The 57,671-nt window shown below is 65.6% G+C and carries 49 protein-coding genes and 4 tRNA genes (1 of these 53 running past the window's edge); 17 read left to right on the top strand and 36 right to left on the bottom strand.

What is annotated here, in order from left to right; translation table 11 throughout:
- The 5 genes from mutM to coaD all read right to left on the bottom strand — a co-directional run.
- A protein-coding gene (gene mutM / locus FNL14_RS04310) for a bifunctional DNA-formamidopyrimidine glycosylase/DNA-(apurinic or apyrimidinic site) lyase (protein ID WP_142057944.1) crosses the window boundary here: on the bottom strand, positions 1-41 show its 5' portion. The gene continues 931 nt to the left of window position 1, outside the view; only the first 41 of its 972 coding nucleotides appear in the window; it begins with the start codon at positions 39-41; its stop codon lies beyond the left edge, outside the window.
- 4 nt (positions 42-45) lie between these two features.
- Positions 46-789 carry a ribonuclease III gene (gene rnc, locus FNL14_RS04305; RefSeq protein WP_091415895.1) on the bottom strand — a complete coding sequence of 248 codons (744 nt, stop codon included), beginning with the start codon at positions 787-789 and terminating at the stop codon, positions 46-48.
- Between the two features lie 21 nt (positions 790-810).
- Entirely contained in the window at positions 811-1,014 is a 204-nt protein-coding gene (rpmF, locus tag FNL14_RS04300; RefSeq protein WP_009356569.1) for a 50S ribosomal protein L32, read from the bottom strand.
- Between the two features lie 36 nt (positions 1,015-1,050).
- Positions 1,051-1,575 carry a DUF177 domain-containing protein gene (locus FNL14_RS04295; protein WP_142057989.1) on the bottom strand — a complete coding sequence of 175 codons (525 nt, stop codon included), beginning with the start codon at positions 1,573-1,575 and terminating at the stop codon, positions 1,051-1,053.
- Positions 1,576-1,698: 123 nt separating this feature from the next.
- Complete coding sequence (gene coaD, locus FNL14_RS04290; RefSeq protein ID WP_091415891.1) at positions 1,699-2,199, bottom strand: pantetheine-phosphate adenylyltransferase; 501 nt, start codon at positions 2,197-2,199, stop codon at positions 1,699-1,701.
- Positions 2,200-2,242: 43 nt separating this feature from the next.
- Between coaD and FNL14_RS04285 the strand changes: the two genes are divergently transcribed.
- Both FNL14_RS04285 and FNL14_RS04280 read left to right on the top strand, forming a co-directional pair.
- Complete coding sequence (locus tag FNL14_RS04285; protein ID WP_255470693.1) at positions 2,243-3,472, top strand: aminotransferase class I/II-fold pyridoxal phosphate-dependent enzyme; 1,230 nt, start codon at positions 2,243-2,245, stop codon at positions 3,470-3,472.
- The gene (locus FNL14_RS04280; RefSeq protein ID WP_181762540.1) at positions 3,472-4,260 is read left to right on the top strand and encodes a spermidine synthase; all 789 of its coding nucleotides are present in this window, start codon (positions 3,472-3,474) and stop codon (positions 4,258-4,260) included. Before FNL14_RS04285 ends, FNL14_RS04280 begins: the two co-directional genes overlap by 1 nt.
- A gap of 22 nt (positions 4,261-4,282) precedes the next feature.
- Here the strand turns inward: FNL14_RS04280 and rsmD are convergent, their stop codons facing one another.
- The 4 genes from rsmD to thiL are packed head-to-tail and all read right to left on the bottom strand — an operon-like array spanning position 4,283 to position 9,204.
- Positions 4,283-4,945 (bottom strand): 16S rRNA (guanine(966)-N(2))-methyltransferase RsmD, encoded by a 663-nt coding sequence (gene rsmD / locus FNL14_RS04275; RefSeq protein ID WP_142057940.1) that lies wholly within the window; start codon positions 4,943-4,945, stop codon positions 4,283-4,285.
- A gap of 45 nt (positions 4,946-4,990) precedes the next feature.
- On the bottom strand, positions 4,991-7,255 hold the full coding sequence (locus tag FNL14_RS04270; protein ID WP_142057938.1) for an ATP-dependent DNA helicase RecG: 2,265 nt from the start codon (positions 7,253-7,255) through the stop codon (positions 4,991-4,993).
- Complete coding sequence (locus tag FNL14_RS04265) at positions 7,245-8,231, bottom strand: DAK2 domain-containing protein (RefSeq protein ID WP_142057936.1); 987 nt, start codon at positions 8,229-8,231, stop codon at positions 7,245-7,247. Before FNL14_RS04265 ends, FNL14_RS04270 begins: the two co-directional genes overlap by 11 nt.
- Before the next feature lie 22 nt (positions 8,232-8,253).
- Positions 8,254-9,204 (bottom strand): thiamine-phosphate kinase, encoded by a 951-nt coding sequence (gene thiL, locus FNL14_RS04260; RefSeq protein ID WP_142057985.1) that lies wholly within the window; start codon positions 9,202-9,204, stop codon positions 8,254-8,256.
- Positions 9,205-9,387: 183 nt separating this feature from the next.
- Between thiL and FNL14_RS04255 the strand changes: the two genes are divergently transcribed.
- The gene (locus FNL14_RS04255) at positions 9,388-9,891 is read left to right on the top strand and encodes a DUF3515 domain-containing protein (protein WP_142057934.1); all 504 of its coding nucleotides are present in this window, start codon (positions 9,388-9,390) and stop codon (positions 9,889-9,891) included.
- A gap of 52 nt (positions 9,892-9,943) precedes the next feature.
- Here FNL14_RS04255 and FNL14_RS04250 read toward each other — a convergent pair whose 3' ends face one another.
- From FNL14_RS04250 to leuC, 6 genes are all read right to left on the bottom strand, one after another.
- Positions 9,944-11,092: a D-alanine--D-alanine ligase family protein gene (locus FNL14_RS04250; protein ID WP_142057932.1), complete on the bottom strand. Its 1,149-nt coding sequence runs from the start codon at positions 11,090-11,092 to the stop codon at positions 9,944-9,946.
- Positions 11,093-11,094: 2 nt separating this feature from the next.
- Positions 11,095-12,147 (bottom strand): NAD(P)H-dependent glycerol-3-phosphate dehydrogenase, encoded by a 1,053-nt coding sequence (locus FNL14_RS04245; RefSeq protein WP_142057930.1) that lies wholly within the window; start codon positions 12,145-12,147, stop codon positions 11,095-11,097.
- Positions 12,137-12,913, bottom strand: coding sequence for a 1-acyl-sn-glycerol-3-phosphate acyltransferase (locus tag FNL14_RS04240; protein WP_142057928.1), 777 nt, complete (start codon positions 12,911-12,913; stop codon positions 12,137-12,139). Before FNL14_RS04240 ends, FNL14_RS04245 begins: the two co-directional genes overlap by 11 nt.
- Positions 12,914-12,923: 10 nt before the next feature.
- Positions 12,924-14,249 (bottom strand): UDP-N-acetylglucosamine 1-carboxyvinyltransferase, encoded by a 1,326-nt coding sequence (gene murA, locus FNL14_RS04235; RefSeq protein ID WP_050054700.1) that lies wholly within the window; start codon positions 14,247-14,249, stop codon positions 12,924-12,926.
- Positions 14,250-14,398: 149 nt separating this feature from the next.
- A complete protein-coding gene (gene leuD, locus FNL14_RS04230; protein WP_142057926.1) occupies positions 14,399-15,001 on the bottom strand; it encodes a 3-isopropylmalate dehydratase small subunit in 603 nt (200 codons plus the stop codon).
- An 8-nt stretch (positions 15,002-15,009) separates the two neighbouring features.
- The gene (gene leuC / locus FNL14_RS04225; RefSeq protein ID WP_142057924.1) at positions 15,010-16,476 is read right to left on the bottom strand and encodes a 3-isopropylmalate dehydratase large subunit; all 1,467 of its coding nucleotides are present in this window, start codon (positions 16,474-16,476) and stop codon (positions 15,010-15,012) included.
- Between the two features lie 111 nt (positions 16,477-16,587).
- Here leuC and FNL14_RS04220 point away from each other — a divergent pair, with 111 nt between their 5' ends.
- Positions 16,588-17,307, top strand: coding sequence for an IclR family transcriptional regulator (locus FNL14_RS04220; protein WP_009356552.1), 720 nt, complete (start codon positions 16,588-16,590; stop codon positions 17,305-17,307).
- Between the two features lie 61 nt (positions 17,308-17,368).
- On the top strand, positions 17,369-17,917 hold the full coding sequence (locus FNL14_RS04215) for a DUF1697 domain-containing protein (protein ID WP_142057922.1): 549 nt from the start codon (positions 17,369-17,371) through the stop codon (positions 17,915-17,917).
- 25 nt (positions 17,918-17,942) lie between these two features.
- On the opposite strand, the gene FNL14_RS04210 is transcribed toward FNL14_RS04215, so the two are convergent.
- The 8 genes from FNL14_RS04210 to FNL14_RS04175 all read right to left on the bottom strand — a co-directional run bounded on the left by FNL14_RS04210 (position 17,943) and on the right by FNL14_RS04175 (position 26,251).
- Positions 17,943-19,556, bottom strand: coding sequence for a GTPase (locus FNL14_RS04210; protein ID WP_142057920.1), 1,614 nt, complete (start codon positions 19,554-19,556; stop codon positions 17,943-17,945).
- Positions 19,553-21,334, bottom strand: coding sequence for a dynamin family protein (locus FNL14_RS04205; RefSeq protein WP_142057918.1), 1,782 nt, complete (start codon positions 21,332-21,334; stop codon positions 19,553-19,555). The genes FNL14_RS04210 and FNL14_RS04205 overlap by 4 nt, the downstream gene beginning before the upstream one ends.
- A 546-nt stretch (positions 21,335-21,880) precedes the next feature.
- Positions 21,881-21,956 (bottom strand) — tRNA-Glu (locus FNL14_RS04200).
- A 138-nt stretch (positions 21,957-22,094) separates the two neighbouring features.
- Positions 22,095-22,166 (bottom strand) — tRNA-Gln (locus tag FNL14_RS04195).
- A 161-nt stretch (positions 22,167-22,327) separates the two neighbouring features.
- Positions 22,328-23,065 carry an HAD family hydrolase gene (locus FNL14_RS04190; RefSeq protein WP_142057916.1) on the bottom strand — a complete coding sequence of 246 codons (738 nt, stop codon included), beginning with the start codon at positions 23,063-23,065 and terminating at the stop codon, positions 22,328-22,330.
- A complete protein-coding gene (gene gltX, locus FNL14_RS04185; protein WP_142057914.1) occupies positions 23,065-24,579 on the bottom strand; it encodes a glutamate--tRNA ligase in 1,515 nt (504 codons plus the stop codon). Before gltX ends, FNL14_RS04190 begins: the two co-directional genes overlap by 1 nt.
- A gap of 48 nt (positions 24,580-24,627) precedes the next feature.
- Positions 24,628-25,404, bottom strand: a complete 777-nt coding sequence (locus FNL14_RS04180; protein WP_142057912.1) for a fumarylacetoacetate hydrolase family protein — start codon at positions 25,402-25,404, stop codon at positions 24,628-24,630.
- 43 nt (positions 25,405-25,447) lie between these two features.
- Positions 25,448-26,251: an MBL fold metallo-hydrolase gene (locus FNL14_RS04175; RefSeq protein WP_142057910.1), complete on the bottom strand. Its 804-nt coding sequence runs from the start codon at positions 26,249-26,251 to the stop codon at positions 25,448-25,450.
- Positions 26,252-26,339: 88 nt separating this feature from the next.
- Between FNL14_RS04175 and FNL14_RS04170 the strand changes: the two genes are divergently transcribed.
- Positions 26,340-26,948, top strand: a complete 609-nt coding sequence (locus FNL14_RS04170) for a hypothetical protein (protein ID WP_142057908.1) — start codon at positions 26,340-26,342, stop codon at positions 26,946-26,948.
- Positions 26,949-27,051: 103 nt separating this feature from the next.
- Here the strand turns inward: FNL14_RS04170 and FNL14_RS04165 are convergent, their stop codons facing one another.
- The 10 genes from FNL14_RS04165 to ilvD all read right to left on the bottom strand — a co-directional run bounded on the left by FNL14_RS04165 (position 27,052) and on the right by ilvD (position 42,080).
- Positions 27,052-28,164: a branched-chain amino acid aminotransferase gene (locus FNL14_RS04165; protein ID WP_142057906.1), complete on the bottom strand. Its 1,113-nt coding sequence runs from the start codon at positions 28,162-28,164 to the stop codon at positions 27,052-27,054.
- Between the two features lie 103 nt (positions 28,165-28,267).
- Positions 28,268-29,320, bottom strand: coding sequence for a 3-isopropylmalate dehydrogenase (locus FNL14_RS04160; protein WP_142057905.1), 1,053 nt, complete (start codon positions 29,318-29,320; stop codon positions 28,268-28,270).
- A gap of 70 nt (positions 29,321-29,390) precedes the next feature.
- Positions 29,391-30,950 carry a methionine--tRNA ligase gene (metG, locus tag FNL14_RS04155; protein WP_142057903.1) on the bottom strand — a complete coding sequence of 520 codons (1,560 nt, stop codon included), beginning with the start codon at positions 30,948-30,950 and terminating at the stop codon, positions 29,391-29,393.
- Between the two features lie 33 nt (positions 30,951-30,983).
- The gene (locus FNL14_RS04150) at positions 30,984-31,739 is read right to left on the bottom strand and encodes an ABC transporter ATP-binding protein (RefSeq protein WP_091415831.1); all 756 of its coding nucleotides are present in this window, start codon (positions 31,737-31,739) and stop codon (positions 30,984-30,986) included.
- Positions 31,736-34,534 carry an ABC transporter permease gene (locus FNL14_RS04145; RefSeq protein ID WP_142057901.1) on the bottom strand — a complete coding sequence of 933 codons (2,799 nt, stop codon included), beginning with the start codon at positions 34,532-34,534 and terminating at the stop codon, positions 31,736-31,738. The genes FNL14_RS04150 and FNL14_RS04145 overlap by 4 nt, the downstream gene beginning before the upstream one ends.
- Positions 34,535-34,745: 211 nt before the next feature.
- On the bottom strand, positions 34,746-36,335 hold the full coding sequence (gene serA / locus FNL14_RS04140) for a phosphoglycerate dehydrogenase (RefSeq protein WP_142057899.1): 1,590 nt from the start codon (positions 36,333-36,335) through the stop codon (positions 34,746-34,748).
- A gap of 128 nt (positions 36,336-36,463) precedes the next feature.
- Positions 36,464-37,489: a ketol-acid reductoisomerase gene (ilvC, locus tag FNL14_RS04135; RefSeq protein WP_091415822.1), complete on the bottom strand. Its 1,026-nt coding sequence runs from the start codon at positions 37,487-37,489 to the stop codon at positions 36,464-36,466.
- Between the two features lie 87 nt (positions 37,490-37,576).
- Positions 37,577-38,089 (bottom strand): acetolactate synthase small subunit, encoded by a 513-nt coding sequence (gene ilvN, locus FNL14_RS04130; RefSeq protein WP_050054685.1) that lies wholly within the window; start codon positions 38,087-38,089, stop codon positions 37,577-37,579.
- A gap of 2 nt (positions 38,090-38,091) precedes the next feature.
- Positions 38,092-39,999 (bottom strand): acetolactate synthase large subunit, encoded by a 1,908-nt coding sequence (locus FNL14_RS04125; protein WP_142057897.1) that lies wholly within the window; start codon positions 39,997-39,999, stop codon positions 38,092-38,094.
- Positions 40,000-40,358: 359 nt separating this feature from the next.
- Entirely contained in the window at positions 40,359-42,080 is a 1,722-nt protein-coding gene (gene ilvD / locus FNL14_RS04120; RefSeq protein ID WP_091415818.1) for a dihydroxy-acid dehydratase, read from the bottom strand.
- A gap of 327 nt (positions 42,081-42,407) precedes the next feature.
- On the opposite strand from ilvD, the gene FNL14_RS04115 reads away from it, so the two are divergent.
- From FNL14_RS04115 to FNL14_RS04105, 3 genes are all read left to right on the top strand, one after another.
- Positions 42,408-43,538, top strand: a complete 1,131-nt coding sequence (locus FNL14_RS04115; protein WP_142057895.1) for a hypothetical protein — start codon at positions 42,408-42,410, stop codon at positions 43,536-43,538.
- Positions 43,539-43,581: 43 nt separating this feature from the next.
- Positions 43,582-44,646 (top strand): PQQ-dependent sugar dehydrogenase, encoded by a 1,065-nt coding sequence (locus tag FNL14_RS04110; protein ID WP_142057893.1) that lies wholly within the window; start codon positions 43,582-43,584, stop codon positions 44,644-44,646.
- 114 nt (positions 44,647-44,760) lie between these two features.
- A tRNA-Lys gene (locus FNL14_RS04105) sits at positions 44,761-44,836 on the top strand.
- Positions 44,837-45,270: 434 nt separating this feature from the next.
- On the opposite strand, the gene FNL14_RS04100 is transcribed toward FNL14_RS04105, so the two are convergent.
- Positions 45,271-45,729, bottom strand: a complete 459-nt coding sequence (locus FNL14_RS04100) for a MarR family winged helix-turn-helix transcriptional regulator (RefSeq protein WP_091416069.1) — start codon at positions 45,727-45,729, stop codon at positions 45,271-45,273.
- 96 nt (positions 45,730-45,825) lie between these two features.
- Here FNL14_RS04100 and bcp point away from each other — a divergent pair, with 96 nt between their 5' ends.
- The 8 genes from bcp (at position 45,826) to FNL14_RS04060 (ending at position 55,917) form a co-directional block, all read left to right on the top strand.
- Positions 45,826-46,299 carry a thioredoxin-dependent thiol peroxidase gene (bcp, locus tag FNL14_RS04095; RefSeq protein ID WP_142057891.1) on the top strand — a complete coding sequence of 158 codons (474 nt, stop codon included), beginning with the start codon at positions 45,826-45,828 and terminating at the stop codon, positions 46,297-46,299.
- 116 nt (positions 46,300-46,415) lie between these two features.
- Positions 46,416-46,497: transfer RNA gene (locus FNL14_RS04090), tRNA-Leu, on the top strand.
- 275 nt (positions 46,498-46,772) lie between these two features.
- Complete coding sequence (locus FNL14_RS04085) at positions 46,773-47,465, top strand: fasciclin domain-containing protein (RefSeq protein ID WP_091415807.1); 693 nt, start codon at positions 46,773-46,775, stop codon at positions 47,463-47,465.
- 177 nt (positions 47,466-47,642) lie between these two features.
- Entirely contained in the window at positions 47,643-49,313 is a 1,671-nt protein-coding gene (locus tag FNL14_RS04080; RefSeq protein WP_181762539.1) for an ABC transporter substrate-binding protein, read from the top strand.
- Positions 49,314-49,392: 79 nt separating this feature from the next.
- A complete protein-coding gene (locus FNL14_RS04075) occupies positions 49,393-50,895 on the top strand; it encodes a malate:quinone oxidoreductase (RefSeq protein ID WP_142057889.1) in 1,503 nt (500 codons plus the stop codon).
- Positions 50,896-50,966: 71 nt separating this feature from the next.
- The gene (locus tag FNL14_RS04070; protein WP_142057887.1) at positions 50,967-54,179 is read left to right on the top strand and encodes an efflux RND transporter permease subunit; all 3,213 of its coding nucleotides are present in this window, start codon (positions 50,967-50,969) and stop codon (positions 54,177-54,179) included.
- A 116-nt stretch (positions 54,180-54,295) separates the two neighbouring features.
- Positions 54,296-55,456 carry an LLM class flavin-dependent oxidoreductase gene (locus tag FNL14_RS04065; protein WP_142057885.1) on the top strand — a complete coding sequence of 387 codons (1,161 nt, stop codon included), beginning with the start codon at positions 54,296-54,298 and terminating at the stop codon, positions 55,454-55,456.
- Positions 55,456-55,917 (top strand): MarR family winged helix-turn-helix transcriptional regulator, encoded by a 462-nt coding sequence (locus FNL14_RS04060; RefSeq protein ID WP_142057981.1) that lies wholly within the window; start codon positions 55,456-55,458, stop codon positions 55,915-55,917. The genes FNL14_RS04065 and FNL14_RS04060 overlap by 1 nt, the downstream gene beginning before the upstream one ends.
- 10 nt (positions 55,918-55,927) lie before the next feature.
- On the opposite strand, the gene FNL14_RS04055 is transcribed toward FNL14_RS04060, so the two are convergent.
- A complete protein-coding gene (locus FNL14_RS04055) occupies positions 55,928-56,734 on the bottom strand; it encodes a transglutaminase family protein (protein ID WP_142057883.1) in 807 nt (268 codons plus the stop codon).
- 74 nt (positions 56,735-56,808) lie between these two features.
- A complete protein-coding gene (locus FNL14_RS04050; protein WP_142057881.1) occupies positions 56,809-57,624 on the bottom strand; it encodes a hypothetical protein in 816 nt (271 codons plus the stop codon).
- Positions 57,625-57,671 lie beyond the last annotated feature (47 nt).

Here is a 57,671-nt window from a genome sequence, read left to right as displayed (position 1 = left end):
AGGCCGCGGCGGACCACCTCAACTTCGGGAAGTTCGGGCACAGCGCTACTTGGCGGCTATGGAGCCGGCGGACTTGCCCCCGGTGGCGGAAGCCGCAGCGCTTGAAGCCGCAGTGCCGGAAAGGGCGCGCCAGGCGTCAGCAGCAGCTTCCTGCTCCGCTTCCTTTTTGGAGTGGCCCGTTCCCCGGCCGTACGCCGTGCCGCCGATGTGAAGGACTGCGGTAAAAACGCGCGCATGGTCCGGGCCCGAGCCCTCCACCGCATAGTGGATGGTTCCAAGCTGCCGGCTCGCCGCAAGTTCCTGGATGCTCGTTTTCCAGTCGGTCCCGGCACCAAGGGCAGCAGCGTCTTTGAGCAGGGGCCCGATCAGGCGCATCACCAGCTGGCGGGCCGTCTCGATGTCGTTGGACACGTAGGTGGCACCGATCAGCGCCTCCATAGTGTCCGCAAGGATCGACGCCTTGTTTTTGCCCTCGGTGAGCTTTTCGCCCTGCCCGAGGTAGATGTAGTCGCCAATCCCCAGGCTGCGCCCGATGCCGGCAAGGGCACGGGTGCTGACTACGGCCGAACGGCGCTTCGCCAGATCACCTTCGGGCAGGTCCGGATTGTCCCGGTACAAGGCGTCCGTCACGGAGAACCCGAGGATGGAGTCACCCAGGAATTCGAGCCGCTCGTTGGTGGGGATGCCGCCGTTTTCGTAGGCGTAGGAACGGTGTGTGAGCGCAAGACGAAGCGTCCCGGCGTCAATTGAGACACCGAGACGCTTCAAAAGCTCTTCAGTTGAAGACATCATGTCAGCCTGAGGGGCCGATTAGACGTCCGCGACCTTGCGGCCCTTGTACTCAAGGAACAGCGCGGTGCCGGCCGAATCGGTGACGACCTTCGCCTGGTGCGGCAGGCTGTAGGTAACCTGGCCGTTCTCCACGGTCTTCACCAGGTGGGGGGCGGTCGCCTTCCACTGCGAGCGGCGGGCGCGGGTATTCGAGCGAGACATTTTCCGCTTGGGAACAGCCACGGCTAACTCATTTCTCTCTAGACAAACACGTACAAATCAATTTTGCCGGTCAGGCTTAGCCATATCAGCTAGGGCAGCCCAGCGAGGATCCAAGACCTCGTGGTGGTGCCCCGGCTCGTCTTCCAGGCGAACTCCACATTCGGAGCAAAGGCCCTGGCAGTCTTCCCGGCACACCGGCTGGAACGGCAGATTGGTGACAACCGCGTCCCGCAACACCGGTTCAAGATCGATTACATCGTGCTCGACTCGACGTTGCTCTTCATCATCTTCTTCGTCCGAAAGCTGTATGCCCTCATAGAAGAAAAGTTCTTGCACATTGACCTCAAGGTCATACGCAAGGGGATCCAGGCATCGGCCGCATTCACCGGTTACTTCGGCGAGTGCGGTTCCGGATACCAGAATTCCTTCGTGTACGGCCTCAAGCCTCAGATCCAGCTCGATATCCGAGCCTTCCTGAACACCAATGAGCGCCACACCAAGATCACCCGGTGCGGGTACATGTTCCTTCAGTGTCCGCATGCTTCCCGGACTGCGTCCGAGGTCCTTGACGTCGAACGCCAGGGGCGAACCAGCATCTCTTTTAATGAGAACTCCTGTTGAACATATGACCGACGTACCATCTTAGCCTGAAGAGCCGCGGGGACTCAAACCAGCCAGCGGGGACCGCCGAAGTACCTGACAAGCCTACCCTCTTGGCTGCTGATCGTCCGCCGACCCGCCCGCAAGCATCCTCCGGTGCACTGATCTGGGAACGTAATCGGAGACGCTGCCGCCCAGGCCCGCGACTTCCTTGATCAAGGTGGAGGACAGGTGGATGTAGTGCGCCTCGGCGGGCAGGAAGACCGTTTCCACTCCGCTCAGCTGCCGGTTCATTGTGGCCATGGGCAGCTCGTAGTCAAAGTCGGAGGACGATCTCAGGCCCTTGACGATGGCAGACACACCCCGCTGCCGGCAATATTCTGCGAGCAGCCCTTCGCCTACGGGTTCCACCACGATGCCCTTGAGCGACGCCAGGGTTTCGCGGGCCATCTCCAGCCGTTCCGCCAGCGTGAACCTGTACTTCTTGGCCGGGTTGGTGGAGACCGCCACGATGACTTCATCAAACAGGCTGGCCGCCCGGGCAATAACCTCGAGATGGCCGTTGTGGATGGGGTCGAAGGATCCGGGGCAGACAGCGCGTCTCATGCTCCGAACCTACCCCATGGAAAGGCCGGGATACCATGACTGGATGCATCCACCACGGGAAGTTTCCACCCCCATGGCCCCTGCCCCCTGGCAGCGGACCGCGCTCGGAGCCAACCTCCTCGGAGCCGATGGCGGGCTAGGCGTGACCATCTTCGAAGAGATGACCACCCTCGCGGCGCAGACCGGTGCAATCAACCTGGGCCAGGGCTTCCCGGATGAGGACGGGCCGATGGAGATCAGGGAAGCTGCCCGCGCCGCCATCGCCGCCGGGGTGAACCAGTACGCGCCCGGCAAGGGCATCCTGGAACTGCGCGAAGCGGTGGCTGTGCACCAGGAAAGGTTCTATGGCCTCACCCCTGACCCGCAGACCGAAGTGATCATCACCACCGGCGCCACGGAAGGCATCGCTGCCGCCCTGCTGGCTTTTACCGGCCCCGGGGACGAGGTCCTGACCTTCGAGCCGTTCTACGATTCCTACGGAGCGGTGATCGGGCTCTCCGGCGCCACCCACGTCACGGCTCCGCTGCTGGCCCCGGACTTCATGCCGGACCTGGCCGCCCTGGAAGCGGCCTTCAGCGGGCGGACCAGGGCGGTGCTGCTGAACAACCCGCACAACCCCACGGGTGCGGTATTTCCCCGGAGCATCCTGCAGCGCGTCGTTGACCTGGCCCGGAAGCATGACTGCCTGATCATCACCGATGAAGTGTACGAACACCTCACGTTTGGCGCCCGCCACGTGCCGGTGGCTTCCCTGCCCGGAGCCGGTGACCGTACCATCACCATCTCCTCGGCGGGCAAGACGTTTTCGCTGACGGGCTGGAAGATCGGCTGGGTAACAGGCCCCGAGGAACTCGTCTCCGCTGTCCGGACGGTCAAGCAGTTCCTCACCTACAGTTCCGGCACCCCGTTCCAGGCGGCCATTGCCACCGGGCTGGGCCTGCCGGACGCCTTCTACGATGACGTTGCCGCCACGCTGCAGCGCAAGCGGGACATCCTGAGCGAAGGGCTGAGGGCGGCAGGCTTCGATGTCTACTCCCCGCAGGGTACGTACTTCGTCAACGTCGACACGGCGCCGCTGGGAATCCACGACTCCGTGGACCTGGCCCGCAGGCTGCCCGGACTGGTGGGCGTTGCAGCCATCCCCGTCCCCGTTTTCTGCCACCCGGAAGGGGCAGACCGGACACGCAGCCTGCTTCGCTTCGCGTTCTGCAAAAAGACGGAGGTCCTTGAGGAGGCCGCGGCCAGGCTGGCAACCCTTGGCGGGCTGGTCTGATGCAGGCGGGCAGCGGGCGGAGTGCGGCCCGGTTCCTTCGCACCAGCGGACAGCACGCATCAATCGAGCCGGACGCTTTCACAGTGGGCGGCTACGTGCTCAGTATCGGCGGCGCGGAACAGTCCCACGTGGACCTGGCACGGCCCGACCACATCTTCTACGAATACCTCAGGCGGATCGGGCATCTGGTGGACCTGGCGGCCCCCGCAGGAACGCCGGTCACGGCGCTGCACCTGGGGGCAGGCGCCCTGACCCTGGCCCGCTACATCCAGGCGACCCGGCCAGGATCCATTCAGTACACGGTGGAGCTGGAACGGGAACTTCTCGATTTCGTCCTCCGGCAACTGCCACTCCCTGAGGGGACAGACCTGCACGCCATCATCGGAGACGCCAGGGACGCACTCGCGGAGCTTGATCCCGGACTCCGCTTCGACGTCGTTATCCTTGACATCTTTTCCGGCCCGGAGGCCCCCGCCCACCTTGCCTGCACGGAGTTTTACAGCGAGCTGAGGGAGCGGCTGGCGCCGGAGGGCCTCCTGATCGTTAACGTGGGGGACGAACCCGGCCTCACCCTGGTCCGCAGCCAGGCGGCGGCGATGCGGCGTGCAATGGGTGACGTCGCCGCTGTTGCTGAAGCGGGCATGTTCGAGGGCCGCTACCCGGGGAACATCATCCTGGCCGGCACCCAAACATCCTGGCCCGCGGGCTGGTCCGAGGAACTGACCGCCCGGGGGCCGCATCCGGCCAAGGTCCTGGCCGGTGTGGACCTGGACGCCCTCGCGGTCTGATCAGGCCTGCCGGAACGGTTTCCTACCGGCCGCTGCCGTCCGCCTCAACGGAACCGGAGCCGGTCCCGTCCGCATCCACGCCTTCGTCGTCGAGCACGTCGGCATCGACGGCGTCAGGGACAAAGGGCTCAGCGAACCACAGCCTGGTTTCGCCGTACTTCTTCTCCGCGAACCGCGCCAGCCCGCCGGGCCACCCCGGCTCGGGCGAGCGGGACGACCTCTCCACCACCACCACGGCCGCCGGCGCCAGGTGGCCGGCCAGTTTTTCGAGGACTGCGGACAAAGCCACCTCCTCCAGCGGATAGGGCGGGTCCAGGAACACCAGGTCCCAGGCCGCCGATGCCGCGGCACGCTCCAGGAAGGGCTCCACCTTTGACCGGTGGACCGTCACGGCTTTTCGGCCCAGGACCCCGTTAATGAGATCGGCGTTGCGCTGGCATACAGCACTCGCCTTCGCGTCGGACTCCACCAGGTCCACGGTTTGGGCTCCCCTGCTGCCGCTCTCCACGCCCAGGGATCCCGAGCCGGCGTAGAGGTCCAGCACCCTGGCGCCACTGATGACGTCAAAGGCCTCGAGCCGCGAGAAGAGTGCTTCTTTGACCCGGTCCGTGGTGGGCCTGGTCAGGGAGCCAGGGACAGCCTGCAGCGGTGTGCCGCCGGCTGCCCCGGAAATGATCCGGCTCACTGGGCGCCTCGGCTTCCGCCGGCGCGCATTTCGGATCCCACCGTGCTAACCGCGTTCAAGGAACGCCTCCTTTTCGGGGTTGAGGTACTTGTCGATTGCTTCAGCCAGTTCGTGGTGTCCAGCCAGCATCGGGTCCTGTGACACGATCTGCTGGGCATCGTCCCTCGCCCGGCTGATGACAGCTTCATGCTCAAGGACACGCAGCAGCCTAAGGGTGGAGCGGCCGCCGGACTGGGAGGCACCGAGGATGTCGCCCTCGCGGCGCAGCTTGAGGTCCTCCTGGGAAAGGGCGAACCCGTCCGTGGTGGCGGCCACCGCCTCCAGCCTCTTCCGGCTGGGGTGGCCGGGCTCCAGCGCCGTGACCAGCAGGCACGTTCCGGGCAGCCCGCCCCTCCCTACCCGGCCACGCAGCTGGTGGAGCTGGGAGATGCCGAACCGGTCGGCGTCGAGGATGACCATCAGGGTGGCGTTGGGAACGTCAACGCCCACCTCAATGACGGTGGTGGAGACAAGCAGTTTGACCTGGTTGTCCACGAAGCCGGCCATGGCGGCGGCTTTCACGTCGGGCAGCTGGCGCCCGTGCAGTGGAGCAAGGGGAACACCGGTGAGTGCCGGCTCGGCCTGGAGATGTTCGACGACGGCAGTCACCGATGCGAGTTCCCGCCCGTTTTCCCCCTCGGGGCCATCAGCCAGGTCCGCTTCCTCCGGACTGAAGTCGCCGTCGTCGTCCGCGCCGATCTTGGGACAGACCACATACACCTGGTGCCCGTTGTCGATTTCCTCCCGGGAACGGGCCCAAATGCGGCCGGCCCACGCAGGGTTTTCGGCCAGGCCCACCAGATGGGTGCTGATCGGGGCCCGGCCTGCGGGCAGTTCGTCCAGCACCGACGTTTCAAGGTCACCGAACACGGTCATGGCAACGGTTCGCGGGATGGGCGTGGCGGTCATGACCAGCAGGTGCGGCGGCTTCCGTGCCTTGGCCCGGAGGGCATCCCGTTGCTCCACACCAAAGCGGTGCTGCTCATCCACCACGATCAGGCCAAGATCGAAGAACGTCACGTTGCCGCTAAGCAGGGCGTGGGTGCCGATGATGATTCCCGCTGTCCCGGAGGCGGCATCAAGCAGGGCCTGCTTGCGGGCTGCCGTGGGCATGGAACCCGTGAGCAGCGTGACCTGGACCGAGGTATCGCCGAGGCCGCCCAGCAGGCCGTCCCTGGACAGCGGCCCCAGGGAACGGCGGATCGAATCATAGTGCTGGGCGGCGAGTACTTCAGTGGGTGCCAGCAGCGCGGCCTGTCCCCCGGCGTCCACCACCTGCAGCATGGCCCGCAGCGCCACGATGGTTTTGCCGGAGCCCACTTCACCCTGCAGCAGCCGGTTCATCGGTGAGTCGCGGGCAAGTTCCGAGGCCAAGGTTTCACCGACGGCGGCCTGCCCCGCGGTGAGGGTGAACGGCAGGTCAGCATCGAAGGCTGCCAGCAGCCCGCCGGGAACCTGGCGCCGTGCTGTGGCTTCCTCCGCGGCCAGCTGCGCCCGGCGGCGGGCCAGAGCGGACTGCAGCACCAGTGCTTCGTGGTAGCGGAGCCGGTCCCGCGCCCGGCGCCAGTCCTCAGCGGTTTCGGGCGCGTGGATGAGGCGGTAGGCCTCGGCCACCGGCAGGAATTTTTCACGCCGGGCGACGGCGGGCGGAACGGGATCGGGCAACGCGTCCAGATCCAGCGTTTCCAGCAGGGTGTGGATGGCCTTCTGGATCTTCCAGCTGGGCAGTTTGGCAGTGGCCGGGTAGACCGGGATGGGCATGGCGGCGAGTTTTTCCGGGTCCTGGCTGCCCTCGCTGAAGGGATCGTCATCCAGCAGCTGGAAGTCCGGGTTGGTCAGGCCCAGTTGTCCCTTGAATTTGGTGACCTTTCCGGAGAACAGGGCCCGGCGCCCCTGCAGTAGATCTGTTTTTGCTTTGAAACCGTTGAAGAAGGTGATTTTGAGGGTGCCGGGGACTTTCCCCCGGTAGTCCGTTCCGCCGACCAGCCGCAGCCCTTGCCGCCCGTCGTCGTCGGACACTATGACGTCGGTGATGGTCCCGCGGCGGGCCTGCATGTTCCGGGTGCTGCTGGAGAGCACCCGGGCGATGAGGGTGACCTCCTCGTCGAGGGGGAGTTCGCTGATGGGCGTGAGCTCACCGCGGTTCATGTAGCGGCGCGGGAAGTAGTTCAGCAGCCCGTCAACCGTGGTGATGCCCAGGTGCTTTTCGATGACCGATGCGGACCGCTTGCCGATCCGCCGTTCCAGCACAAGGTCGAGTTCAGCGGTCATGCCCACTGGAGTTCACTGCGTCTGTGTGGGGTTCCCGCGGCAGGGCGAGTTCGCTGATGCTGATGTGGGACGGTTCTCCCAGGGCACGGATGATACTGACAGCAGGCTCGGGATCCGGAACGTGCACATGGACCCGCCAGCGGTAGTTCCCATCGGCGTCTTCGTTGCCCCCCACCTGGCTCATGATCACGGATTCACCGATTTCGTCGAGCTGCTGGCGGAGCGTGGCCGCATGAAGCGGTGAAAGATTGATGGTGCACATGACTTCGACGCCGTCATCGTCCGGCAGGGCCGCATGGATATGGGGATCGGAGACGTCATAGCCGTGGAGCCCGTCCAGCAGTTCGCTCTGGAGCTCCTCACCCAGGACGGCGGAACGGAGGCAGTCCAGGATCAGGAGCATGCCCACTCCACCCGCGTCCACCACCCGGGCCGAGGTCAGCGCGTCCAGCTGGTCCTCCGTGCGGATCACTGCGGCCAAGGCACCTTCAACGGCGGCGTCCAGTGCCAGGCCCAGGGCGTGGTTGCTGTCGTCCCCGTTCTGCCCGGCGTCCACCGCGGCCGCTGCCCGTGCCGCAGCCTCCATCACGGAAAGCATGGTTCCGGGAACCGGGTCGCTGAGGGCGGACCATGCCCTGATCTGGGCCCGGTTCAGTGCGGCGGCCAGCAGGGTGGACGTCAGCCGGGTGTGGCCCGCGAGCGGTTCCGCCGCGGCGCACAGGAACACCGACAAAAGGGTCCCTGAGTTTCCGCGGGCTTCCTCCATCGCAGCCTGGCCGGCAGCAGCCAGTACGACGCCGACGTCCAGCTGCGCAGGCTGGTCCTCCGCGGCGGCCGCGGACCGGGCAGCCGCGCGCACGGTCAAGTACAGGTTGGTGCCCGTGTCGCCGTCCGCTACCGGGAAGATATTGATGGCGTTGAGGCGGTCGCTATGGTTGCCAATGACGGTTTCAGCCTTGCCCAACCACCTCTTCATCGCTTGCGCGTTGGCGGCAACCTTAGTGTGCAAAGTGATCCCATCCCCCGGCGTCCGCGGGCCGGCCCGCAATTTTGACGCTCGGGCTTTCATTGCTTCCCAATGCTTGTACTGAGCCTATCGCAGTGAATCCGGGTGGCAGCTGAACATCAGCAGGGAATGTGGCGAGCAGGCCGTGGTCCTCCCCGCCGTTGAGCACCCAGGCTGCCGGTTCCGTGCCCAGCAGCTCCGAGGCAGGCCGCAGCACCTCCCCCAGCACGTGCAGTTGCGCCGGATCCAGGTCGATTGCGGCGCTGCTGGCCGTAGCCAGCCGCAGTCCGTCCCGCAGCAGTCCGTCCGAAACATCCAGCATCGCCGTGGCACCGGCCGTCCGCGCTGCAGGGCCTGCTTCCAGCGGCGGCCGCGGCCTGCACTGCAGGTCGAGGAAGGCACGCTCACGTTCCCCGAGGGCATCAACGTTCTCGGCCGACTCCAGGAGGGCCAGGCCCGCAGCAGCATGCCCGGCCGTACCGGCAAGCGCGAGGACATCCCCCGGCTGCGCCCCGGACCGGAGCACTGCTGGACCGCCGTCGAGGGTACCGAGGACGGCGACGGTGACCGAAATTTCCCGGCCCCGGCCGAGGTCGCCGCCCGCCACCGAGCATCTGGTGGCTCCGAGGTCCTTGATGCCGGCAGTAAGCCCATCCGCAAGGTCCTCCACCCAGCTCACCGGCGTCTCGGGCGGGAGTGTGAGGCTCACGACGAGCGACGTGGCGGTGGCCCCCATGGCATTGATGTCGCTGAGGTTCTGCGCCGCGGCCTTCCAGCCGACGTCGAACCCGGTGGTCCGGTAACCATTTGGCCATTCCAGGCGGAAATCCTGGTCCTGGACCTGCGTGTCGATGCTGATAAGCGTCCTGCCGTCCGGTGCCGCCACCACGGCAGCGTCATCCCCCGGACCCAGCAGCGTGGCCTCTGAGTAGGACCCGGACATGGAAAGACGGGGGAAGATCCGGGCCAGCAATTCGGCTTCGGAGAGGGCAGCAACGGCTGGGGGCTGCGGGTGGACGGTCAAACGGTTTTCTGGCACGCCACTACGCTACAGCGGGCCACGGACATTGGCTGGCCGCACCTCCTGGTGTCCTGGCCGGCCCGGCTGCGGCGATAGGCTTGGAGCATGCACCACCCCCTCGCCTCCCTGACCGCCCGCCGTGCCAGGATGGCGCTGATCGGGGCTTTAGCCGCCCTTCCGCTGGCTGCGTGTTCCCCAGTGGTGGACGTGCCGGCCGCCAAGGATGCGGCGAACCCGGCCTGCGCCCCCATGATGGTGGCTCTCCCCGAGGCCATCGGGGACTCAGCCCTCCGTAAGACAAACAGCCAGGCAACTGCCGCCTGGGGCGATCCCTCACTGGTGGTCCTGCGTTGCGGCGTCAATGTGCCGGGACCCACCACCGACCGGTGCGTTACCGTCAACGGGATCGACTGGGTCATCAAGGAAGGCGACCCGGTATGGACGCTCACCACTTACGGCCGGGAGCCCGCCACGGAGATCCTGATGGACCCGGACAAGATCAGTTCCGCCACGGTGCTTGCAGACCTGGCGGTTGCCGCCGCAGAAGTGCCGGCGAGCCGCAACTGCGTGGGCCAGGAGGAACTGCAGGACCTCCCGCAAAGCCAGTAGGTTTCGACAAGCTCAACCACCGGGAGCGGTCAGCTCAACCACCGGAACGGGGTCAGCGGAGTCCGGTTTTGCGGTTCAGTGCCAGGTGGATGAGTTCGTCGATCAGGTCGGCGTAGCCCAGGCCGGAGGCGGCCCACATCTGCGGGTACATGCTCTTGGGGGTGAAGCCCGGCATGGTGTTGATCTCGTTGATGATCAGCTGGCCGTCCGGTGTGTAGAAGAAGTCCACCCGGCTCAATCCCTCTGCACCCACGGCATCAAAGGCAGCCGCCGAGAGTTCACGCACCCTGGTAATGGCTTCCTCGGGCAGGTCCGCGGGGCAGCTGAGCGCTGCGGCGTCGTCTTCGACGTACTTCGCGTTGAAGTCGTAGAACTCGTGCGTGCCGCCTGCCACGGAGATCTCGCCGGGCATGGAGGTGCGGGGGGCATCGGTCCCCCTGCCTTCGAGCACTGCGCATTCAATCTCGCGGCCCACAATTCCCGCCTCAATGACGAGTTTAAGGTCGTGCCGCCGTGCTTCCTCAATGGCAGCGTCCAGCTCATCCAGCGAGTCCACCTTGGAAATACCCATCGAGGATCCGGCCCTGGCGGGCTTGACGAAGACGGGGAACCCGAGCCGGTCCACCTGCTTCCGCACGGACTCCGCGTCCTTGCGCCACTGCCTGTCGGTCACGGCAATGTAGGGGCCCACCTGAAGGCCGGCCGCTTCAAAGACCACCTTCATGTAGTGCTTGTCCATCCCCACAGCGGAAGCCAGGACGCCGGCTCCGACGTACCTCGTGTCCGAGAGTTCCAGGAGCCCCTGGATGGTACCGTCCTCGCCGAACGGGCCGTGCAGCAGCGGGAATACCACATCCACGGTGCCGAGCTCCTGCGGAACCTCGTTCGGGGAAGCCACGATCAGCTGGTGTTCGCCGCCGATCTCGGCCAGCGTCACCGTCTTCTGCGACGGGACCACCTCAGGCAGCGAGGACGCGGAGAGGGACCACTGGGCGGTGTCCTCGGCGGCAAGGACCCACTGCCCCGTCTTGGCGATTCCGATCGGGATCACCTCGTACTTGTCCCTGTTAATGGCACCAAGGACACCGGCGGCGGTAACGCAGCTCACGGCATGCTCGCTGGACCGTCCGCCGAACAATACCGCCACCCGGGGCTTTGCCCCGCGGGCCGGTTCTGATGCGGTGAGATTGTGGTGGGACATGGTCAGTAATCGCCTTCAGGTTTCAGTTCCCGGGCCAGCAGGACAGGCCCCAGTTGGTCAACGGACAGCTTGCCTGCCAGCACAGCGACGACGGCGGCCGTGATGGGCATCTCGACGCCGAGCTTTGCCGCGAGTTCGTGGACGGCCTGGCCGGATTTAATGCCTTCGGCGGTCTGGGTCATCTTCTGGCCTACTTCCTCCAGCGTAAGGCCCTGGCCCAGCAGCCGCCCGGCGGTATGGTTCCTCGACAGCGGAGAAGAGCATGTGGCCACCAGGTCACCCAGGCCAGCCAGGCCCGCCATGGTTTTCGCGTCCCCGCCCAGCGCCAACGCCAGGCGGGATGTTTCGGCGAGGCCGCGGGTAATAACAGAAGCCTTGGTGTTGTCCCCCATTTGCCGGCCCTCGCAAATACCTACTGCCAGCGCGATGACGTTCTTAACGATGCCGCCGATTTCCACACCCACGATGTCCGCGGTGGTGTACGGCCGGAAGTATGGTGCCGTGCAGCTGCGGGCTATCCAGCCGGCGGCAGCGGAATCAGTGCAGGCCACCACGGATGCGGTAGGTTCCTCGCGGGCGATCTCCATGGCCAGGTTGGGACCGGAAACGACGGCGATGCGTTCCGTTGGAACGCCGAGTTCCTCACTGATGACCTCGCTCATCCGGGCATCGGTGCCCAGTTCCAGCCCCTTCATCAGTGAAACCACCATGGCACCGGGGGCGATCATGTCCTTCCATCCGCGCAATTGCGGCCGGAGGGACTGGGCCGGCACAGCCAGTATCACCAGATCGGCGCCGGCCAGCACCTCAGGGACGTCAGTGGAAGCGGTAATGCTCTCCGGGAGGGCAATGTCCTTCAGGTATTGGCTGTTGCGGTGGAAGGTGTTGATTTCCTCCACCACTTCGGTGCGCCGGCCCCACAACCGGATGGCGCGGGGCTCACCGGCGGCGGTGGCGGCATCGGCCAGGATCTTCGCAAACGTGGTTCCCCAGGAGCCGGCCCCAAGCACGGCAACAGAGCGGGCCGACCCGCCCTGTGTCCCCTCAGGAATCACCGGGCGTCCGTTCCCCGGTCTGGCCCTGGCCGCGCTCCACGAAACGCCCGTGCTTGGACTGCTGCTGCTTTGCCGGATCCCAGCGCACCGCCGGGGGCTGCTCTCCCCTGAGCTCCGCGAGGAGGCCGGTGATGGCGTCCATGATGGCGTCGGTTGCTCCGGCCAGCGTGGCCTTGTCCAGGGGACGGCCGGAGAAGGCGCTGAGGTCCACAGGATCGCCCACTACAACACGGGACCTCTTGCGCGGGAAGAGGTGGAACCTCTTGCCGTACCGCGGAAACACGTCATGCGCGCCCCAGTGTGCGATCGGAACCACGGGAATGCCGCCCTCAAGGGCCAGCCGCGCCGCGCCGGTATGGCCCTTCATCGGCCACAGGTCCGGGTCACGCGTGAGGGTGCCCTCCGGATAGATGATGATGGCCCCGCCCTCGGCGACAATCTCCTGTGCGACCTGCAGCGAGCGGTTCGCTCCCGCCGTCGAGCGCTCCACGGGGACCTGCTTGGTGGCATGCAGCAGCCAACCAAAGGCGGGAACCTTGAAGAGGCCCGCTTTGGCAAGGAAGTGCGGGGCGCGCTTCTGGTTGTACAGCATGTGGCCCACTACCAGCGGATCAATTTCGGTGCAGTGGTTGGGGGCCGCGATGAACCCGCCGGCGGGAAGCTTCTCCGTCCCCTCCCACTCCTTGCTCATCATGGCGTTCATCAAGGGCCGGACAATGCCGGCAATGAACATAAAGGTGGCCCTGCTTTTAGCAGACTCTTTCACGTCGGTTCCGCTACTTTGTGGGGGTGATGTCGAAGTCGGCGCCCAGCCCGGCAAGCTTTTCGGTGAAGCGCTCGTAGCCCCGGTTGATGATGTCGATGCCGGTCACCCGGGATGTTCCCGTAGCGGCGAGGGCCGCGATCAGGTGGCTGAAGCCGCCGCGAAGGTCCGGCACGTCGATGTCGGTTCCCTTGAGCTGGGTGGGCCCGGAGATGACTGCCGAATGCAGGAAGTTCCGCTGGCCGAACCGGCAGGGCACGCTGCCCAGGCACTCACGGTGCACCTGGATGCTGGCGCCCATCCGGATCAGTGCGTCGGTGAAGCCGAAGCGGTTTTCGTACACGGTCTCGTGGACGATCGAGACTCCTTCAGCCTGGGTCAGCGCCACCACCAGCGGCTGCTGCCAGTCGGTCATAAAACCGGGGTGCACGTCCGTCTCCAGGACCAGGGGGTTGAGTTTTCCGCCCTTGTGGTAGAAGCGGATGCCGTCCTCGCCGATGTCCATGCCGCCGCCGACCTTGCGGTAGGTGTTCAGGAACGTCATCATGTCTCGCTGGGAGGCGCCCTCAACGAAGATGTCACCCTTGGTCACCAGCGCCGCAGATGCCCACGACGCCGATTCGTTGCGGTCCGAGAGGGCCCGGTGGTTGTAGCCGCCGAGGTCGCGGACGCCTTCGATGCGGATGGTGCGGTCGGTCTGGACGCTGATGATGGCGCCCATCTTCTGCAGCACGGCGATCAGGTCGATGATTTCCGGTTCCGTTGCCGCTCCGGAGAGTTCGGTGATGCCCTCCGCGCGGGTGGCGCTCAGCAGCACCTGCTCCGTGGCCCCGACGGACGGGTAGGGCAGGGAAATTTTGGCGCCGTGCAGGCCCTTGGGGGCGGAGATGTGGATGCCGCCCGGCCGCTTCTCCACCACGGCACCGAACTGGCGCAGCACATCAAGGTGGTAATCGATGGGACGGTCGCCGATCTTGCAACCGCCGAGATCGGGAATGAACGCTTCCCCGATGGCGTGGATCAGGGGGCCGCACAGCAGGATGGGAATCCGGGAGTCGCCGGCGTGGGCGTCAATGGCAGTGCTGGGCGCCGTCTTGGCCGCCTTTGGATCCAGGGTGAGATCCCCGTTAACCGGGTCCTTGACCACTGTCACGCCGTGGAGCTGAAGGAGGGAGGTGACGACCTCCACATCCTTGATCTCCGGCACGTTCCGCAATACGGACGGCTCGTTGCCCAGCAACGCTGCCACCATCGCCTTGGGAACGAGGTTTTTCGCTCCCCGGACGCTTACGCGGCCCGTCAACGGGACTCCGCCACGGATTGTCAGAACACTACTCATATACCGGTTTCCTCACGATAACTAGCCCACAAAACCTTGCAAAGGCTCCAACCAAGCATAGGAGGTCGCGTTACCGAACCGAAATACGCGGGCGACGGCGGCAGGGCGTGGCGGGCCGCCGTCGCACGGTCGGAGGTACTTCAGCCCACTCAGGAAAGGCGTGCCGGCAGGGTTTTCGGGAGGAAGGCCGGGCGCGTGGACTCGTAGGCAGTGATGTCCGCCTCGTGCTGGAGAGTAAGCCCGATATCGTCCAGGCCTTCGAGCAGGCGCCAGCGCGTGTAGTCGTCGATATCGAAGGGTGCGACGATGTTGCCGCATACCACGGTCTTGGAGACGAGGTCCACGGTGACCTGGGTGCCGGGAGCGTTTTCGAGCTCTTTCCAGATCAGTTCGATGTCGTCCTGCGCCACCTGTGCTGCGAGCAGCCCCTGCTTGCCGGAGTTGCCGCGGAAGATATCGGCGAACCGGGACGAGAGCACAGTTTTGAAGCCGTAGTCCTTCAGCGCCCAGACCGCGTGTTCCCGGGAGGAGCCGGTGCCGAAGTCGGGGCCCGCCACCAGAACGGAGCCCGCGTTGAACGGTTCCTGGTTCAGGATGAAGGACGGGTCCTTGCGCCACGCGGAAAACAGGGCGTCCTCGAAGCCTGTGCGGGTGATGCGCTTGAGGTAGACAGCGGGGATGATCTGGTCCGTGTCCACGTTGCTCTGCCGCAGCGGGACGCCGATTCCGGTGTGGGTGGTGAACTTTTCCATGGCGGGTCCTAGGCTGCGTCGGTACGGATGGGGGTTTCGACAGGCTCAACCGCCGGATCGGGGTCAAGGTCCGACGGCGAACTCAGGGTGCCGCGGATGGCCGTGGCTGCGGCTACTACCGGGGACACGAGGTGAGTCCGGCCGCCCTTGCCCTGGCGCCCTTCGAAGTTGCGGTTGGACGTGGAGGCGCAGCGCTCCCCCACCTCCAGCTGGTCCGGGTTCATGCCCAGGCACATGGAGCAGCCGGCAAAACGCCATTCAGCCCCGAAGTCCTTGAAGACCTTGTCCAGGCCCTCGGCCTCTGCTTCCAGGCGGACCCGTGCAGAGCCCGGGACCACCAGCATCCGGATGTTGGGGTCCTTCTGGCGTCCGCGGATGATGTCGGCGGCGGCGCGGAGATCCTCCATCCGGGAGTTGGTGCAGGAGCCGAGGAAGACAGTGTCCACCCGGATGTCCTTCATGGGTGTTCCGGCCTTGAGGCCCATGTACTGCAGGGCGCGCTCGGCGGCGGCCTTGGCGTTCTCGTCGCCGAAGTCCTCCGGCGAGGGCACGGATTCGGATAGCGAAACGCCCTGGCCGGGGTTGGTGCCCCAGGTGACGAACGGCTCCAGCGTGTTGGCGTCCAGGTCCACCTGGACGTCGAAGGTGGCGTCGTCGTCGGTCCGCAGGGTGTTCCAGTACTCGACGGCGGCGTCCCAGTCGGCGCCCTGGGGCGCGTGCGGGCGGCCCAACATGTACTCGTACGTGGTCTCGTCCGGAGCCACCATTCCGGCGCGGGCGCCTGCTTCGATGGACATGTTGCAGATGGTCATGCGGGCGTCCATGGACAGGGCGCGGATGGCGGAACCCCGATATTCCAGGACGTAGCCCTGGCCGCCGCCGGTGCCGATCTTGGCGATGACGGCCAGGATGATGTCCTTGGCGGTGACGCCCGGACGGAGCGTGCCTTCAACATTGATGGCCATGGTCTTGAACGGCTTCAGGGACAGCGTCTGGGTGGCCATCACGTGCTCCACCTCGGAGGTTCCGATGCCCATGGCCAGCGCCCCGAAGGCACCGTGGGTGGAGGTGTGCGAGTCGCCGCAGACCACCGTCATGCCCGGCTGGGTGAGGCCAAGCTGCGGACCCACGACGTGGACGATGCCCTGCTCGGCATCCCCAAGGGAGTGCAGGCGCACACCGAACTCGGCGCAGTTGTTGCGCAGTGTCTGGATCTGCGTGCGGCTCGTCAGATCGGCGATAGGCTTGTCGATGTCCAGCGTGGGAGTGTTGTGGTCCTCCGTGGCGATGGTCAGGTCCGGGCGGCGCAGCGGGCGTCCGGCCAGGCGCAGGCCTTCGAACGCCTGCGGCGACGTGACCTCATGGACGAGGTGGAGGTCGATGAAAAGAAGGTCGGGCTGGGCATTGGCACCTTCGCCGTCGCCTTTGCGCACCACGTGCGCGTCCCAGACTTTCTCGGCCAATGTCTTTGCCATGGCCATCTCCCTTCACTGCTGTTGGCTGATAGTTCCACTGAACCAGTACGGCTTCGTACTGCGCCAGCCGAAAGATTTGCATCTCAGATAATGAGACGGCAATATCATTACATGGACAATTCTAGTGGAGTCGGCGTCATTGATAAAGCGGCCCAGGTGCTCGATGCACTTGAGGCCGGGCCCACCACGCTTGCGCAGCTTGTGGCGGCAACGGGCCTGGCCCGGCCCACGGTCCATCGCCTTGCTTTGGCCCTGGTCCACCACCGGCTGGTCAGCCGTGACATCCAGGGCCGCTTTGTCCTGGGAAGCCGCCTGGTGGAACTGGCGTCCGCTGCCGGTGAGGACAGGTTGATCGCCTCCGCCGGACCGGTGCTGATGCAGCTGCGTGACGCCACCGGCGAAAGTGCCCAGATTTTCCGCCGGCAGGGCGATTGGCGCGTTTGTGTTGCCTCCGCCGAGCGCCCCATCGGCCTGCGCGACACCATTCCGGTGGGCACGCAGTTGTCCATGAAGGCCGGATCGGCCGCCCAGGTGCTGCTCGCCTGGGAGGACCACGACCGGCTGCTCGAAGGGCTGCAGTCTGCCCGCTTTACGCCTACAGTCCTGGCAGGAGTACGACGGCGGGGCTGGGGCCAGAGCCTTGGCGAACGCGAGCCCGGGGTCGCGTCAGTTTCCGCACCGGTGCGCGGACCCTCCGGCCGGGTGATTGCGGCAGTTTCAATTTCCGGTCCCATCGAGCGGCTCACCCGCCAGCCCGGCAGGCTGCATGCGGAAGTTGTCTGCAACGCCGGCCGCATCCTTACCGAGGCACTCCGCAAAAACAACGACTGACGCAGTCGCGCCTGCCCGCCGGATTGCCCTCGCAGCGGCGCTGGGACGCTAGGCTTTCGCCATGGGCAGCTATGCAGTGTTTCTTCGGGGCATCAACGTGGGCGGCATCAACATCAAGATGGCCGAGCTCCGGGAGGCGCTCAAGTCCGGCGGTTTTCCGGACGCGCGGACCCTGCTTGCCAGCGGAAACGTAGTGCTGGGCAGCACCCTGGACGCCGCCGCCGTGAAGCGGGAGTGCGAAAAATGCCTCCGGGACACCTTCGGCTATGACGCCTGGGTGGTAGTCCTGGACGCAGCCCGGGTGGCAGAACTGGTAAGTGCCTGCCCCTACCCGGATGACGATAAGACGACGCACACCTACATCACACTCTCGTCCGATATTGGCATGCTGGACGAACTCGAGGCAGCCGGCGCCGCGCTGGCGGGTGCGGAGCAAAAGCGGCTCGGCCCCGAGGCGCTGGCATGGCTGGCCCCCGCGGGGGGAACCCTGGACAGCCCCTTCAGTAAAATCACGGCCAAGTCGAAGTTCAAGGCGTCCACCACCACACGGAACCTGCGCACCCTCATCAAGGTCAGGGATGCCGCTGCCGAACTGTCCGCAGCCGGCTGACTGACTCCCGGCCGGCGTCGTACTTCTACCCGGCCGCCGCCTTCAGTGCCGCATTGAAGGCTGAAAGCCTGCTGACTTCAACCTCCACAGGTTCTACAACGAGTTCCTGGGCCACGGCGGCAACCGCTGCGTTCAGCCGTTTCCTGGCCCGCGCCGCCCGGGCGTTCGCCGCGGCCGCAGCGATGAAACGGCCGGTGATGGCCAGGAAGATCCCCAGGACCACCCCCAAGGCAATCATCAGCGTCGGCACCGGCCAGCCCTCCACTCTGGGCACTTCCGGTACTGGCATTTGGAAGTAGCCAAGCGCAGCCAGGAGGCCGAGCCAGCCGAGCCCGCCCAGGACTGTGAGCAGCGCCAGCCAGTGCACCACATTGAACAAACCCCACCACCACGACCTTCGGTTGGCGGCCAGGTCGGTCCCGGCGATGGCCTGGTCAAGGGCATCGGGCAGCCGCTCCCTGCCTTCCCTCGCGGCGCTCCGGATAGCTGCCCGCCACGGACCAGGGGCGCCCGCGCTGGCGGCATCCGCAAATTCCCGCACCGCCGCATCGGTCCGGGCGCGCTCCGGTGCTCCGGCTGAGGGCAGCGAAGTCCGGTTCAGCTCAGAGGGTGCCGTGCTGCGCAGATTAAGGCGTCGCAGCGGATCCGGCCGGAAGCGGGAAAGCCAGCGTGTGACGGGCCAGCCTGTCCGCTTCACCGATTCGAGCCGGTAGGACTGCCCCACGGCCCGGACCACAGCAGGAACGTTCGCGGCAATTGCCAGCTCGTCCGCAAGGCGCGTCGTTGCAGCGGGCCGGACCCCGGCCGCCTCTCCGGCACCGGATACTGCGCCCAATTCCGCTGAGGCCCGGGTGATGTCGGCAGTGAGCCGCTGTGATTGGGCTTTGCGTTTCACTGCGACGCCGCGGATGGCATCCCGGACCTTGTCCACTCCTGACCCGCTGAGTGCTGACGCCGCGAGAACCTGGACCTTGGCGAGTCCGTCGCGGGCAAGGATTGCCCGCAGGGATTCCAGGACTGGCTGCACGTCGTGGGCAGGAAGACGGTCCACCTGGTTAAGGACCACCAGGGTGACGGCCCCGTGCGAGGCCAGGCGTGACAGGAAGTCATTGTGGACAGCTGCGTCGGCGTACTTTTGGGGATCAAGGACCCAGACCAGGACGTCGACAAGGCCCACCATCCGCTGGACCACTTCCCGGTTCGCTGCCTTGGTGGAATCGAAGTCCGGCAGGTCCAGCAGGATCAGCCCTGTGTCCTCGCCGGCGAAGCCATCCACGGCTGCTGCATGATGGCGGTTCCGGACCTCCAGCCAGTCAAGCAGCGGTTCGCTGCCCTCAGCTCCCCACACCCCCGCCAGAGGTTCCGATGTGGTGGGACGCCGCGCTGCCGCCGTCGCGATTTCAGCTCCACTCACGGCGTTGAACAGAGAGGACTTGCCACTGCCGGTGGCACCGAAGAACCCCACCACCGTGTGGTCGGCGGACAGCGACCGCCGCGAGCTGGCACGCTCCAGCACGCTGAACACGTCCTGGAGCGACTCGTCGGGAAGGACACCTTCGCCCAATTCCCGGGCGTCGTTAAGTGCCGTGAGCCTGCGGTCCAGCCGCGACGAATCCCGGGTGTCGCTGTGGCGGCTCATGCAGCGTCCGCCAGCCGGGCCAGCGCCTCCGCGTGGGCGGCGAGGGATTGAGCGGACGTGTCATCGCTTTCGGGAAGCCTGGACAGGAATTTCTGCTGTTCGTCCTGGAGCAGCCGCTGGCAGCGCACGTGCAGGTCTTCCCGGGCCTTTTCGGCCATACGCCGGACAGCATCCTCGCCGAAGACCGCTTCCAGAAGCCGCTGGCCCACCACGGCGGTTCCACCCGCCACACCCACTTCGAGTCCTGTCAGTCCGGCCGTCATGGAGAACACCACGATCATCAGGGCAGCGCCCAGCCCGTTGATGCCGAAGGACAGCCATCGTGCCTGGGTCCGCTTTCCCTGGCCCTCAGTCCGGATCATCTCCATCAGGGCTTCCTGCCAGGCCCTGATTTCGGCGGCCGCCCTGTCTTCGAACCCGGGTGTGGTTCCGGAAAGGTCGTCGGTTCCCAGCAGGTGGCGCCCGGCGGGATCGGTCCGCCAGCGCTGGTCAGTATCCTCGGCAGCATTTGCGGCTTCGTCCACGATGACGGCCTGCAGGCCTGTCTCGATGGCTGCTTCCACCCGGATGGCGGGCGGCGGTTCGCCGCGGAAGAAGGCGCCCAGCCGGTCGCGGAACCGGCCAACGTTTTGTTCCAGGGTCCGGAAGAATTCCCCAGTACCCACAAAGTCCTGCCAGCGGGCCAGCACCTCGCCGCGGAGGAGTGATCCGTCCCTGGTGGCATCGAGGATTCGGGTGGCAGCGCTGTTGTATGCCGATATGGCAGCGGCTTCCAGGTTCCCTGCGGCCCGCTGCTGTTCCCGCGCGGCCTGGGCCACCTCGGCAACGCGGGCAGCCAAGGCCCTGACAGTCCCGTTCAGGGTGCGGCGGGCGATGTCGGAACGGCCCGCGGAGTCGGCAGCAAGATCCGACAGCCAGGTGCGCATCGGGAGGACTGTAGTGGGGGGGAGCATGCCCAGCGGGTCGAGGGCCGTCTCCGGGATGATGAACAGCTGCGCGGCGCCCAGGCCTTCACGGTCCAGGAGTCCGCGCAGGTCCTCGCTGACCTCGGCTTCCGCCCCTGGCGGCACCCGGTCCAGTACTACCGCAACCATGATGTCCCGGCCGGCTGCGTCAAGGAGCAGTCTCCAGGGAACGGCGTCGGCATAGCGGTTGGCAGTGGTGACAAAAATCCACAGGTCTGCCGCGGCGAGGAGCTGCCCCGCAAGCTTGCGGTTGTCGTCGGAGATGGAGTCGACGTCGGGCGCATCCAGGAGTGCGATGCCTTCGGGCATGGCGGGGTCGGCTACGAGGACAAGGGAGGACATGGCTCCGGGGTCGGGGACCGGTCCGGCGCTGGTGGCCGGGACCGCGCTGCCGGCGACGTATCCACGGATGCGGCTGAGCGATGGCAGGACGCGCTGGCCCTCAAACCAGGCCGCTTCCGACGGGTGATGCAGCAGGATGGACTGGCGGGTGGTGGGGCGGATGGCTCCGGATCGTGTGACGGGGTGGCCCACCAAGGCGTTGACGAGTGTTGATTTCCCGGCACCTGTGGAGCCTCCGACGACGGCCAGCAGCGGGGCGTCCAGGCTGCGGTACCGCGGGAGGATGTAGTCGTCCAGCTGGGCCACGGCGTTGGCGGCGTCGCGCCTGGCTTGTTCCGCCTCAGGTAAGGCCAGCGGCAGCGCGGCAGCGGCCAGGTCTTCCCGCACCTCTTCCAGCAGGGCCACAGCCGCCAACGCCGGCGGCGCTGGCTGTGCGTCGTACGGTGGGTCCTGCTCGCTCTGGGAGGTCACAGGAACATCATGCCAGTTCAGGCTGGCTTGGTCCCGTTCCAACGCCCCACCACCTCCTGCAGTTTCTCCTCTCACGCCCCATCACCTCCTGCGGCCTCCCCTCCAACGCCCCTTCACCTCCCGCGGGTTCCCTCCGACGCCCAATCACCTCCCGCGGCTTCGCCTCAAGCGCCCCATCACCTCTCAGTGATGTTCGACGACAGTCCCGCCGGCACGCAACGTGCGCGAGATCACCTCAAGACGGTGCCAGGAGTGACCGGGCATTACGCGATCAGCCGCGGGACGTGATGGAGCCTCGCCCGTTTCGCTGCAAGACGTAATGGGGCGTTGCCCTTTCGCTGCAAGACGCGATGGAGCGTTGGCCGTTTGGTTACGGGACGTGGCCGCTAACCCCGGGACGTGATGGGGCGTTGCCCTTTTAGCTGCAGGAGGTGATGGGGCGTTCCCGGATTGGGGTCAGGGCTATGACTTCCGTGAAAGAGGGCGCGCACGGGATTTCGTAGAAAACGCAAAACGGTCCCGGGCGTCTGCCCGGGACCGTTTCGTTGGTGACCCCAGCGGGATTCGAACCCGCGTTACCGCCGTGAGAGGGCGGCGTACTAGGCCGCTATACGATGGGGCCGTGTACTTTACCGTACTTCTGACCGGCGTTTCCGCTGGTCAAGCTCAGTGATTGTTTCATACACTTCGCTGTGGTTTCAAATCGGCGGACCGGCTGAAACCGTCTGCTTTCCTGCCCGTTAGCGGGCTCTGAACAGAGCTGGGATACCAGGACTCGAACCTAGAATGACGGTACCAGAAACCGTAGTGTTGCCAATTACACCATATCCCAATGATACTTTCGGGCCGGATTTCAGGGCTTTTGCCCTGCTCCGTGCCCCTCAGCACGAGAAATTACTTTACCCGAGACTTCCGGCTCGCACAAATCGGCCCCTCCCCCGGGGCAGTAGCGTGTGCGGGCCGCCGTCCACGGCGGTCCGCACACACCAATTCCTACGGGATCAAATCCTGGAGCGAAGACACCGAGTTTCCCTCGAATCCCTGCACCAGCTCCCCCGCCCGGTTGAGCCAGACGCCAAGGAGGCCGGCCGCCGTCGAGCCCTCAGCATCGAGCAGGCGGTTGTCACCGACATACAACGTGTGGGCAGGGTCTGTGCCCAGCAGGCGGACTCCTTCGAGGTAAATCGCCGGATCAGGTTTAGCGACGCCCAGGGTGTCTGTTCCTACGAGGCGGCGGACGCGTTCAAGTCCTGCCCCATCAAGCTTTGCCCGCTGGTAATCATGGACGTTATTGCTGACCGCACCGTACGGAATGCCTGCCCGGTCCAGCCTGTCCAGCAGCGGCATCACATCCGGAAAAGGCTTCACGTAGGCGGGCTGTTTCTCCATGTACGCGTTCAGCCACTGGTGGGATTGCTCCCCTTCCCCCAGCTCCACCCCGAAGTGTCCCAGCGCAGCGCGGCCGCGGAGCAGCCTCTGTTCGTTGAACGTCAATTCACCTGCCAGGTACCTGTCGTAATAGTGCGTGGTTTCGTGCGTGAAGATCCGCCCGAACCGCTCCCACCCGGCCTGGTCGAGGCCGGGCAGGAGGTGTTCGCTGACCTCGCGCAGGGCGGTGGTCATCGAATATTCGAGGTCAACCAGGGTGTCGTCGATGTCGAACAGCACCCCGCGGACTGCGCCGAAGGGCGTCTCCAGGACGGCGCCCTCTGCCTGGCTGGGAGCTGTCATCAGCCGCGGAAGCTCTTGAGCCGGCGGAGGGAGGACTCCTTGCCGAGGATCACCATGGACTCGAACAGCGGCGGCGAGATGCGCCGGCCGGAAACGGCGGTCCGCACGGGCCCGAAGGCAAGGCGGGGCTTGAGGCCCAGGTCCTCGACCAGTGCCTGCTTCAGGGCAGCCTGGATGTTGTCCGGCGTCCAGTCCTCCACGGGTTCGAGGACAGCGATAGCGGCGTCCAGGACCTCGGTCAGGTTCTCCGGCAGGCCCTTCAGGGCGTCAGCGGCGACGTCGATGGCGTCATCTGCCTTGAAGAGGAAGGCCAGCATTTCGGGCGCCTCCCCCAGCAGCGTGATGCGCTCCTGGATCAGCGGCGCAGCCTCGGTGAGGATCTGCTCTTCCCGGTCGGTCAGGATCTCGCCCACGAGATCCGCGGCGCGCAGGTACGGTGCCAACCTCTCCCGGAAAACCTCCGGTGCAAGCATCCGGACGTGCGTTCCGTTGATGGCTTCGGCCTTCTTGAGGTCGAAACGCGCCGGGTTGCCCAGGACATCGTGGATGTCGAAGTGCTCCACCAGCTGTTCAACGGTGAAAATGTCCTCGTCAGCGCTCAGGGACCAGCCCAGCAGGGAGAGGTAGTTCAGCAGGCCCTCGGGGATGAAGCCGCGCTCCCGGTGCAGGAACAGGCTGGACTCGGGATCGCGCTTGGAGAGCTTCTTGTTGCCCTGCCCCATCACGTACGGCAGGTGGCCGAACTCCGGCATGTACTGTGCGACGCCCACGGCGTAGAGGGCACGGTACAGGGCGATCTGCCGGGGCGTGGAGCTGAGCAGGTCTTCCCCGCGGAGCACGTGGGTGATGCCCATCAGGGCGTCGTCCACGGGGTTGACCAGGGTGTACAACGGCGCGCCGTTGGCACGGACCACTGCAAAGTCCGGCACGGATCCGGCGCGGAAGGTGATGTCGCCGCGCACCAGGTCGGTGAAGGTGATGTCCTCGTCCGGCATGCGGAGCCGCAGCACAGCGTCGCGGCCTTCGGCCTTGTACTGGGCGAGCTGCTCGTCCGTCAGGTGGCGGTCAAAGCCGTCGTAGCCGAGCTTCGGATCACGGCCCGCGGCGCGGTGGCGGGCCTCGATCTCCTCGGGAGTGGAATAGGACTCATAAATGAATCCGCCCTCGAGCAGCTTTGCGATCACGTCCTGGTAGATGCCGCTGCGCTGCGACTGCCGGTAGGGTTCGTGCGGGCCGCCGACCTCAACGCCCTCGTCCCAGTCGATGCCCAGCCACTTCAGCGCATCGAGCAGCTGGTGGTAGCTTTCCTCGCTGTCACGGGCTGCATCGGTGTCCTCGATCCGGAACACCATGATGCCCTTGGTGTGGCGGGCGTAGGCCCAGTTGAACAGGGCGGTACGGATCAGCCCCACGTGCGGGGTGCCGGTGGGTGAAGGGCAGAAGCGCACCCGTACGGGCGTCTCCGCGGTGACGGGCGGGATGGAGGCAGCATTCGACGCAGAAGCAGTAGTCATAGTGGCTTCAACTTTACCGTCTGCCGCCTGCCGCCACCGCGGCAGGGGTCAGCGGCGGACGATGGGGTTGGACAGGCGGCCGATGCCCTCGATCTCCACCTCAATGCGGTCGCCGGCACTGACCAGGCCAACCCCTGCCGGTGTTCCGGTCATGATGACGTCGCCGGGCAGGAGGGTGAACGCCTGGGAGACCACGGACACGAGTTCCCGCACGCCCCTGATCATCTGGCTGGTGCTGCCGTCCTGCCGCAGCTCACCGTTCAGCCGGGCCTGGATCTGCACGTCCTCGGGATCAAGTTCCGTCTCGATCCAGGGCCCCAGCGGCGCGGAGGTGTCAAAGCCTTTGGCGCGGGTCCACTGGAGGTCGCTTTTTTGGACATCCCGCGCAGTGAGGTCATTGCCGCACGTGTAGCCGAAGATGACGTCATCAACGCGTTCCTCCGGCACGTCCTTGCAGATCCGGCCGATCACCACGCACAGTTCCGCCTCAAAGGAGACCTCCTCCGAGAACTCCGGGAGCACCACGGGATCGTTCGGGCCCACGACGGCGGTATTGGGCTTAAGGAAGAGGAGCGGCTGGGCGGGAACTTCGTTGCCGAGTTCGTGCGCGTGCTCCACGAAGTTGCGGCCTACGCCCACTACCTTGCTGCGGGGAATGATGGGCGCCAGGAGCCGCACGTCTTCCAGCTTGTGGCGGACCGAGGTGCGCTCTACCCCGTTGAAGAAGGGGTCTCCATGGATAACAGTGACGACTTCACTGCCTGCGTCACCTTCGACGACGCCGTACAGGGGATCAGAATCAACAACAAACCTGGCAATACGCATGGCTCCTACCCTACCGTCTCGCCCTATCCCCTCCGGGGCAGCGCTACTGCCGCGCCGCTTCGCCGCGCAGGTAGTCAAGCTGCGCCGCAACAGAGGTCTCAGCGGCCCGCCGGACGGAACGGTCGACGTCGGAATAGACGGCGTCTGTCACGTCACCCACGGCTGCGTCCCGGCCCAGTCCGTCAAGGACGGCGCGGATCTGCGCCAGCCGTTCGAGCCGGTGGCTGCGGTAGGCCCGGACGATGTCCACCAGGGACGGCAGCACCGGACCATGGGCGGGAAGGACGACGGCGGGCCCCACCTCCTCCAGCCGGTCCAGCGACGCGAGGTAGTCAGCCAGTTTGCCGTCAGGGTAATCAAGCACCGTGGTGCCGCGGCCAAGGATGGTATCCCCGGAAAGCACTGAACCATGCGGACCGTCACCGGGAAGGTGGAAGCATACCGAATCGGAGGTGTGCCCCGGCGTGGCCACAACGCTGACCTCGAGCCCGGCTGCCGAAATTACCTCGCCGCCCTGCAGAGCCGCGCCGCTTCCATGGCAGTGGGCGGGATCGGCGGCACGCACCGGAGCCCCGGAGAGCTGGTGCAGCCGCGCCGAACCGGCGGTGTGGTCGGCGTGGCGGTGGGTGATGAGGATGAGTTCCACGGGCCCCGCCGCGGCAAGGGCTTGGAGGTGCGGCTCGTCCAGCGGCCCCGGGTCCACTACCACGGCACCGGGGGATCCGGGGGCACGCAGGATGTAGGAGTTGGTTCCCTCCAGGCTCATGGGCCCGGGGTTGGGGGCCAGGATGAACTGCGTGAGGGCTGAGCTGCGCTGAAGGACGGGGCCGGAAGCTGAAGTCACCATCCCATCTTTGCAGTCCGGCGGAATAAGCGGGACCCTGCGGCGGGTTGTGGCTACAGATCACCACTTCCCTACCGAAAGCACCGCCATCATGAGCACCGCACCATCACCCGCCCTGTCAGAGCTCCTTGCCGGTGCTGCCGCGGCCGGAAACGACCACGCAGGAACCGAGAAGAGCACCGGCCTCCGGCACATCCACAACCACGCCACCGGCGCCGTGGTCTGGTTCCCCACCTGGCAGGCATTCCGCCGTACAGAAGACTGGGCGGAGGCGGTGGCCGAACAGGAAGCCGTGCTGGCCAAGGCTACCGAGGAGGGGACGTCAGTTGCAGAGGCAGCCGCGGAACACCTGGAGCAGCAGCTCGAGATCCTGCTCGAGAGGGCTGCCGTATCCGCCGACCCGAACGCGTTTGTGGGAGCCAACCTGGTGCCCCACCTGACCGAAACGTGGGCGCTAGCGGATGCCGTGGCCCGGTCCTCCGGGAAACAGCTTCCTAACGGCACTCCCCCGGCCGGGTTTGCCTCGTATCCCTATGAGTTGTACACCCAGGACGGCGGAGTTTTCGCTACCACACTGTGGAACGACCTCCTTGATGCCCGGCGCCGGCGGGCCCTGGAGGAGGAAGCGGCAAGGAAGGCCCTGAAGCCCGTTTCCCGCAAGGCATTGAAGAATGCCGCACGGAAGGCTGCCCGGCGCTAATCCTCTCCGGGCTGGTCCTCCACATTGCAAAGAAAGACGACGGCGCCTTCCGGGAATGAGCCCGGCAGGCGCCGTCGTAATTTTGCAGTCAGGAAAAAGCGGACTAGGCGAGGCGGGTGAGCCAGCCGTGGGTATCGGGAACCGCTCCGGTCTGGATGCCGAGCAGCTGTTCGCGGATGGCCATGGTGGTCTCCCCTGCCTTGGCATCTTCTGAGCCGATAAACTCGGTGGCGTCCTTCAACACACCGATGGGCGTGATGACTGCCGCTGTGCCGCAGGCGAAGACTTCCGCGATGTCACCTGAAGCAACGCCGTCGCGCCACTCATCGAGGGTGATCTTCCGCTCGGTGACTTCGCGGCCCATGTCCTTGGCCACCTGGATGACGGACATCCGGGTGACGCCTTCGAGGATGGTGCCGGTCAGTGCGGGCGTGACCAGAGAGCCGTCCTTCATGACGAAGAAGACGTTCATGCCGCCCAGTTCTTCGACGGCGTCGCCATTGAAGTGGTCCAGGAAGAGGACCTGCTTGCAGCCATTGGCTTCAGCCTCCTGCTGGGCGATGAGCGAGGCCGCGTAGTTCCCGCCGCACTTGGCATCGCCTGTTCCGCCGCGGCCGGCGCGGGCGTATTCGCGGGAGATCCAGATGGACACGGGCTTCAATTCGCCGCCGAAGTAATTGCCGGCCGGGGAGGCGATCACGCGGAAAGAGACCTCACGCGCCGCGCGGACACCCAGGAACGCTTCGGTGGCGATCATAAACGGCCGCAAGTACAGTGCCTCGCCGTCGCCGCTGGGAACCCATTCCTTGTCGGCTGCGACCAGTTCCCGGATGGCGCCCAGGAAGTACTCCGCGGGCAGCTCGGGCAGGGCAAGCCGGCGGGCGGACTTGTTCAGGCGGGCGGCGTTGGCCTCGGGCCGGAAGGTCCAGATGGATCCGTCGGCGTGGCGGTAGGCCTTGAGCCCCTCGAAGATCTCCTGGCCGTAGTGGAAAACAGCAGCGGAGGGATCCAGGACGATCGGCCCGTACGCTTCAATCCGGGCGTTGTGCCAGCCGCCGTTGCCGTGCTCGTCCACGCGGTAGTCGACGATGGCGGTGTTGTCGGTGAAGTAGTTGCCGAATCCCGGGTTCGCCAGGATGGCTGCACGCTCTTGCGCAGATTTCGGGTTGGCCGAAAGCTGCTGGCTGAATTCGACGCCGTGGGCAGTCTGGGTCATGGTTCCTCCACGATCGGCCGCCCTGGCTTCAGCGTTGAACGGCAAGGCGGCATTTGGTGATTCGAGACAAGCTTACGCCCGTTGCCGGCTGGCCCTGGCGCGGCTAGAGGCCTGCGGCGATGGCGTCGCCCACAGCGCTGGTGCTGCGCGCACCGCCGTCGCGCTTTTCGACGTCGGCAACCACTGCTGCCTCGATCCTGCGGGCCGCGGTGGTGTAACCGAGGTGGTCCAGCAGGAGGGCCGCGGAGAGGATCGCCGCTGTGGGATCTGCCTTGCCCTGGCCGGCGATGTCCGGTGCGGATCCGTGGACCGGCTCGAACATGGACGGCGCGGTGCGGTCCATGTTGATGTTGCCGGACGCGGCCAGGCCGATGCCGCCGGTAATGGCCGCGGCGAGGTCGGTGATGATGTCGCCGAACAGGTTGTCGGTCACGATGACATCGAAACGGGACGGGTCCGTGACCATGAAGATGGTGGCCGCGTCCACGTGCAAGTAGTCGTGGGTGACCTCCGGGAATTCCTGGGCCACCGCTTCGACGGTGCGCTTCCACAGGTGTCCGGCGAAGACCAGGACGTTGTGCTTGTGCACCAGGGTGACGTGCTTGCGCTCCCTTGCGCTTGCCCGGCGGAAGGCGTCGCGGACCACGCGCTCCACGCCGTGGGCGGTGTTCAGCGAGACCTCGGTGGCAACCTCGTGCGGGGTTCCTGCGCGCAGGGTGCCGCCGTTGCCGACGTAAGGGCCTTCGGTTCCTTCGCGCACCACGATGAAGTCGATGGTGCCCGGGTTGGCCAGCGGGCTGCCGACGGTGCCGTAGAGCCGGGAAGGCCGCAGGTTGACGTAGTGGTCCAGGCTGAACCGGAGCTTGAGGAGCAACTCACGCTCGATGATTCCGGACGGGATCCGGGTGTCGCCGGGTGCCGCCCCCACGGCGCCGAAGAGGATGGCGTCGCGCGTCTTCAAGTCAGCCAGGACCTCATCCGGCAGGGTCTCGCCGGTGCGGAGCCAGTGCTCGGCGCCGAGTTCGTAATGCGTTGGCTTCAGCTCCACGCCCTCCGCGGCCACAGCCTTTTCCAGCACCTTAAGTGCCTCTGCGATGACTTCGGGGCCGATGCCGTCGCCGGGGATAACTGCAAGATCGATGGAGGATGCGCTCATGTTTTCAGGGTAGCCAAGACATCCATATGCTGGTCAAGCTGTCTCATTATGCGAACACAGCAGCACCGCTTCAGGACTCGGCCGGCTCCTCGTACTTCGGGAACACCGGTGCCGGTGCCGGCAGTGCCGTCCCGGCCGCAATGGGCGTACCGATGGCGGAGAACAGGCGGGCTTCCCCTTCGGCCTGGCCCAGGGTGTCCAAAAGTGCAGCAGTTGCCGTGGGCATTACCGGCTGGGCCAGGATGGCCACGATGCGAAGGACTTCCAGCGTGACGTACAGCACCGTATCCATGCGTTCGACGTCGGTCTTCCGCAGCACCCAGGGGGCCTGCTCGGCGAAGTAGGCGTTGGTGTCGCCCAGCACGGCCCAGATTGCTTCGAGGGCGCGGCTGAATTCCTGCTTGTCAAAGGCGGCCCGTGCAGCTTCAAGGAGGCCGCCGGCCTGGGCAAGGATTGCGTTGTCTTCGGCGGTGAACACGCCGGGAACGGGCACCTTCGCATCGCAGTTCTTCGCCACCATGGACAGTGAACGCTGTGCCAGGTTCCCGAAGTTGTTGGCGAGGTCGGCGTTCATCCGGCCAACGATCGCCTCATGGTTGTAGCTGCCGTCTGCGCCGAACGGCACTTCACGCAGGAAGAAGAACCGCACCTGGTCAAGGCCGTACTGTGCCACGAAGTCGGCCGGGGCCACCACGTTGCCCAGCGACTTGGACATCTTCACGCCGTTGTTGTGCAGGAACCCGTGGATCATCACGCGTTTGGGCAGCTCCAGCCCCGCGCTCATCAGGAAGGCGGGCCAGTAGATGGCGTGGAAGCGGGAGATGTCCTTGCCGATGACGTGGACATCTGCGGGCCAGAACTTCCGGAACTTCTCGGATTCGACGTCGGGGAAGCCCACACCGGTGAGGTAGTTGGTGAGCGCGTCCACCCAGACGTACATCACATGCTTGTCGTTGCCCGGGACGGGGACGCCCCAGTCGAACGTGGTGCGGCTGATGGACAGGTCCTCCAGGCCGCGCTTGACGAAGCTGATGACCTCGTTGAAGCGGTACTGCGGGGCGCCGAACTCCGGCTGCGCCTCGTAGAGTGCCAGGAGCTTGTCCTGGTAGGCCGAAAGCCGGAAGAAATAGCTCTCCTCGGCCGTCCAGGTCACCTCTGTGTCCGTCTCCTTGGAGTAGCGAACGCCGTCGTCCTTGACCACGGTGTCATCCTCGCCGTAGAACGCCTCGTCCCGGACGGAATACCAGCCCTCGTACTTGGACAGGTAGATGTCCCCGTTGGCCTCCATCTTTTTCCAGATGGCCTGCGAGGCTGCGTAGTGGTCCTGGTCCGTGGTCCGGATGAAGCGGTCGTAGGTGATGCCCAGGGCTGAATGCGCGGCCTTGTAGACCTCAGCGTTGCGGTCCACCAACTCCTTGGGCGTGATGCCTTCCTTTTCCGCGGTCTGGGCGATCTTCATCCCGTGCTCGTCGGTGCCCGTCAAGAACATCACGTCATAGCCGTCCAGCCGCTTGAAGCGCGCCATGGCGTCGGTGGCTATGTACTCGTAGGCGTGGCCGATGTGGGGCACGCCGTTGGGGTAGGTGATGGCCGTGGTGATGTAGAACGGCGTTTTCTCTGAAGCAGTCACGGGAGGACGTTACCTTCGGTGCGGAGGGACAGGCTAGATCAGTTCAGTCAGGGTATCGCTGAGCCGGACGAGTTCGTGGTCGTGCGAGGCAACGAGTACCGCGATGCCGTCGGACGTGGTGTCCTTCAGGATGCTGATGATGCGGTTGGCGGAGGCACGGTCCAGGCTCGCCGTGGGTTCGTCCACCACCAGGACCCTGGTGCCCAGGATCAGTGCGCGGGCGATGGCAACACGCTGGCGTTCGCCGCCGGAGAGCTGGGCGGGGCGGTGCCGCATGCGGCGGCCCAGGCCCACCAGGTCCAGCAGGTCCTTGGCCATGTCCCGGCGCTGGTCCACTTCGCCGTCGGGAACGGCCGGCAACAGCACGTTCTCCAGCGCGCTCATGCCGTCGATCAGGGCTCCACCCTGATCCACGTACCCGATGAGGGCACGACGGCGGTCGGCGATTTCGTCGTCGCCCATGCTTTCGAGGGAGTCGCCTTCCCAGAAAACGCGGCCCGACGTCGGCAGGGTCAGGCCGGCGCTGACGGTGAGGATGCTGGTCTTGCCGGAGCCGCTTCGGCCGGCGACGCAGTGCATCTCCCCCGCGTGCAGCGTCAGGTCGAAGCCTTCCACCACGCTGACGGCTTCGGCACCGCCCTTGCCGCCACCGTAGCGGATGGTGATGTCGCTCAGTTCCAGCGGTGTCCCGTGGTCAGCGGCCTTGACGATGGTGTTGGCGCGCGTCTGCAGGGGGACGTCGCCGGAGCCGGACCGGCGGCTCCGCTGGACATTCGTCTGGTTTGTCATTGGACCACTTTCGTTGCAATCGGTATCCAGCAAAGTACAGCCACAAGCCCGGCCACGCCTGCCCACAGGGCGGCGTAGGGGGCCAGCAGCAGGCCGATGCCCAGGGCGCCCAGCACGCCCAGCGGCAGGGCCACGGTTCCCACCAGCGCATTCTCGAACAACCGGACCTGGCGGAGCATGTCCGGGTTCCAGCCCATGGCTTCGAGGATGCCAAGGTACTGGCGTTTGGCATTGAGTTCAAAGCGTCCGGTGACCAGGGTCAGCACTAGTCCCACCACCACGCCGGAGAGCGCAAGGAGGATGCTCGGCAGGGCCACGCTGGCGGCCGCGAGGCCGCTCAGTGCGCTGGCACCGGCTGCGCGGGGAATGTCGATCAGCAGCGCGATCAGCCCGCCCACGGCGGCGCCGAAGACGCCCACCGCAACGGCCAGGGACAAGGTATTGAACTTGTTGGTGCCCAACTGCCGGTTCGCAAAGGTCAGCGGCGAGTCCACCGGGATGAGCCTTTCGTCGTGCTGCGGCTCCTGGTCAATGACGTCGCGGTGGCGCAGCTGCTGGGCGGCGAAGAAGGCCGCGGCAGCGTAGAGGACCAGGACGGATACGGACACCAGTGCAGTGGCGACGCTCCAGCTGACGAGGCTCAGGACCACGCCGGCCACGGCCAGCAGGACCGCGCCCACGCCGAATTCCTCCAGCACCCAGCTGCGGATCCTGCGCTGGGTCCAGCCCATCGCGCGGAGGGTCCCGGCTTCGGACCGCCGTTTGCGGATGTAGCTGACGGTGGAGGCGCCGGTCAGGAGTGCGGCTCCGCACAGCGTGAGGAAGAGCAGCGTGACGTTGGTTCCGGAGAGGGACCCCGTCACGGCCTCGGCAGCGTTCTGCCGGACCCAGGACTGCTGGACCGTGCCCAGGGCAGATTCCTTGCCGGCGTCGTCCTTGGAGTAGCCGGGAACGAAGATGCTGGCATCTTCACGGGCGGAGCCGGCCACGATGGTGGCTTCCAGTCCCATGCTGCGGATCTCGGCGGCCAGCTTTTCCACCTCCGGCTGGGCCTCCTTCCAGCTTCCGGGAGCGTCTGCGCGGACACGCACGGCGTCGATGACCGAGGCGTTTTGCGTGTAGCCGCGGGCAGCGGCGAGGCCGTAGTAGTCGGTGATGGCGCCGGCGGACTGGCTGGCAAGGCCGGTGGCGCTCAGGGAAGGCTTCAGCTCCGCGGCCGAAACGTCCTTGCCCTCGGGGTCCTTGACGAGGCTGAACGGAGTGGGGTCATAGCCGCCCAGCGGAAGCCTGTTCACGTCACCGGCCGCCTTTGACACAGCGGAGGGGTCGAAGGTTCCGTAGACCATGGCCAGCGGGGCTGCGACCTTCTTCCCGCCGGTCTCGAGGTTCTCGCGGTAGGACCGCTCGTCCACGGGTTCGCGCTGGGTCTGGTCCACGGGGGCGCCATTGGCGCTCTTTTCGGGCAGCCGGTTTACGGTGACCCATTCGCCGGGGACCGCTGCCTTGTCCACTGCTCCGTTGGAGGCAGTTTTGCCGTCGGTGTACTTCGGGGCGGCAGCAAAGTCGGTGCTCCACTGAGCGGGCGTGTAAAGCCCCTGGTTGAAGTTGCCCGTGGCGCCCAGAAGGGACGTGTGGTCCGTGGAGCCGGGCCAGGAGAGGACGAACGGGTCCTTCGAGACGAACGGCAGGTAGTCCTGGCCCAGGGACCTGGAAACTGTTCCAACGTCCTTGACCACCTTGCCGGTGTCGTCGATTTCCTCGATCTTGACGTTGTACTTCAGGTCCAGGGACGTGCCCGAGCGGACCACCAGGGGTATGGCCTGGGACTCGGCGGTGAGCTGGCCGGTGCGCTTGGCCTGCTGGTACTGGGTCATCAGCGGTGCCCAGTATTTGAGCTTCACACCCAGGAAGTCGGGTCCTTCCTTGAGCTGGTCCAGGCCGATGCCGTTGGTGAAGAGGCCTTCCAGGTACCGGCCCACGGCGCCGGCGTTCCGGGCGTCGGCGGGCGGGGCCTTTTCCAGCGGGGCAAGGAAGTCCCCGGCGGATCCCAGCAGGGCGCGTTCGGCGGCAGGATCGACGGCGACCACGGACTCGGTCACTTCCGGTGCCAGGGGCAGTGACACTGACAGGTTGAAGAGGTTGTGCTCGGAACCGCCGGCAGGCGCCGGGAACTTGATGCCCGTTTCACCTGACGGGGCGGCAATGCGGATGCTGCTGCCGCCGGCGGCCTGTTCCTCAACGAGTTTGGCCTTGCCCAGGGTGCCTTCTGCGGTGGACTTGAACAGGGTCTGCTCTGATACCCCGTCGGAGCTTACGGCGCTGGCCGTGAGGCGGTACTTCTTTGCCTGGTCGCTCAGCACGGACTCTGCCGCGGGCCACTGGGCCGGGGCCGTGGCACCTGCGGCCTGGTCCGCCGTCGCGGTCCCTGCCAGCCCGGCGTTGTAGCCCAGGTAATCCATGGCGTCCAGCCGTGGAGCCTCGAGGTTCTGCGTCACGCGGGACACCAGGCTGATGGGCGCTGCCACGGACGTGCCGGACAGCTTCCTGATGGCTTCCAGCTGCTCGAAAGTGATGCCGCCCGTGCCGTTGGCGATCTCCGGCTGCAGCATTGCACCCGAGGGCGCCTTGGCCTGCACCAGGACGTCGTAGAGGCCCCGTGAATTTTCGTCCACGGTCCGGCTGAGCGCCGCCTGCGACTGGCTTTGGACGATGACCGACAAGCACATGGCTGCGATCAAGATGGCCGCGGTCAACAGCAGCACCCTGCTTCTGATGAACCTCTGGACGGCGTTCATTGAACTCCCTGAAACCTGGATTGCGTGCGCACATTCGAGTCCGCGCGCGGCGGACGTGGGCGATTACGGACGGATGTGCAAAAGGTATTGGCCGGCCTGCCGGCATGGTCCCGAGTAAGGACCCAGCCATTGTAAGCAGACCGGCCAATCATACGTGGCCCCGCCCGGACGCGCCGAGCGGGGGCCGACGCTTCGGCGTTTCCCCTGGCGCTTAGTCCTCCAGGTCCACTTCCCGGACCATTTCGGCGCCGATGCCGGCCTTGATGGCATCGAGCACCTGCTGGGGCACCGAGCTGTCGATGGTCAGCAGCGCCAGGACCTGTCCGCCCTGGTCGTGGCGTGCCACCTGCATGCCGGCGATGTTGATGTTGTTCATGCCCAGGATGTGGCCGATGGTGCCGATCACGCCGGGGCGGTCGGTGTAGGCAACCACCACAAGGTGCTCGCTGATGGGGATTTCAACTTCGAAGCCGTTGATGCCCACCAGCTTTTCGATCTGCTTGGGACCGGTCAGGGTGCCGGCCACGGAGATCTGGCTGCCGTCGCTGAGTGCCCCGCGCAGGGTCAGGACGTTGCGGTAGGACTCGGTCTCCGGGGTGGTGATCAGGCGGACGTTGATGCCGCGCTGCTCGGCGATGACCGGGGCGTTGACGTAGGACACCTGTTCGGTGACGACGTCGGCGAAGATGCCCTTCAGTGCCGCCAGTTCCAGGACCTTGACGTCCAGGGAGGAGATCTCGCCGGCCACCTCGACGTCGAACTGCGTCAGGGAGTCGTGGGTGAGGGCGGTGAAGATCCGGCCCAGCTTCTCGATCAGCGGGATGCCCGGGCGGACGTCCGGGGCGATGATGCCGCCGGCGACGTTGACGGCGTCGGGAACCAGCTCGCCTGCGAGGGCGAGGCGGACGGACTTGGCCACCGAGACGCCTGCCTTTTCCTGGGCTTCGTCCGTGGAGGCGCCGAGGTGGGGGGTGACCACCACGTTGTCCAGTTTGAAGAACGGAAGGTCGGTGCTGGGCTCCTTGGCGAAGACATCCACGCCGGCACCGGCGATCTCGCCGTCCTGCAGGGCAGTGAAGAGGGCTTCCTCGTCCACCAGGCCGCCGCGGGCGACGTTCACCACGTAGGCGGTGGTCTTCATCTTCTTGAACGCATCCGCGCCGAGCATGCCCACGGTTTCAGGAGTCTTGGGCATGTGGATGGTGATGAAGTCGGACTGCGCCAGGAGCTCGTCCAGGGTGACCAGCTGCACGCCGAGCTGCGCTGCCCGGGCTGAGGTGATGTAGGGATCGTAGGCAAGGATCTTGGTGTCGAAGCCCTTCAGGCGGGCTGCCACCAGGGCGCCGATGCGGCCGAGGCCGATGATGCCGATCTTCTTTTCGAACAGTTCGATGCCCGTGTACTTGGAGCGCTTCCACTCGCCGTCCTTGAGCGCGGCGCTGGCCTGCGGAATGTGGCGGGCCAGGCTGAGGATGTGGCCCACGGTGAGCTCGGCGGCGGAGACGATGTTGGACGTGGGGGCGTTCACCACCATAACGCCGGCCTGGGTGGCCGCCTTGATGTCCACGTTGTCCAGGCCCACACCGGCGCGGGCGATGACCTTCAGGTTCTTCGCCGCGGCGATAGCCTCGGCGTCCACCTGGGTGGCGGAGCGGACCAGGATCGCGTCAACGTCACCGATGGCAGAAAGCAACTGGGAGCGGTCAGCGCCGTCGGTCTGGCGGATTTCGAAGTCCGGGCCGAGGGCCTCAATGGTGGCGGGGGAAAGTTCTTCGGCGAGCAGTACTACGGGTTTTGACACGGCTGATCCTCTGCGTTGCAGTCCTGGGGATGGAAACAAGTCTAGGCCGATAGAAAGGCCGGGCTCACATTGTTAAGTGTGAACCCGGCCTCACTGCTGCCTTTATGGTGGCGCCTCAGGGGCAACCTTTAGCGGGCGGCGGAACCTTCAACGTAGTCCACGTCCTGCTGCTGCCAGGAGAACAGGGAGCGCAGTTCGCGGCCAACAGCCTCGATGGGGTGCTGCTCGGCCTTGGCACGCAGTTCCTTGAACTCCACGCCGCCGTTGTCCTGGTCTTCGATGAAGCGCTTGGCGAACGCACCGGACTGGATGTCGGCGAGGACGGCCTGCATGTTTTCCTTCACCGCGGGGGTGATGACGCGCGGACCGGAGACGTAGTCGCCGTACTCAGCGGTGTCGGAAACGCTCCAGCGCTGCTTGGCGATGCCGCCTTCCCACATGAGGTCAACGATGAGCTTGAGCTCGTGGAGTACCTCGAAGTAGGCGATCTGGGGCTGGTAGCCGGCTTCGGTCAGGGTTTCGAAGCCGTACTGGACGAGCTGGGACACGCCGCCGCAGAGGACAGCCTGCTCGCCGAAGAGGTCGGTTTCGGTCTCTTCGGTGAAGGTGGTCTTGATGACGCCGGCGCGGGTGCCGCCGATGGCCTTGGCGTAGGACTTGGCCAGTTCCCAGGCGGCGCCCGAAGCGTCCTGTTCGACGGCGATGATGTCCGGGATGCCGCGGCCGGCTTCGAACTCGCGGCGGACGGTGTGGCCCGGTGCCTTCGGGGCGACGAGGATGACGTCAACGCCCTCCGGTGCCTGGATGTAGCCGAAGCGGATGTTGAAGCCATGGGCGAAAGCAAGGGCCTTGCCCGGCTTCAGCTTGTCCTTGATGGAGTCGTTGTAGATCGAGCGCTGGTGCTGGTCCGGTGCCAGGATCATGATGACGTCTGCCCATTCGGCGGCGTCGGCGACGTTCTTGACGGTGAAGCCGGCGTCCTCGGCCTTGGCGGCTGACTTGGAGCCGTCCTTCAGCGCGATAACAACCTCGACGCCGGAATCGCGAAGGTTCAGTGCGTGGGCGTGGCCCTGGGAGCCGTAGCCCACAATGGCAACCTTGCGGCCCTGGATGATCGACAGGTCGGCGTCGTCGTCGTAAAACATTTCAGTCACTTGCGTAACTCCTCTTGAGTGGATTGTAGATAGGTGTTCGGTGGTGCGGTTACGGGCGTCGCGTTTGCCGGGTAGACCCCGCGGGTCCTAGGCGGAACGCAGCGCCCTGTCACTCATGGAGCGGGATCCCCGTCCAACGGCCAGGGTGCCGGACTGCACGATTTCGCGGATGCCGAAGGGCTCCAGCACTGAAAGCAGTGCCGTGAGCTTTTCGGGATGGCCGGTTGCTTCAATGACGACGGAATCGGTGGAGACGTCGACCACTGAGGCGCGGAACAGGTCTGCAGCCTGGGTCACCTGCAGACGAGTTGCGGCATCCGCACGTACCTTGACCAGGATGTGGTCACGCTGTACGGAAGATTCGGAGGTCAGCTCAACGATTTTGATGACGTTGATCAGTTTATTGAGCTGCTTGGTGACCTGCTCGATGAGGTCGCCATCGGCGTCGACCACCACGGTCATCCGGGAGATGCCCGGAACCTCGGTGGGGCCAACGGCCAGGGAGTTGATGTTAAAGGCCCGGCGGGCGAAGAGGCTTGCAACCCGGGTCAGGACGCCCGGTTTGTCTTCAACCAGGACAGAGAGTGTGTGGCGGCTCATGGTCAGTCCTCTTCTTCCCATTCCGGGGTCATGTTGCGGGCAACCTGGATCTGGTCGTTGCTCACGCCGGCGGGCACCATCGGCCACACCATGGAGTTGGGGCTCACCACGAAGTCGATGACCACCGGGCGGTCGTTGATTTCGAGGGCCTTCTGGATGGTGGCGTCGATGTCCTCGTCGCGTTCGCAGCGGAACGAGGCGCAGCCGTAGGCCTCCCCCAGCTTGACGAAGTCCGGGATGCGGACGGTGTCATGGCCGGTGTTGAGGTCGGTGTTTGAATAGCGGCCCTCGTAGAAGAGGGTCTGCCACTGGCGCACCATGCCCAGGGAGGAGTTGTTGATGACGGCAACCTTGATGGGGATCTTGTTGATGGCGCAGGTGGCCAGTTCCTGGTTGGTCATCTGGAAGCAGCCGTCGCCGTCGATGGCCCAGACCACGCGGTCCGGCTCCCCCACCTTGGCGCCCATGGCGGCCGGGACGGCGTAGCCCATGGTGCCGGCTCCGCCCGAGTTCAGCCAGGCGTGCGGGCGCTCGTACTTGATGAACTGCGCCGCCCACATCTGGTGCTGGCCAACGCCCGCCACATAGATGCCTTCCGGTCCGGTCAGGGCACCGATCCGCTCGATGACCCTCTGCGGGGCGGTCAGTCCGTCTTCCGGTTCGGTCCAGCCCAGCGGGTAGGTTTCCTTCAGGTTGTTCAGGAATGCCCACCACGTGGTGAGGTCCGGAGTGCCTGATGCCTCGAACTGGGTGCGCACGGCGTCGGTCAGCTCAGGGATGATCTCCTTGACCGAGCCCACGATGGGCACGTCCGCCGTGCGGTTCTTGGAGATTTCGGCCGGATCGATGTCGGCGTGGATGACCTTGGCGTTGGGGGCGAATGTCTTCAGCACACCGGTAACGCGGTCATCAAACCGGGCGCCGAGCGTGATGAGGAGGTCCGACTGCTGCAGGGCGGTCACGGCCGAGACGGTCCCGTGCATGCCCGGCATTCCCATGTGCTGCGGGTGGGAGTCGGGGAAGGCACCCTTTGCCATCAGCGTGGTGACAACGGGGGCTCCGGTTGCTTCGGCAAGTGCCAGCAGCTCTGCGGAGGCATGTGCCTTTACAACACCGCCGCCCACGTACAGGACCGGCTTGCGGGCTGCGGCGATCAGCTTGGCAGCTTCGCGTACCTGCTTGTTGTGACCGCGGGTAACAGGACGGTAGCCGGGCAGGTCCACCCGCGGCGGCCAGGAGAAGGTCATCTGGCCCACCTGGGCGTCCTTGGCCACGTCCACCAGGACAGGACCCGGACGTCCGGTCGAGGCCAGGTGGAAGGCCTCCGCCATCACATGCGGGATGTCGTTGGGGTCGGTCACCAGGAAGGAGTGCTTGGTGATGGGCATGGTGATGCCCACAATGTCCGCTTCCTGGAAGGCGTCGGTGCCGATCACACCGCTGGACACCTGTCCGGTGATGGCCACCAGGGGCACGGAGTCCATGTGGGCATCCATGATGGCGGTAACGAGGTTGGTGGCACCGGGGCCCGAGGTGGCGATACAGACGCCCACCCGCCCGGTGACCATGGCGTAGCCTTGCGCGGCGTGGCCGGCTCCCTGTTCGTGACGGACCAGGACGTGATTCATGCTGGAGGCCATCAAGGGGTCGTAGGTGGGCAGGATTGCGCCACCGGGCAAACCGAAAATATCGTCGACGCCGAGTTCTTCGAGCGAGCGGACAATAGCTTGCGAGCCGGTCATCACCGTTGGGGGTACAACGTTGTTCGGCCCAAGGACAGGAGAGGCGGCAGCAAGGTCGGCGACGACGACGGCGTGTTCAGCCGTGCGGTCGGCGCGTTCCGGAGCCTTGGGGGCTCCAGCGGACTTGGTAGCCATCAGCGAGGGGCTGATCGGCGATCCTTTGCTCATCGGACTCTTCCTTGTGGATCATCTGTGTTACATGGAAACTGCGGGAAATAAAAAAACCCCTCAGCCTGGCGGCTCTTCGAGGGGTTTGCGCGTGACGGTTCGTTACCAGGGCTAATGTGCCACGCGCTTGGCAAGGACGACGACTGCATCTGCAGCGGCGCAGCTGGTAACGAAAGTCATGGGTTCAGTTTTCCCTCTGGTGAGATACGTGTCAACGAGCCGCTACCCGATCTCACCATGTGGACTCCATTGTCCACAAACTGGCCCCCTCCCCAACCAGGTAGCAGCAAGTGTCGTTTTGAGCGTACAAAACGACACTTAGCGCTACCTGGTTGGGTCGGCCATCCTTTGCGGAGGTGCTACCCGCAATAAGCGCCTGTACTCGCGCTGTGCACCAGCTTGGCGTACTTGGCGAGGACACCTTTGGTGTACCTGGCGGGCAGCGGCTCCCAGCCCACCTTGCGGGCTTCGAGCTCCGCCTCGTCCACCAGGAGGTCGAAACTGCGGGCTGCGATGTCCACGCGGATCCGGTCGCCGTCCTTCACGAAGGCGATAGGGCCGCCGTCGACCGCTTCCGGGGCGACGTGGCCGATGCACAGGCCGGTGGTGCCGCCGGAGAACCGTCCGTCCGTGAGGAGCAGGACGTCCTTGCCCAGGCCCGCACCCTTGATGGCGCCGGTGATGGCCAGCATTTCGCGCATGCCCGGCCCGCCCTTGGGGCCTTCGTACCGGATGACCACAACGTCGCCGGCGTGGATCTTGCCGTTGTCCAGCGCGTCGAGGGCGCCCTGTTCACGTTCGAAGACACGCGCTGTGCCTTCAAAGACGTCGGCGTCAAAGCCTGCGCTTTTCACCACTGCGCCTTCGGGGGCCATGGTGCCATGCAGGATGGTGATGCCGCCGGTCTTGTGGATCGGGTTGTCCAGTGCACGCAGGATCTTGCCATCAAGGTCCGGCGGGTTGATGGCTTCGAGGTTTTCGGCCACGGTCTTGCCCGTGACGGTGAGGCAGTCGCCGTGCAGCAGGCCGGCGTCGAGCAGTGCGCGCATGATGACGGGCACTCCGCCGATCTTATCGACGTCGGTCATCACGTAGCGGCCGAAAGGCTTGAGGTCACCCAGGTGCGGAATCTTGTCGCCAATGCGGTTGAAGTCGTCAAGGGTGAGCTCCACCTCGGCCTCGCGGGCGATGGCCAGCAGGTGCAGGACGGCGTTGGTGGAACCGCCAAAGGCCATGGTGACGGCGATGGCGTTCTCAAACGCCTTCTTGGTCATGATGTCGCGGGCGGTGATGCCTTTGCGCAGCAGGTTGACTACCGCTTCACCGGACTTCCTGGCGAATTCATCACGACGACGGTCTGCCGAGGGCGGAGCGGCCGAGCCCGGCAGGGACATGCCGAGGGCCTCGCCGATGCAGGCCATGGTGTTCGCCGTGTACATGCCGCCGCAGGCGCCTTCGCCGGGGCAGATCGCTTTTTCGATGCGGGTCAGGTCTTCCATGCTCATTTTGCCGGCGGCGCAGGCGCCAACGGCTTCGAAGGCGTCAATGAGCGTGACTTCCTTTTCGGAACCGTCCTCGAGTTTGACCCAGCCGGGCATGATGGAGCCGGCGTAGAGGAAGACGCTGGACAGGTCCAGGCGGGCCGCGGCCATCAGCATCCCCGGAAGGGACTTGTCACAGCCGGCCAACAGGACGGAGCCGTCAATCCGCTCGGCCTGCATCACGGTTTCCACGGAGTCGGCAATGACTTCGCGGGAAACCAGCGAGAAGTGCATGCCTTCGTGGCCCATGGAGATGCCGTCAGAGACCGAGATGGTGCCGAACTGCATGGGGAACCCGCCGCCCGCGTGGACGCCCTCCTTGGCGCCCTGGGCCAGCCGGTTCAGGGAGAGGTTGCACGGGGTGATTTCGTTCCAGGAGCTGGCAACACCCACCTGGGGCTTGGCGAAGTCGTCGTCGCCCATTCCGACGGCCCGGAACATGCCGCGGGCGGGAGCAGCGTGAATGCCGTCAGTAACTACCCGGCTCCGCGGCTTGATGTCAGGCTTGTTGTCGGTTCCCACCAGGGTGTCCTCACTCATAGGGGAAAGTCTATGGCTCCGCGGAACGGCGCGACGACAGACCCGGGCCGGTTAAGCGCAAAACCGGGAATATTTCCGATCAGATAGTGGACTGGCATCTTGCATATTGAGATGACCCCCTTCGTATCCCTTCGGCTTTTCTGGTTTGGCGCAACCGTGTGTCCGGCACGCCTGCTGAAGGGCATCGTGTTCCCGCCTCGCCCGGAGGGAGCGCCACCTGCGGCGGCCGGGCAAACGGCGTCGCGGCAGGTCAAAGTGCTGGACAGCGATCTGGACCCGACGTAGCGTCGGGCAAAGGAGCTTGCCCAACCGACTGAAGGGATTGCCATGGAAGCTGTCTTCTTGATCATTCTGCTCGCTGTTTTGGCCGGTGTTGTGTGGTGGCGGCTGAACGCCAAAAAGTCCGCTGCCGCCCGGGAGCCGTCCGCGGACCGCAGCGGCGGGCAGGCGGACAGGCCCGGCGTCGACGGTAGTACCCGGACTGACGGTGCACTTTCCGGCGGCAGCGCGGCAGCTTCCGCCGAGGCCGCGGGCACCACGGGTATTGCCAGCGCGGCCGGATTCGGCCGCCCGGCAGAGCCCGCCGCGCCCACCACTGCGGAGGAGCCGGCCGAGTCGGTGGCCAGGCCGGACAGGTCCCCTGCCGACGAGGCACAGCACAGCAGTACCGGCTCGTCCGCACTTGGCACCGCAGGCGCGGGCAGCGGGGAAGGCGTCAAGGAAGAGCGCCGGATCCAGGATGCTGCCGAATGGGAAACCCAGTGGTCTGAGGCATCAGGTTCAGCCCCTGCCCGCGAAAGTGCGACCCACCGGGAAGGGACGGCCCCGCAGACCGGGTTCGGGGCTGGGTCTTCCGGAACCACGAATGAGGGTGCCGCGGACTCGCAGCCGGTTCACCACGCCGAATACACCGCGCCGCAGGCCCCTACCCTTCCCGGGGCTGAGACGGCGGCAGTGGAGGAACCGGAGGATACCGGCGCGGCAGCCGCAGCCCGTCAGCCGTCGCCGGCTGGCACCGGCCACACCGAAAACGCATCAAACTCCGACGTGGCGCCTTCCCCAGGCGGTGCAGGCATGGGACTCCCCACCGACGCCGCCGCAACCGAAACGCAGGACCGGGCGCAGTCCTCTGCGCTGGTGGAAACCGGCGCGGACCATACCCAGTACCAGCCGTCGGCCATGCCCGCGTCCGGAACAGGACCTTCAGCCACAGAGCCGGCCGCAACGGAACCAACCGGGCACCTTGCCGCGAACGAGCCCTATGGCGCGGGCTCGGCGTCGGCCACGGCTGACGGAAGCGGCCCGGCGGACTACACCGTCAAGGGTGACGCCGGCTCCATGGTCTACTACGAGGAGGGACACCCCGAGTATGAGCAGACAAGGGCTGACGTGTGGTTCGAGTCGCCTGCCCATGCAGAGGCTGCCGGCTTCAGAGCGCCGCGGCGGAGGCGCATCTAGCAGAGCCGGCTCCCGACGGCGGGCGCACCCGGCTGCACCCGTCATGGCGGCCGCTGGTGCGTGCCTCGCCCTGCTCCTGTCTGCCTGCACGGGTAACCCGGACGGAATACCTACGGGAAGCCGGCCTTCACTGAGCACGTCGGCAGGGCCGGTGCCCGGAACGCCGCAACGCCTGGATCTTCAGCTGCAAATCCCCTGGGCTGCGGTGTTCCTTCCCGACGGAACAGCCGTGATTTCTGAGCGCGACACCACCCTCCTCAAAGCAGTCCGTGACGGCGCCGCCCGTGAACTGGGTGCAGTTCCAGGCGTGGCTCCGGGAGGAGAAGGCGGCCTGCTGGGGCTTGCCCTGTCCCCCAACTTTGCAACTGACCGCTACCTCTACGTGTACTTCACCTCCGGGCAGGACAACAGGATTGCCCGCCTTCGCCTGCTGGCGGCGGGCGACGGCACGCTTTCCCTCGGACAGCCGGAAGTGATCTTCACGGGAATTCCGAAAGCCTCCACCCACAACGGCGGCAGGATCCGGTTCGGGCCGGACGGCTTCCTGTATGTGGGCACCGGCGACTCCCAGCGCAGGGAGCAGCCGCAGGACCCCGAGGCGCTGGGCGGGAAGATCCTCCGCCTGACAGCCGACGGCGCCCCGGCACCAGGCAATCCGTTCGGGAATGCCGTGTACAGCCTCGGACACCGGAACGTCCAGGGATTGGCGTGGGACGCAGAGGGGCGGCTGTGGGCCAGCGAGTTTGGGCCTGACGTCAATGATGAAATGAACCTGATTGTGCCGGGCGGCAACTACGGGTGGCCCGCTGTGACCGGAGCACCGCACCGCCCGGAGTTCCGGGACGCAAAAGTCGTCTGGCCGGCAACAAGCGAGTCCTCGCCCAGCGGCCTGGAAATTGTGGGCTCAACGGCGTACTTGGGTGCACTGCGTGGCCAGCGGATGTGGACCGTGCCCCTGGCCGGCGAGGAAGCAGGCTCGCCTGTGGCCTATTTCACAGGTGAATACGGCCGGATCCGGGATGTGGTCCACGCTCCGGACGGCGGTTTTTGGCTGCTGACCAACAATGAAAACCCCGACTTTGTGCTGGTTTTACCCCCTCAGGGCTGACAAGACCCCGACTGCCGCCGTCGATTTCACATGCACCAAAAGTTCGTGTAGAGTTTCATGTCGTTGCGGAGATCAACCGGGAAAGAAAAAGCCCAAACGATCGAAACAAAAGATGCACCTCTAGCTCAATTGGCAGAGCAATTGACTCTTAATCAATGGGTTCCGGGTTCAAGTCCCGGGGGGTGCACCACTGGGAAAACAGCCTCCGGCTTGCGGAAACGCAAACCGGAGGCTGTTTTGTTTTCCGGAGTTGGCGGCCCAGCATGGGCATAGCTGGAGCCTGGAGCAAAACGCTCCATCACCTCCTGCAGCTTTTCGTGCATCGCTCGATCAGTTTCCTGTGAGGTCCGACGGCGGCATGCCGCGGCAGCGTGCGTCAGGTGATGGAGCGCCAGCTGATTGGTTGGAGAAGCTGATGGCGCGTCGGCCGATTCGTTGCAGCAAGTGAGCGGGCGATTACAACCTGGCGGCCATAAGTGATGGCGCGTTTCCCGATTGCTTGCCGGACGTGATGGCGCGTTCCCGTCGGTGGGCGGCAGATGCGGGGCAAAAATAAAGCGTGACCGCAGCCTGTAACAGCTGGGATCACGCTGTAGGCCGGCAGTGCCGGCCGAAGCAGATGGGCTACGGCGTCATGGACGGGTTCTCCACCAAAGCCGCGGTGGCGGTGGTACCGAACTGGCTTGCCAGCTCGCGGACAACAGCCTTGAGTTCCTGCCGCAGGGCGTCGGGGTCGATGGTGGCCGCTGCCAGGACCGTACGTTCCATCTCGACGGCGGCGGCGACGGCTTCCTTGCCCCGCTCAGTCAGGGACACCACATGGCTGCGGCGGTCAGAGGTGCTGCGGACCCTGGCGATATGCCCGTGGGCTTCGAGGCGGCTCAGGGTTTTGCCCATGGTCTGGGCCTGCACGCGCACATATTGGGCAAGCTGCGCCTGGGTCATGGGGCCCTGCGCGTTAAGGACCTCTATGGCGATAACACCGGCATGGGTGAGACCGATAGCGCCGAGTTTTTCATTCCAGGAGTGTTCAACGAGGCGCGCAGCAGTGGACAAGAGGCGCCCTGTGGGCCATTGATCCATATCAGGCATAGCAGCAAGTATAGCCAAGTGCCGATTAGCACTGTTCCGCACCGCTTACTAGGCTGATGTGTCCCGCCTGCAACAAGGAGAAAAACAATGGCTGACCGACTCGTAACAGGTGACGACGCACCGCAATTCACCCTGAAAGACTCGACGGGGAAGGACGTCAGCCTGGCACCGCGGCCGGGCCGCCAGACCATCGTCTACTTCTACCCCGCCGCGGCGACCCCCGGCTGCACCAAGGAAGCATGCGACTTCCGGGACAACCTGTCCTCGCTGCAGTCGGCAGGGTACGACGTCCTGGGCATCTCCCCCGATCCGGTGGAAAAGCTCGCCAAATTCGCCGCCCAGGAAACCCTCACTTTTCCGCTGCTCTCGGACGAGGACCATGCAGTGGCGGAGGCCTACGGGGCTTGGGGCGAGAAGAAAAACTACGGCAAGACCTACGAGGGCCTGATCCGGTCCACCGTTGTGGTGGATCCCGACGGAAAAGTGGCCCTGGCCCAGTACAACGTGCGCGCCACGGGCCATGTGGCCAAATTGCGCCGGGACCTGAAACTGGACGCCTGACCCGGCCACCGCTGACGCAGGTCCCGCCTGCGCAACGCTACAATAAAGACTGGCATCCGCCGTCGTACCTTCCTGGCCCTGACACAGGCGCCTGAACGTGCGGCGCCGAAGGCCACGCGCGAGTGGTGAAATTGGCAGACACGCAGGATTTAGGTTCCTGTGCCTTCGGGCGTGGGGGTTCAAGTCCCCCCTTGCGCACTGCCTGTCAAAGATCCCCCGGCCTTCGTGACCTTGTCACAGGCCGGGGGATCTTTTGTTTCTTTGCCGCCGCCCGGCGGTCATCAGCCCCCGGATATTCCCGGGAATCACCAGTGCGCTGAAAAAGTCCTTGACGCCGACCCATCCATGTTTCCGCAGCGGCCGAATACCCACTGAGACACCAGCCAAGGCAGGTGCCCACCAACCGGAAGCAATCAGCGCCGCGGACATCCCGTTCACGGCCAGGCGACATGTTCAACCCAAGGAGAACCACAATGCAGACCATCAAGCGCACCACTTTCAGCGTCGCAGGCGTTGCAGCTGCAGCTCTGCTCAGCCTGACCGCCTGCGGTGGCTCAGCAGGCACGTCCAGCTCCTCCGCTCCGGCCGCCGCGCCGTCATCCTCCGCTTCGGCGAAGGCCACCACGATGGCCCCGTCACCCTCTGCCAGCTCCTCCGCAGCCATGATGGATCCGGCCGCCAACCTGGTGGGCAGTGGCTGCGCAGCCTACGCCAAGCAGGTACCCACGGGCGCAGGTTCGGTGGAAGGCATGGCGCTGGACCCCGTGGCCGTGGCAGCATCCAACAACCCCATCCTGACCACCCTCACGGCTGCCGTGTCCGGCAAGCTGAACCCGAAGGTGGATCTGGTGGACACCCTCAACGGCGGTGAATTCACTGTCTTCGCGCCGGTGGACGACGCCTTCGCCAAGATCGACCCGGCCACCATCGAAACACTGAAGACCGATGATGCCCTCCTGAGCAAGATCCTGACCTACCACGTGGTTCCCGGCCAGATCACCCCGGACAAGATCGCCGGCACCCACGCCACCGTCCAGGGCGGCTCCGTCACGGTCACGGGCAGCGGCGACACCCTTAAGGTGGATGACGCCAGCGTGATCTGCGGCGGCGTCAAGACCAAGAACGCGACGGTTTACCTCATCGATTCCGTGCTGATGCCCAAGTAATCCCGGCTGCAAGCAGCCAGGCCCGGGGCCCGTTCCGACAAGGACGGGCCCCGGGCCTTTAAGGCGTCGGCGAACAGGCGGCCGCCCTGGGCCTCCCGGAAGCGCACCACCAGGTCAACTAGACTGGGTCCCGGCCCGCAACCGGCGGTGCCGGCAAGATCCCGAGGTGATAAACGCGTGCCCAGCAGTCCATCCCGGCGGACGGTCCTGACGACCGGTGCCGCCCTCCTGGCGTTGAGCGTTACCTCATGCACCGCCATACCGGCCCCGTCGCCGTCGCCCGCTTCCCCTGCCCCCAGCACGACGGCGGAGCCCACCGCAACCTTTAACTTCGGCACCGCGGTGCAGCCACTGGGCCTGGACCCGGCGCTGTCAAGTGATGTTGAGTCCCAGCGGATCACCCGGCAGATCCTCGAAGGACTGGTGGGGGTGGACCAGACAACCGGGAAACCCACTCCGCTGCTGGCCACGGAGTGGAGCGAAACCAACGAGGGCCGCTCCTACACCTTCAAATTGCGCAGCGGTGTGAGCTTCCACGACGGAACCCCCTTCAACGCCGAAGCGGTGTGCACCAACTTCAACCGTTGGTTTGCGTTCCCGGAGAACCTCCGCCGGCAGGCCCCCGGCAGCTCGTTCAAAGGTGTGTTCAAAGCGCACTCGGACCAGCCGGAGCTGTCCATCTTCAAAAGCTGCACCGCGGTGGCGGCCGATACCGTGCAGATCGACCTCAGCCAGCGCTTCACCGCATTCCTGCAGGCCCTGACCCTGCCGGCCTTCGCCATCGCCTCCCCCGCTGCGCTTGCGGCAGGCAATGCCGACGTGCTGGACCAGAACCGCGGCGGCCAGGCCGTGTCCGTCTTCGGCGCCAATCCGGTGGGCACTGGCCCCTTCATCCTGCAATCCTGGGACGAAGGCAGCGTGACCTTGGCCAGCAATACGTCCTACTGGGGAGAGCGTGGCCAGATCGCCACCATCAACTTTGTGGCCTACAACCACCCCCAGGCCCGCCTCCAGGCCCTGTTGGACGGGAAAATCGACGGCTACGACGCCGTGACGGTGGGTAACTTCGACCAGCTGGTGAAGCGCGGCAAGCAGATTGTGCAGCGGGACCCGTTCTCCGTAATGTACTTAGGCATCAACCAGGAGATCCCGGTCCTGCAGAACCAGAAAGTCCGGCAGGCCATTGAACTGGCCATCGACAAAGAAACGCTGATCCGCAAGTTCTTCATCGACAACACCGCCGTGGCCACCCAGTTCGTCCCGCCGAAGATCAGCGGGTTCAACAACGACGCCCCCGCACTGGGGCACGACCCCGCCAAGGCCAAGGAGTACCTCAAGGAGGCCGCGTACTCCGGTGAGGAGCTGAGGTTCTACTACCCGCTGAACGTCACCAGGCCCTACCTGCCCACTCCGGAGAAGGTTTACGCCGAGATCAGCCGCCAGCTCACCGCCGTCGGCTTCAACGTCAGGCCCGTTCCCGTGGACTGGTCTGAGGGGTATCTGCAAAAGGTGCAGTCCCCGGGAGACCACGCACTCCACCTGCTCGGCTGGAACGGGTCCTACTCGGACGCCGACAATTTCGTTGGCCCCCTCTTCGGTGAGAAGAACGGCGAGTTCGGCTACCAGGACCCCCAGGTCTTCTCCAAGATCAACAGGGCCCGCGGGATGCCCGAGGGGCAGGAGCGGGATGAGCAATATCACACCATCAATGCGCAGATCGCGGCCACTGTTCCCGCGGTTCCGGTTGCCTTCCCCATCTCTGCATTGGCCTTGTCCGACCGTGTGGTGAGCTATCCGGCGTCGCCTGTCTTAAATGAAGTTTTCACCAAAGTACAACTGAAGCCTTGACGGGCCAGCCCAATTTCAGTAGTAGGGCTGCGCGGGGATATTCTGTGACAGCCAGAGCCGCTGCAATCGGAGACTGATCGTGACCTTCATTTCCAAGACCCCTCATGCCGACGTCGTCCTGATTGGCGGCGGCATCATGAGCGCCACGCTGGGGGCATTCATCAAGCAGTTGGAGCCGGACTGGACCATCTCCATGTTCGAGCGGCTGGACGAGCCTGGGCTGGAAAGCTCCGGTCCGTGGAACAACGCCGGAACCGGCCACGCTGCCCTCTGCGAACTCAACTACTCCCCCGCAGCCAAAGACGGCTCGGTGGACCCCGCCAAAGCACTGCTCATCAATGAGCAGTTCCAGCTTTCCCGCCAGTTCTGGTCCCACCTGGTGGACCAGTCGCTGATCGGATCGCCCAAGGGCTTCATCAACACGGTGCCGCACATGAGCTTTGTGATCGGCGAAGAGAACACCCGGTTCCTGAAGACCCGGTATGAAGCACTCAAGCCGCATCCCCTGTTCCGCAGCATGGAGTACTCCGAGGACCACGGCAAGATCGGCAAGTGGGCTCCGCTGATCGTCAAGGGCCGCGATCCCAAGCAGCGGATCGCCGCCACGCGCGCCGCCGAAGGCACCGACGTGGACTTCGGGGCACTCACCCGTGAACTGACCACCTACCTCGGGAACAACGGCGTCGAGATTAACTACGGCCATGATGTTACCGGCATCTCCAAGGCGTCCGACGGCGGCTGGAACCTTTCGCTGAAGCACCCCCGGTCAGGCGAACACGGCAAGATCCACGCCAAGTTCGTATTTGTCGGCGCCGGCGGCGGCGCCCTGCACCTGCTGCAGGCCTCCGGGATTCCGGAAAGCAAGGGCTACGGCGGTTTCCCGGTTTCCGGGCAGTTCTTCCGCTGCACGGACGAAACCCTCGCTGCCCAGCACAGCGCCAAGGTGTACGGCCAGGCGTCCGTGGGCGCCCCGCCCATGTCCGTGCCCCACCTGGACACCCGGTACGTCAACGGCAAGCGTTCGCTGCTGTTCGGCCCGTACGCAGGCTTCTCCACCAACTTCCTGAAGAACGGCTCCTACCTGGACCTGCCGCTGTCCATCCGGCCAAGCAACATCATCCCCATGCTGGCCGTTGCCAAGGACAACATGGACCTCACCGCGTACCTGGTCAAGGAAGTTGCCAAAAAGCACGCCGACAAGGTGGAAGCCCTGCGCGAGTACTACCCGGAGGCCAAGGCGGGCGACTGGGAACTCATTACGGCCGGCCAGCGTGTACAGATCATTAAGAAAGACCCGCAGAAGGGCGGCATTCTTCAGTTCGGCACTGAAGTCATTGCCGGCCGTGACGGTTCCATCGGCGCACTCCTGGGTGCATCCCCCGGAGCCTCCACTGCGGTACCCATCATGATCGAACTGCTCAAGAAGGCCTTCCCCAAGAACTTCAAGGGCTGGCAGTCCCGGCTGAAGGACATGATGCCCGGCTACGGCGTCAAGCTCGATGACAACCCGGAACTTGCCGCGGAGCTGGAAAAGGCCACGGCGAGGTCCCTGCAGCTGGAGAGCGTTACCGCCAGCCACTGACCCTGCCGGGGGCCGGTGGCCGGCTGTCCTGGTCCGCAACAGTCAGTCACAACCCCACAGGAGTTCATGCGATGTTCCGGTTGGCACAACTTTCTCTGGCAAACCGGGCACTGATCGCACTGATCACCGTCTTCGCCTCCGTGTTCGGCGTGATCACCATGTCATCGCTGAAGCAGGAGCTCATCCCGTCGATCGAGTTTCCGCAGATCACGGTGCTGACCGCCATGCCCGGGGCTTCCCCGGAGGTGGTGGACAAGCAGGTGAGCGGACCGCTGGAGACTGCGTTGAACGGCGTGGAGGGGCTGGAATCCACCTCCTCCACGTCGCGCAACGGCGTCTCCCAGATCACCATGGTCTTCACGTACGGTTCCAACCTTGACCGCGCCCGGAACCAGATTGACCGGGCCATCTCCAACGCCAAGCGGAACCTCCCCGAGGATGTCCAGCCGCAGGCCATTGCCGGCAGCATCAGCGACTTTCCCATCGTTTTCCTGGCCGTGTCCTCGGACAAGTCCCTCAGCGAGCTCAATTCGGACCTGCAGCGCCTCAGCGTGCCCCGTCTGCAGAAGATCGACGGCGTACGCGGCGCCGATGTGACCGGCGGCGCCACCCAGCACATCGAGATCCTTCCCCGCGCCGATGCCATGGCGGCCGCCGGCGCCACCCTCACCTCCATTCGTGACGCGTTGGGAAACAACGGCGCCCTGGTCCCGGCGGGCACCCTTGAGGAGCAGGGGAAGACCCTCTCCCTGCAGATCGGCAGCCCCGTCGATTCCCTGGACGCCGTCAAGGCACTGCCGCTCGCCGGGGCAAAGAACGCCGCCACCATCGGCTCCGTGGCCGACGTCTCCGTCAAGGACGACGAACGGACCTCCATCACGCGGACCAACGGCGCCGAAACCCTGGCCGTGTCCGTCACCAAGAAGCCTGAAGGCGACACGGTGGCCATCTCGCATGCAGTGCGTGACACCCTGGCCGGGCTCGAGGCTGAGTTGGGCTCCAATGCCAAGTTCACGCCGGTCTTCGACCAGGCCCCCTTCATCGAAAAGTCCATCAAAGACCTCACCACTGAGGGCCTGCTGGGGCTGGGCTTCGCCGTGGCTGTCATCCTGGTGTTCCTGATGTCTGCGCGCTCCACCCTGGTGACGGCGGTGTCCATCCCGCTCTCACTCCTGATCACCTTCATCGGCCTGTCCGCTACCGGTTACTCGCTGAACATCCTCACCCTCGGCGCGCTCACCATCGCCATCGGCCGGGTGGTGGATGACTCGATCGTGGTCATCGAAAACATCAAGCGGCACCTCAGTTACGGCGAGGACAAGGTCACCGCCATCCTGACCGCCATCCGCGAAGTGGCCGGCGCCATCACGGCCTCCACGCTGACCACAGTGGCAGTCTTCCTGCCCATTGCCTTCGTGGGCGAACTCGCGGGCGAGCTGTTCAGGCCGTTTGCCCTCACCGTCACCATGGCGCTGCTGGCCTCACTGCTGGTTTCGCTGACCATCGTTCCCGTGCTGGCCTACTGGTTCCTGCCCAATCCCGGCCTCGGCAGCGGGGCAGCCCGCCGCAATGCCTCCGAGGCCCGCGCCAAGGCCCAGGAGGCAGAGCAGCGCAGCAGGCTCCAGCGCGGGTATCTTCCCATCCTCACCAAGACCCAGAAGCATCCGGTAGTCACCCTGGTTGCCGCCGCCCTGGTCCTGGGCGGCACCGCGGCCATGGCACCCTTGCTGGCAACCAACCTGCTGGGAAATTCCGGGCAGAACAGCCTGACCGTCCGGCAGGTGCTGCCTGCCGGGACCAGCCTGGCTGATACCAGCGCCGCCGCCGTCCGCCTTGAGGAGGTCCTGCGCGGGATCGACGGCGTCCGCGACGTGCAGGTGACCAGCGGCAATGCCCAGGCCGGGTTTGCCGCCATCACCTCCACCGGATCTTCCAACTCCACCTTCACGGTGGTGACCGATGAAAAGGCGGACCAGGAGCAGCTGCAGGAAACCGTGCGGAACGAGCTGGCAAAAGTGCCCGATTCAGGGAAGGTCTCCGTCGGTACCCAGCAGGGCGGCTTCGGAACGTCCTCTACGGTGGACATCACCATCAAGGCGGCCACCACCGCGGACCTGCAGGCTGCCAGCGACGCCATGGTCGAAGCCATGACCGGCGTCCCCGGCACCAGCGAAGTGGCCACCAACCTCGCCGCCAGCCAGCCGGTGGTCCAGGTGAAGGTTGACCGTGCCAAGGCCGTCGCGGCAGGACTCAACGAGGAACAGGTGGCGGGCGTCCTCGCGTCAACCATCAGCCCCATCCCTGCCGGGACCGTACGGATCGACACCAACGACTTCCCGGTCCAGATCGGCAAGGGCACCAGGTTCACCAGCATCGACGCCGTCCGCGCGATTCCACTGCCCGCCGCCGGCGCTCCTGTAACGCTCGGCAGCATTGCCGCGGTGGAACAGGTGGACGTCCCGGTGTCCATCACCGCCAGCAACGGCCAGCGCACCGCGCGGGTGTCCGTGACGCCGTCGGGATCCAACCTCGGCGCCGTGAACACGGAAGTCCAGAAGCGCCTCGCAGAGGTCCAGCTGCCGGCCGGGGTCACCGCCGAAATCGGCGGCGCCACCACCCAGCAGCAGGAGTCGTTCCAGCAGCTTGGGCTTGCCCTGCTGGCGGCCATTGCCATCGTCTACGTGATCATGGTGGCCACGTTCAAATCCCTCATCCAGCCGCTGATCCTGCTGGTCTCGGTGCCGTTCGCGGCCACCGGCGCCGTGGCCCTGCTGCTGGTGACCGGGGTTCCGCTGGGCCTGCCGTCACTGATCGGCATGCTGATGCTGGTAGGCATCGTGGTCACCAACGCCATTGTGTTGATCGACCTCATCAACCAGTACCGGCAGCCGCGCGACGGCCGGCCGGGCATGAACGTGGCGGATGCCATCACCCACGGCGCGCGGCAGCGGCTCCGGCCCATCCTGATGACCGCCCTGGCCACGGTGTTCGCCCTGACTCCGATGGCCCTCGGGCTGACAGGCGGGGGCGGCTTCATTTCGCAGCCCCTGGCCGTGGTGGTCATCGGCGGCCTCGTCTCATCAACCGCCCTGACCCTGGTCCTGGTTCCCGTCCTCTACCGCCTGGTGGAGGGGCGCCGGGAGAAGAAGGCGCTGCTGCGGGAACTGCATGAGCGCCCGGAATTCGGCCCCGGCGCCGACGTCGACGATGAGTTCCGCGACTGGACCACGGGCATGGTGCCCAAGGTCAGCGGGCGGCGCGCAGCACCCGGAAGCCCCGAGTAAAAACTGCGGAATATTTTCCGTGCGGCAGCGTTGTATCCGGCGATAGATGCAAATGCATCTAAATTGGCCTATACTGGAACCAAAGCCAGCAAGTCCAAGCAACGGAAAGGCACATCATGCAGATCGGTGTTTTCAGCGTCAGTGACATCACCACGGACCCCACCACGGGCCGCACCCCCACCGAGAACGAGCGCATCAAGGCCTCCGTCGCCATCGCGAAGAAGGTCGAGGAAATCGGCATGGATGTCTACGCCATCGGCGAGCACCACAACCGGCCCTTCTTCTCCTCCTCCCCCACCACCACCCTTGCCTACATCGCGGCGCAGACCGAACGGATCATCCTGTCCACGGCCACCACGCTGATCACCACGAATGACCCGGTCAAGATTGCCGAAGACTTCGCCATGCTCCAGCACCTCGCCGACGGCCGCGTGGACCTGGTCCTGGGCCGCGGCAACACCGCTCCCGTCTACCCCTGGTTCGGCAAGAACATCCAGGACGGCGTGGAACTCGCCATCGAGAACTACAGCCTGCTGCGCAAGCTGTGGGACGAGGACACCGTGAACTGGTCCGGCAAGTTCCGCACCCCGCTGCAGAACTTCACGTCCACCCCGCGCCCGCTCGACGGCGTGGCCCCGTTCGTGTGGCACGGCTCCATCCGCACGCCCCAGATCGCCGAAGTTGCCGCGTACTTCGGCGACGGCTTCTTTGCCAACAACATCTTCTGGCCCAAGGAGCACTACCAGCAGCTGATCAGCCTCTACCGTGAGCGCTACGAGCACTACGGCCACGGCAAGGCAGACCAGGCGATCGTGGGCCTGGGCGGCCAGTTCTTTATGCGGAAGAACTCGCAGGACGCCGTCAAGGAGTTCCGCCCCTACTTCGACAATGCTCCGGTCTACGGGCACGGGCCCTCACTCGAGGACTTCACCTCGCAGACGCCCCTGACCGTCGGCAGCCCGCAGGAGGTTATCGAAAAAACCCTGACCTTCCGGGAGTACTTCGGCGACTACCAGCGGCAGCTGTTCCTGATCGACCATGCCGGCCTGCCGCTGAAGACCGTGCTGGAGCAGCTGGACCTGTTCGGCGAGGAAGTCCTGCCTGTCCTGCGCAAGGAGTACGCCGCCCTCACTCCGGCCCACGTTCCCGAACCGCCCACCCATGCCAACCGGGTTGCCGCTGCGCTGGCCGCCCAGGAGGCGCAGGCAGGTCAGGAGGCGCAGGCAGGGCAGGGCCAGGATGCGCCGGGCGCCGAAAAGTCCTCCGTGGAGGCATGATGGCCGGCAACAGTTCAGAATCACCAGTGCGGCTTGCAGCCGAGACCTGGGAGTCGCTGTTCCGGGCACAGGTGGCCGTCATGCGCAAGCTGCAGGCAGGTCCGGCCTTCCGGAAGCTGGCCGTCAACGAGTATGACGTCCTGTTCACGTTGTCACGCTGCCCCACAGGGTGGCTTAGGCTGAACGAGCTCAACGACAACGTCCTTCTGAGCCAGTCCAGCCTCAGCCGGATGGTGGAGCGGCTGGAGAAGCGCGGGCTGGTGGCCAGGATGCCGGCGCCGGAGGACGGCCGGGGCGTGCTGTTGAAGCTGACGGAGGAAGGCCGGGAGCTGCAGAAGGAGATCGGCCGCGAGCACGTCCGGGACATCTCCACCCTGATGGGTCCGGCCCTGACACCTGACGAGCAGAAGGAACTGCGGCGGCTCACGGAGAAGCTGCGGAGTTCGCTGGGTCCCCGCTGACCGGAGGTGGTCAGCCCAGCTGCATAAGGCGGGCAGGATCCTCCACGGGCAGGACGCCGTTGACAACTGCGGTGACCTGCAGTTGGTGGAGGATCAGGCTCCCGCCCACGGTGGACAGGAAGGCGGTATCGGCGGAGTCCCGGCCGGCGGTGATCCGAAGCATCGATTCCCGCGGGGCCAGCCCCGTGGGATCGATGACGTGCCAGGCACCCTCCACGTAGGCCTCGGCCACGGCGTGGAAATCCATCGGCGCCAGGCCGGGAGCGTAGACGGCGGCGAGCCTGGCGGGGATGTCCTTGGAGCGCAGCAGTGCGATGGCCAGGTGCGCGAAGTCCCGGCAAACTCCGCGGCGGCTGAGCAGGGTTTCCACTGCCCCGTCGGTGCCCCGGGATGATCCGCTGAGGTAGCGAAGTTCCCCGTTCACCCAGTTCCTGACGGCGTGCAGCAGCCCGGCGCCCTGGACCCCCTCAAATTCGGCGTAGGCGGTGGGCAGGAGCCGGTCTGATTCTGCGTACCGGCTGGGCCGGACGTAGCGGATCCGGTCGGCAAGCTCCGCCTCTTCCGGTTCGGCTTTTCCGGCCACCGTGGCGGAGTATTCCACCGTCACCTCCGCCGGATCGGCGAACTCCATGTAGTGGAACCGGCCTCCGTGGTGGTCGGCCACCTCGGTCAGCGGGACCTGGCCGCCCTCGGCCGTGACGGACAGCGACTCCTCAAAGGAGGAATAGCCCCCGTTCCTCGCCACCGCGACGGCCATCGCCACCTTGGTGTTGGCTGCGGTTTTGAAGACCAGTCGTGCGGAAACACTGCGTTCCATGGCTCTTTCCGGGTTGGGTGCGGTGGAAGAAAAGTCACCGCTTGTCGCAGCACTCGGGCCGGGAACGGGACTAACTAGTTTTTGATCTTCAGAGACATTAGCATCCGCTGGACATTGGCGAATTCGCTGCCCTCATTGGCGTACCGGGCGGCCTGGTCAAGGGTGTCGAATGCCTTGGCGGGGGCCACTTTTTCGTCCGGGGCAAAGGGGCGTACGGAGACGACGTCCCCGAACGAGTAGTCGCCCTTTCCGGCGGGACCCCGCAGGATGTTGCGGAGCTCGCAGGCCTGGCCGTCCGTGCCGCCCGCAACGTTCGTAACGCCGTAGGAACCAAAGTATTTGTACCCCTGGATCACACGGAAAACCACCCTGGGCGGTATGGTCCCCTCCCCGCCTGCGGCGGAGACCTCCACCGGCACACTGCTGACCACGGTGTAGGCCCGCCGGGATGCTTCCGGACATTCCGTGGACGACGGCGGCAGCCCGGTCCGCAGCGCTGCCATGAAGGTGCCGTCGGGCTTCTTCACTTCGATCTTCAGGGCACCGGGCAAGGCGCCTTCCTCCGGCGTGACGGACTGGGCGATCCAGTCCTCCGGCAGGTCGAAGCTGACGGCCTTGCCAGGGTCCGAGAAAGACTTCCAGGCCGCAGCCGTAGCCACTGCCTGTGGCGCGCCGGATGAGGCGGAGCCGGGAGCTGCGCCTTCGGAGGCCGCCGTTGAGGAGGCATCCGGGGATGCGGGCGCGGAAGCGCTGGAGCCTGCGGCTCCGGACGGACCCGGCTGCGCAGTCCAGCCCGGCTGGACCGGTCCTGCGCTGGAGCAGCCGGCCAGGAAGGCGCCCGCCACCAGCAGTGATACACCGGACCGCACCTTCGTTGCCATGCCTCTCATGCAGCCAGCCTAACCGGACCTGGGCGGCAGGCGGGGCTGGGCGGGAG

Origin of the sequence: Pseudarthrobacter sp. B4EP4b (assembly GCF_006680095.1) — a bacterium.
In the GTDB taxonomy this organism is placed as follows: Bacteria; Actinomycetota; Actinomycetes; order Actinomycetales; family Micrococcaceae; genus Arthrobacter.
The sequence above is the reverse complement of the archived record's forward strand: the minus strand, read 5'-3'. Positions and strand labels throughout refer to the sequence as shown.

Coding starts and splice junctions, on each gene's coding strand:
- rnc (WP_091415895.1), bottom strand. CDS start 789: ATGTCTTCAACTGAAGAGCTTTTGAAGCGTCTCGGTGTCTCAATTGAC.
- coaD (WP_091415891.1), bottom strand. CDS start 2,199: ATGAGACGCGCTGTCTGCCCCGGATCCTTCGACCCCATCCACAACGGC.
- FNL14_RS04285 (WP_255470693.1), top strand. CDS start 2,243: ATGCATCCACCACGGGAAGTTTCCACCCCCATGGCCCCTGCCCCCTGG.
- FNL14_RS04280 (WP_181762540.1), top strand. CDS start 3,472: ATGCAGGCGGGCAGCGGGCGGAGTGCGGCCCGGTTCCTTCGCACCAGC.
- FNL14_RS04270 (WP_142057938.1), bottom strand. CDS start 7,255: ATGACCGCTGAACTCGACCTTGTGCTGGAACGGCGGATCGGCAAGCGG.
- FNL14_RS04265 (WP_142057936.1), bottom strand. CDS start 8,231: ATGAAGAGGTGGTTGGGCAAGGCTGAAACCGTCATTGGCAACCATAGC.
- thiL (WP_142057985.1), bottom strand. CDS start 9,204: ATGTCCGGGTCCTACTCAGAGGCCACGCTGCTGGGTCCGGGGGATGAC.
- FNL14_RS04255 (WP_142057934.1), top strand. CDS start 9,388: ATGCACCACCCCCTCGCCTCCCTGACCGCCCGCCGTGCCAGGATGGCG.
- FNL14_RS04250 (WP_142057932.1), bottom strand. CDS start 11,092: ATGTCCCACCACAATCTCACCGCATCAGAACCGGCCCGCGGGGCAAAG.
- murA (WP_050054700.1), bottom strand. CDS start 14,249: ATGAGTAGTGTTCTGACAATCCGTGGCGGAGTCCCGTTGACGGGCCGC.
- leuD (WP_142057926.1), bottom strand. CDS start 15,001: ATGGAAAAGTTCACCACCCACACCGGAATCGGCGTCCCGCTGCGGCAG.
- leuC (WP_142057924.1), bottom strand. CDS start 16,476: ATGGCAAAGACATTGGCCGAGAAAGTCTGGGACGCGCACGTGGTGCGC.
- FNL14_RS04220 (WP_009356552.1), top strand. CDS start 16,588: ATGGACAATTCTAGTGGAGTCGGCGTCATTGATAAAGCGGCCCAGGTG.
- FNL14_RS04215 (WP_142057922.1), top strand. CDS start 17,369: ATGGGCAGCTATGCAGTGTTTCTTCGGGGCATCAACGTGGGCGGCATC.
- FNL14_RS04210 (WP_142057920.1), bottom strand. CDS start 19,556: ATGAGCCGCCACAGCGACACCCGGGATTCGTCGCGGCTGGACCGCAGG.
- FNL14_RS04190 (WP_142057916.1), bottom strand. CDS start 23,065: ATGACAGCTCCCAGCCAGGCAGAGGGCGCCGTCCTGGAGACGCCCTTC.
- gltX (WP_142057914.1), bottom strand. CDS start 24,579: ATGACTACTGCTTCTGCGTCGAATGCTGCCTCCATCCCGCCCGTCACC.
- FNL14_RS04180 (WP_142057912.1), bottom strand. CDS start 25,404: ATGCGTATTGCCAGGTTTGTTGTTGATTCTGATCCCCTGTACGGCGTC.
- FNL14_RS04175 (WP_142057910.1), bottom strand. CDS start 26,251: ATGGTGACTTCAGCTTCCGGCCCCGTCCTTCAGCGCAGCTCAGCCCTC.
- FNL14_RS04170 (WP_142057908.1), top strand. CDS start 26,340: ATGAGCACCGCACCATCACCCGCCCTGTCAGAGCTCCTTGCCGGTGCT.
- FNL14_RS04165 (WP_142057906.1), bottom strand. CDS start 28,164: ATGACCCAGACTGCCCACGGCGTCGAATTCAGCCAGCAGCTTTCGGCC.
- FNL14_RS04160 (WP_142057905.1), bottom strand. CDS start 29,320: ATGAGCGCATCCTCCATCGATCTTGCAGTTATCCCCGGCGACGGCATC.
- FNL14_RS04150 (WP_091415831.1), bottom strand. CDS start 31,739: ATGACAAACCAGACGAATGTCCAGCGGAGCCGCCGGTCCGGCTCCGGC.
- FNL14_RS04145 (WP_142057901.1), bottom strand. CDS start 34,534: ATGAACGCCGTCCAGAGGTTCATCAGAAGCAGGGTGCTGCTGTTGACC.
- ilvN (WP_050054685.1), bottom strand. CDS start 38,089: ATGAGCCGCCACACACTCTCTGTCCTGGTTGAAGACAAACCGGGCGTC.
- FNL14_RS04125 (WP_142057897.1), bottom strand. CDS start 39,999: ATGAGCAAAGGATCGCCGATCAGCCCCTCGCTGATGGCTACCAAGTCC.
- ilvD (WP_091415818.1), bottom strand. CDS start 42,080: ATGAGTGAGGACACCCTGGTGGGAACCGACAACAAGCCTGACATCAAG.
- FNL14_RS04115 (WP_142057895.1), top strand. CDS start 42,408: ATGGAAGCTGTCTTCTTGATCATTCTGCTCGCTGTTTTGGCCGGTGTT.
- FNL14_RS04110 (WP_142057893.1), top strand. CDS start 43,582: ATGGCGGCCGCTGGTGCGTGCCTCGCCCTGCTCCTGTCTGCCTGCACG.
- FNL14_RS04100 (WP_091416069.1), bottom strand. CDS start 45,729: ATGGATCAATGGCCCACAGGGCGCCTCTTGTCCACTGCTGCGCGCCTC.
- bcp (WP_142057891.1), top strand. CDS start 45,826: ATGGCTGACCGACTCGTAACAGGTGACGACGCACCGCAATTCACCCTG.
- FNL14_RS04085 (WP_091415807.1), top strand. CDS start 46,773: ATGCAGACCATCAAGCGCACCACTTTCAGCGTCGCAGGCGTTGCAGCT.
- FNL14_RS04070 (WP_142057887.1), top strand. CDS start 50,967: ATGTTCCGGTTGGCACAACTTTCTCTGGCAAACCGGGCACTGATCGCA.
- FNL14_RS04065 (WP_142057885.1), top strand. CDS start 54,296: ATGCAGATCGGTGTTTTCAGCGTCAGTGACATCACCACGGACCCCACC.
- FNL14_RS04060 (WP_142057981.1), top strand. CDS start 55,456: ATGGCCGGCAACAGTTCAGAATCACCAGTGCGGCTTGCAGCCGAGACC.
- FNL14_RS04055 (WP_142057883.1), bottom strand. CDS start 56,734: ATGGAACGCAGTGTTTCCGCACGACTGGTCTTCAAAACCGCAGCCAAC.
- FNL14_RS04050 (WP_142057881.1), bottom strand. CDS start 57,624: ATGAGAGGCATGGCAACGAAGGTGCGGTCCGGTGTATCACTGCTGGTG.